This is a genomic window from Chryseobacterium indologenes (genome assembly GCA_016025055.1).
In the GTDB taxonomy this organism is placed as follows: Bacteria; Bacteroidota; Bacteroidia; order Flavobacteriales; family Weeksellaceae; genus Chryseobacterium; species Chryseobacterium indologenes.
On record CP065590.1, the window covers coordinates 115343 to 173013 of the forward strand.

The 57671-nt window shown below is 35.5% G+C and carries 52 protein-coding genes and 3 pseudogenes (1 of these 55 cut by a window edge); 41 read left to right on the top strand and 14 right to left on the bottom strand.

Annotated features, from left to right (window positions below; genetic code table 11):
• Positions 1 to 739 precede the first annotated feature (739 nt).
• Together H3Z85_00475 and H3Z85_00480 are read left to right on the top strand one after the other, a co-directional pair.
• Entirely contained in the window at positions 740 to 1009 is a 270-nt protein-coding gene (locus H3Z85_00475; GenBank protein QPQ52038.1) for a hypothetical protein, read from the top strand.
• Positions 1010 to 1415: 406 nt separating this feature from the next.
• Positions 1416 to 1574, top strand: coding sequence for a hypothetical protein (locus tag H3Z85_00480; protein QPQ52039.1), 159 nt, complete (start codon positions 1416 to 1418; stop codon positions 1572 to 1574).
• A gap of 159 nt (positions 1575 to 1733) precedes the next feature.
• On the opposite strand, the gene H3Z85_00485 is transcribed toward H3Z85_00480, so the two are convergent.
• The 7 genes from H3Z85_00485 to H3Z85_00515 all read right to left on the bottom strand — a co-directional run bounded on the left by H3Z85_00485 (position 1734) and on the right by H3Z85_00515 (position 11937).
• Positions 1734 to 3236: a redoxin domain-containing protein gene (locus H3Z85_00485; GenBank protein ID QPQ52040.1), complete on the bottom strand. Its 1503-nt coding sequence runs from the start codon at positions 3234 to 3236 to the stop codon at positions 1734 to 1736.
• On the bottom strand, positions 3236 to 3457 hold the full coding sequence (locus tag H3Z85_00490) for a hypothetical protein (protein QPQ52041.1): 222 nt from the start codon (positions 3455 to 3457) through the stop codon (positions 3236 to 3238). The genes H3Z85_00485 and H3Z85_00490 overlap by 1 nt, the downstream gene beginning before the upstream one ends.
• Complete coding sequence (locus tag H3Z85_00495) at positions 3448 to 4617, bottom strand: RagB/SusD family nutrient uptake outer membrane protein (protein QPQ52042.1); 1170 nt, start codon at positions 4615 to 4617, stop codon at positions 3448 to 3450. Before H3Z85_00495 ends, H3Z85_00490 begins: the two co-directional genes overlap by 10 nt.
• An 8-nt stretch (positions 4618 to 4625) precedes the next feature.
• Positions 4626 to 8132: a SusC/RagA family TonB-linked outer membrane protein gene (locus tag H3Z85_00500; GenBank protein QPQ52043.1), complete on the bottom strand. Its 3507-nt coding sequence runs from the start codon at positions 8130 to 8132 to the stop codon at positions 4626 to 4628.
• Between the two features lie 214 nt (positions 8133 to 8346).
• Positions 8347 to 9222, bottom strand: coding sequence for a FecR family protein (locus tag H3Z85_00505; GenBank protein ID QPQ52044.1), 876 nt, complete (start codon positions 9220 to 9222; stop codon positions 8347 to 8349).
• Positions 9223 to 9557: 335 nt separating this feature from the next.
• Positions 9558 to 10142, bottom strand: coding sequence for an RNA polymerase sigma-70 factor (locus tag H3Z85_00510; protein QPQ52045.1), 585 nt, complete (start codon positions 10140 to 10142; stop codon positions 9558 to 9560).
• Positions 10143 to 10248: 106 nt separating this feature from the next.
• Positions 10249 to 11937: a helix-turn-helix domain-containing protein gene (locus H3Z85_00515; GenBank protein QPQ52046.1), complete on the bottom strand. Its 1689-nt coding sequence runs from the start codon at positions 11935 to 11937 to the stop codon at positions 10249 to 10251.
• A 311-nt stretch (positions 11938 to 12248) separates the two neighbouring features.
• On the opposite strand from H3Z85_00515, the gene H3Z85_00520 reads away from it, so the two are divergent.
• From H3Z85_00520 to H3Z85_00545, 6 genes and pseudogenes are all read left to right on the top strand, one after another.
• Positions 12249 to 12506 carry a hypothetical protein gene (locus H3Z85_00520; GenBank protein QPQ52047.1) on the top strand — a complete coding sequence of 86 codons (258 nt, stop codon included), beginning with the start codon at positions 12249 to 12251 and terminating at the stop codon, positions 12504 to 12506.
• Positions 12507 to 12708: 202 nt separating this feature from the next.
• Positions 12709 to 13145, top strand: a pseudogene (locus H3Z85_00525) (DUF1896 family protein).
• A gap of 206 nt (positions 13146 to 13351) precedes the next feature.
• On the top strand, positions 13352 to 15352 hold the full coding sequence (locus H3Z85_00530) for a YWFCY domain-containing protein (protein ID QPQ52048.1): 2001 nt from the start codon (positions 13352 to 13354) through the stop codon (positions 15350 to 15352).
• 131 nt (positions 15353 to 15483) lie between these two features.
• Positions 15484 to 16266, top strand: a complete 783-nt coding sequence (locus tag H3Z85_00535; GenBank protein ID QPQ52049.1) for a hypothetical protein — start codon at positions 15484 to 15486, stop codon at positions 16264 to 16266.
• A 141-nt stretch (positions 16267 to 16407) separates the two neighbouring features.
• Positions 16408 to 18000 carry a tellurium resistance protein TerC gene (locus tag H3Z85_00540; GenBank protein QPQ52050.1) on the top strand — a complete coding sequence of 531 codons (1593 nt, stop codon included), beginning with the start codon at positions 16408 to 16410 and terminating at the stop codon, positions 17998 to 18000.
• A gap of 15 nt (positions 18001 to 18015) precedes the next feature.
• Entirely contained in the window at positions 18016 to 18261 is a 246-nt protein-coding gene (locus H3Z85_00545) for a hypothetical protein (protein ID QPQ52051.1), read from the top strand.
• Between the two features lie 17 nt (positions 18262 to 18278).
• Here the strand turns inward: H3Z85_00545 and H3Z85_00550 are convergent, their stop codons facing one another.
• From H3Z85_00550 to H3Z85_00570, 5 genes and pseudogenes are all read right to left on the bottom strand, one after another.
• Entirely contained in the window at positions 18279 to 20690 is a 2412-nt protein-coding gene (locus H3Z85_00550; protein QPQ52052.1) for a S9 family peptidase, read from the bottom strand.
• A gap of 102 nt (positions 20691 to 20792) precedes the next feature.
• The gene (locus tag H3Z85_00555; GenBank protein ID QPQ53813.1) at positions 20793 to 22163 is read right to left on the bottom strand and encodes a RagB/SusD family nutrient uptake outer membrane protein; all 1371 of its coding nucleotides are present in this window, start codon (positions 22161 to 22163) and stop codon (positions 20793 to 20795) included.
• Between the two features lie 18 nt (positions 22164 to 22181).
• A pseudogene (locus H3Z85_00560) lies at positions 22182 to 25270 on the bottom strand (SusC/RagA family TonB-linked outer membrane protein).
• 159 nt (positions 25271 to 25429) lie between these two features.
• Positions 25430 to 26236, bottom strand: a complete 807-nt coding sequence (locus tag H3Z85_00565) for a FecR family protein (GenBank protein QPQ52053.1) — start codon at positions 26234 to 26236, stop codon at positions 25430 to 25432.
• Positions 26237 to 26323: 87 nt separating this feature from the next.
• Complete coding sequence (locus tag H3Z85_00570; protein QPQ52054.1) at positions 26324 to 26848, bottom strand: sigma-70 family RNA polymerase sigma factor; 525 nt, start codon at positions 26846 to 26848, stop codon at positions 26324 to 26326.
• A 587-nt stretch (positions 26849 to 27435) separates the two neighbouring features.
• On the opposite strand from H3Z85_00570, the gene H3Z85_00575 reads away from it, so the two are divergent.
• The 8 genes from H3Z85_00575 to H3Z85_00610 all read left to right on the top strand — a co-directional run bounded on the left by H3Z85_00575 (position 27436) and on the right by H3Z85_00610 (position 34170).
• The gene (locus tag H3Z85_00575; protein ID QPQ52055.1) at positions 27436 to 28821 is read left to right on the top strand and encodes a hypothetical protein; all 1386 of its coding nucleotides are present in this window, start codon (positions 27436 to 27438) and stop codon (positions 28819 to 28821) included.
• A gap of 167 nt (positions 28822 to 28988) precedes the next feature.
• Positions 28989 to 29939, top strand: coding sequence for a cell well associated RhsD protein (locus H3Z85_00580; GenBank protein QPQ52056.1), 951 nt, complete (start codon positions 28989 to 28991; stop codon positions 29937 to 29939).
• A 23-nt stretch (positions 29940 to 29962) separates the two neighbouring features.
• A complete protein-coding gene (locus tag H3Z85_00585; protein ID QPQ52057.1) occupies positions 29963 to 30319 on the top strand; it encodes a hypothetical protein in 357 nt (118 codons plus the stop codon).
• Positions 30320 to 30329: 10 nt separating this feature from the next.
• Entirely contained in the window at positions 30330 to 31310 is a 981-nt protein-coding gene (locus H3Z85_00590; protein QPQ52058.1) for a hypothetical protein, read from the top strand.
• Between the two features lie 63 nt (positions 31311 to 31373).
• Positions 31374 to 31883 carry a hypothetical protein gene (locus H3Z85_00595; GenBank protein QPQ52059.1) on the top strand — a complete coding sequence of 170 codons (510 nt, stop codon included), beginning with the start codon at positions 31374 to 31376 and terminating at the stop codon, positions 31881 to 31883.
• A 125-nt stretch (positions 31884 to 32008) separates the two neighbouring features.
• Entirely contained in the window at positions 32009 to 32776 is a 768-nt protein-coding gene (locus tag H3Z85_00600) for a DUF2314 domain-containing protein (protein QPQ52060.1), read from the top strand.
• 20 nt (positions 32777 to 32796) lie between these two features.
• Entirely contained in the window at positions 32797 to 33117 is a 321-nt protein-coding gene (locus H3Z85_00605; protein ID QPQ52061.1) for a hypothetical protein, read from the top strand.
• Positions 33118 to 33144: 27 nt separating this feature from the next.
• Positions 33145 to 34170 carry a hypothetical protein gene (locus H3Z85_00610; GenBank protein ID QPQ52062.1) on the top strand — a complete coding sequence of 342 codons (1026 nt, stop codon included), beginning with the start codon at positions 33145 to 33147 and terminating at the stop codon, positions 34168 to 34170.
• A gap of 103 nt (positions 34171 to 34273) precedes the next feature.
• Here H3Z85_00610 and H3Z85_00615 read toward each other — a convergent pair whose 3' ends face one another.
• The gene (locus H3Z85_00615; GenBank protein ID QPQ52063.1) at positions 34274 to 35536 is read right to left on the bottom strand and encodes a relaxase/mobilization nuclease domain-containing protein; all 1263 of its coding nucleotides are present in this window, start codon (positions 35534 to 35536) and stop codon (positions 34274 to 34276) included.
• An 834-nt stretch (positions 35537 to 36370) separates the two neighbouring features.
• On the opposite strand from H3Z85_00615, the gene H3Z85_00620 reads away from it, so the two are divergent.
• The 25 genes and pseudogenes from H3Z85_00620 (at position 36371) to H3Z85_00740 (ending at position 57249) form a co-directional block, all read left to right on the top strand.
• On the top strand, positions 36371 to 36535 hold the full coding sequence (locus tag H3Z85_00620; protein ID QPQ52064.1) for a hypothetical protein: 165 nt from the start codon (positions 36371 to 36373) through the stop codon (positions 36533 to 36535).
• A gap of 183 nt (positions 36536 to 36718) precedes the next feature.
• On the top strand, positions 36719 to 37519 hold the full coding sequence (locus H3Z85_00625) for a ParA family protein (GenBank protein ID QPQ53814.1): 801 nt from the start codon (positions 36719 to 36721) through the stop codon (positions 37517 to 37519).
• Entirely contained in the window at positions 37512 to 37910 is a 399-nt protein-coding gene (locus H3Z85_00630; protein ID QPQ52065.1) for a DUF3408 domain-containing protein, read from the top strand. The genes H3Z85_00625 and H3Z85_00630 overlap by 8 nt, the downstream gene beginning before the upstream one ends.
• A gap of 30 nt (positions 37911 to 37940) precedes the next feature.
• The gene (locus tag H3Z85_00635; protein ID QPQ52066.1) at positions 37941 to 38216 is read left to right on the top strand and encodes a DUF3408 domain-containing protein; all 276 of its coding nucleotides are present in this window, start codon (positions 37941 to 37943) and stop codon (positions 38214 to 38216) included.
• 62 nt (positions 38217 to 38278) lie between these two features.
• Entirely contained in the window at positions 38279 to 38833 is a 555-nt protein-coding gene (locus tag H3Z85_00640; GenBank protein ID QPQ52067.1) for a hypothetical protein, read from the top strand.
• 998 nt (positions 38834 to 39831) lie between these two features.
• Positions 39832 to 40584, top strand: a complete 753-nt coding sequence (locus H3Z85_00645; GenBank protein ID QPQ53815.1) for a hypothetical protein — start codon at positions 39832 to 39834, stop codon at positions 40582 to 40584.
• A 271-nt stretch (positions 40585 to 40855) separates the two neighbouring features.
• Positions 40856 to 41161, top strand: coding sequence for a DUF4134 domain-containing protein (locus tag H3Z85_00650; protein ID QPQ52068.1), 306 nt, complete (start codon positions 40856 to 40858; stop codon positions 41159 to 41161).
• A gap of 30 nt (positions 41162 to 41191) precedes the next feature.
• On the top strand, positions 41192 to 42025 hold the full coding sequence (locus H3Z85_00655) for a DNA adenine methylase (protein ID QPQ52069.1): 834 nt from the start codon (positions 41192 to 41194) through the stop codon (positions 42023 to 42025).
• Between the two features lie 9 nt (positions 42026 to 42034).
• Positions 42035 to 42370, top strand: a complete 336-nt coding sequence (locus H3Z85_00660) for a DUF4133 domain-containing protein (protein QPQ52070.1) — start codon at positions 42035 to 42037, stop codon at positions 42368 to 42370.
• Positions 42370 to 44877 carry a TraG family conjugative transposon ATPase gene (gene traG, locus H3Z85_00665; protein ID QPQ52071.1) on the top strand — a complete coding sequence of 836 codons (2508 nt, stop codon included), beginning with the start codon at positions 42370 to 42372 and terminating at the stop codon, positions 44875 to 44877. Before H3Z85_00660 ends, traG begins: the two co-directional genes overlap by 1 nt.
• A 19-nt stretch (positions 44878 to 44896) precedes the next feature.
• Positions 44897 to 45529: a DUF4141 domain-containing protein gene (locus H3Z85_00670; protein QPQ52072.1), complete on the top strand. Its 633-nt coding sequence runs from the start codon at positions 44897 to 44899 to the stop codon at positions 45527 to 45529.
• 3 nt (positions 45530 to 45532) lie between these two features.
• Entirely contained in the window at positions 45533 to 46516 is a 984-nt protein-coding gene (gene traJ / locus H3Z85_00675) for a conjugative transposon protein TraJ (GenBank protein ID QPQ52073.1), read from the top strand.
• Between the two features lie 21 nt (positions 46517 to 46537).
• Positions 46538 to 47161, top strand: coding sequence for a conjugative transposon protein TraK (gene traK / locus H3Z85_00680; GenBank protein ID QPQ52074.1), 624 nt, complete (start codon positions 46538 to 46540; stop codon positions 47159 to 47161).
• 10 nt (positions 47162 to 47171) lie between these two features.
• Positions 47172 to 47453, top strand: a complete 282-nt coding sequence (locus H3Z85_00685) for a nitrogen regulatory IIA protein (GenBank protein ID QPQ52075.1) — start codon at positions 47172 to 47174, stop codon at positions 47451 to 47453.
• A pseudogene (gene traM, locus H3Z85_00690) lies at positions 47443 to 48770 on the top strand (conjugative transposon protein TraM). Before H3Z85_00685 ends, traM begins: the two are co-directional and overlap by 11 nt.
• Positions 48771 to 48794: 24 nt before the next feature.
• Positions 48795 to 49694, top strand: a complete 900-nt coding sequence (gene traN / locus H3Z85_00695) for a conjugative transposon protein TraN (GenBank protein QPQ52076.1) — start codon at positions 48795 to 48797, stop codon at positions 49692 to 49694.
• Between the two features lie 19 nt (positions 49695 to 49713).
• Positions 49714 to 50274: a conjugal transfer protein TraO gene (locus tag H3Z85_00700; GenBank protein QPQ52077.1), complete on the top strand. Its 561-nt coding sequence runs from the start codon at positions 49714 to 49716 to the stop codon at positions 50272 to 50274.
• A gap of 11 nt (positions 50275 to 50285) precedes the next feature.
• On the top strand, positions 50286 to 50738 hold the full coding sequence (locus H3Z85_00705) for a DUF3872 domain-containing protein (protein ID QPQ52078.1): 453 nt from the start codon (positions 50286 to 50288) through the stop codon (positions 50736 to 50738).
• Positions 50739 to 50805: 67 nt separating this feature from the next.
• On the top strand, positions 50806 to 51327 hold the full coding sequence (locus H3Z85_00710; GenBank protein QPQ52079.1) for a hypothetical protein: 522 nt from the start codon (positions 50806 to 50808) through the stop codon (positions 51325 to 51327).
• Between the two features lie 140 nt (positions 51328 to 51467).
• Positions 51468 to 51743, top strand: coding sequence for a molybdenum ABC transporter permease (locus H3Z85_00715; GenBank protein QPQ53816.1), 276 nt, complete (start codon positions 51468 to 51470; stop codon positions 51741 to 51743).
• 346 nt (positions 51744 to 52089) lie between these two features.
• Positions 52090 to 54132 (top strand): Vgr family protein, encoded by a 2043-nt coding sequence (locus H3Z85_00720; GenBank protein ID QPQ52080.1) that lies wholly within the window; start codon positions 52090 to 52092, stop codon positions 54130 to 54132.
• A gap of 10 nt (positions 54133 to 54142) precedes the next feature.
• Positions 54143 to 54682: a hypothetical protein gene (locus H3Z85_00725; protein ID QPQ52081.1), complete on the top strand. Its 540-nt coding sequence runs from the start codon at positions 54143 to 54145 to the stop codon at positions 54680 to 54682.
• Between the two features lie 11 nt (positions 54683 to 54693).
• On the top strand, positions 54694 to 54972 hold the full coding sequence (locus tag H3Z85_00730) for a hypothetical protein (protein QPQ52082.1): 279 nt from the start codon (positions 54694 to 54696) through the stop codon (positions 54970 to 54972).
• Positions 54965 to 56344, top strand: a complete 1380-nt coding sequence (locus H3Z85_00735; GenBank protein ID QPQ52083.1) for a hypothetical protein — start codon at positions 54965 to 54967, stop codon at positions 56342 to 56344. The genes H3Z85_00730 and H3Z85_00735 overlap by 8 nt, the downstream gene beginning before the upstream one ends.
• A 5-nt stretch (positions 56345 to 56349) precedes the next feature.
• Positions 56350 to 57249, top strand: coding sequence for a hypothetical protein (locus tag H3Z85_00740; GenBank protein QPQ52084.1), 900 nt, complete (start codon positions 56350 to 56352; stop codon positions 57247 to 57249).
• A gap of 7 nt (positions 57250 to 57256) precedes the next feature.
• On the opposite strand, the gene H3Z85_00745 is transcribed toward H3Z85_00740, so the two are convergent.
• Positions 57257 to 57671: the 3' portion of a DNA polymerase III subunit alpha gene (locus H3Z85_00745; GenBank protein QPQ52085.1), read on the bottom strand. Its footprint extends 2525 nt past the window's final position; only the last 415 of its 2940 coding nucleotides appear in the window; its start codon lies off the right edge, out of view — the gene reads right to left on this strand; it ends in the stop codon at positions 57257 to 57259.

Consider the following 57671-nt stretch of genomic DNA (forward strand, 5'->3'; position numbering starts at 1 on the left):
TTTTTGCTTTGAATAAAGGAAAGTTATGGTGTTTTTCTAGAATCGTAACATCATTATGTTGCATCATGTTGTTTTCTCCCTCTACATTTGTTTGAATTATTTCTCACGACAGTTTGAAATTTATATCGAAAAAAAAATGGTAATAGCCTTTAAATTTCAACTGTGAGAAATGAAAAAGCTAAAAAACCATTGTCATGCAAAAAAAGAGAATTTTTACGGAGATAGTAGTTGTATTATTGGTCATTTTGTTCCTCTATACTGGTGTAAGCAAATTTGTTGATTTTAAGGGGTTTACTTATGATTTAAATAATCAGCCCTTTCCGAATAGCTTAACACCATTGTTAAGGTGGTTAATACCAATAACTGAAATTTCAATTGTAATTGCTCTATTATTTGAAAAAGCCAGATTGATAGGTTTATATGCATCATTGTTTTTGATGAGCTTATTTACAATTTATACAGCGCTAGTTCTATTTCATGTTTTTGAGTATGTGCCGTGTTCATGTGGAGGCGTCATAAAAAATCTAACATGGCCACAACATTTAATTTTTAACCTTTTTTTCGTTGTGATCACTTCACTCGCTATTCGAGTAAACAAGAAAAACTTGTCAGATCATTTACTTTATAACCAGTTACAATAATTTAGATCAGTATAAATGAATTAAAATTATTGGGTCCAAAATAAGGGGAAGCTGAAAACCTTCAACTAGAGTAAGCAACAAATCAAAAACTTTTTATTATGAAAAATTTTAAATTATTATTAGGTGCGGCAGTAGTATTTGCCGTTGGAAGCGCTTTTACTGCTAGCAACAAAGCTTATGCAGGAGAATATGTTTTAATCGCTCCTAATACTTATGAGCTTAAAACAAATCGACCTGCCGGAGAATGCCGAGAAATGCCAAGTCAAATTTGTGATTATACCAAAATTAATCCATCTGGCAGTAATACAGATCCAAATAACTTCACCCCTAATACGAGAAATGCCCAATGGGTTGAAGGTGAGGACTAAAGAATATTTAAGGTGCTATCATTAATGGCACCTTAAATTTTGTAGTGAATTTATTAATTTAATCTCTTTCTTTATTAGAGTTCTTAGATTTTGACTCCCATTATAAAGATATTTTAAACTTCTAACAGATTGTAAATTTACGTATTAATCGATTTATTTCACTATAATCTCCATTATATCTTGAAGTGGAAAATTAAAAGTCATACTCCAACTAAAGAGCTATTTTGATATTTTATGATTATGTTAATTACCATCCAGCAAACAAGATAAATTCGTCCAATCATTTACTTTATAACCCGCTAGAATAATTTAGATCAGTATAAGTGAATTAAAATTATTGGGTCCAAAATAAGGGGAAGCTGAAAACCTTCAACCAGAGTAAGCAACAAATCAAAAACTTTTTATTATGAAAAATTTTAAATTATTATTAGGTGCGGCAGTAGTATTTGCCGTTGGAAGCGCATTTACTGCAAGTAATAAAGCTGCTGGAGAATATGTGCTAATTGGTTCTACTTACCAATTAAAATCAAGTAGACCTTCGGGGGGATTGTGTAACTCAGTCTAGTCAAACCTGTGATTACACTAAAATCAATCCGTCCGGTAGTAATACCGATCCTAATAATTTCCAACCTTATCACACAAATGCTAGATGGGTTGAAGAATAGGAATAAGAACAGTTTAAGCCTAAGATGATATCTATTGGTAAAACCTTAGGCTTAAAATTTTAAAGAAGTGAGTTTATTAATTGAATTAAATTCATCCTATTTTTTTCATCATATGGTCTAGGCGGATTTAAACTTGCAATCTTTCCCAACTTATCTATAATTAATACTGTTGGATATCCACGTATATTATAATGACTAATAAGTTTTTCTTCTGAACCATTTCCGTTAGTATATAAGTTTAAACTTCCTCGATGCGAATATTCTAAACTTCGCACAGATTTAATCCACTCATATTTACTCTTGTCGATACTAATATTAATAAATTTTATTTTAGGATTATCTTTATAGATATTATATATTTCAGTCATTTGATCGTTAAGAATACGGCAATTTGTGCAGCCTGTAAAATAAAAATCTATCAACAAAACTTTTCCTAAAAAATCACTTTGTTTTACGACGTTTCCTAGAGTATCCTGCAAAGAAAAATTATATGCTAAGCTTCCTGCCAAAGAACTATCGCGATATTTTGTTAATAAGTCAATACAGTAAGGTGTTTTAACTGAATTTGTAACTTCAATAATAATATCAGAATATTTGTCAGATTGTAATTTTTTAACAAGTAAATATGAGGTTAACAACCTATCCTGAAATAGTCCGCTAAAATCCTTTCTAAGAAATGCAACTGCCTGAGGTGGAGGGAAGTCTTTTTTCCGTAAACCAGTTAATATAAAATCGTAGTAATAGTCGGAATACAGAAGAATATCTCTGTCAAATTTTTGGTCGAATTTTAATAAATTTTCAGAGTAAATCTTCTTTAGTTTATTTATACAAGAATCAGCAAATTCTTTATTTTGAGCATTAGCTTCGGAAGTATAAAAGATATAAGCTTGTTGGTAGTCATTTTTATACTTGAACGTTATATTAGCCTTTAGTAATGAATAAATTGATTTAGATAATTTATCTCGGTATTTTTCCAATGCACCTAAAGCCGTCAACTTAGAATTTTCTAATGAGACAAAAGCATTATCAAACCTTCTTTCATAGCTTGTAATATCAGTTTTTCTTAAAGCAAAGTATTCATAACCATATATTTTCTCTAACTTTCGAACCGAATCTAAAGTTTGAACGGACAATTTTTTTAAATCTTTTTGGATATCAAAAAAGAGTTCATATTTCTCTTTACCCTTTCCGGTAACAGTAATAATGTTCCTTTCAATATTAAAAGTTAAATCATCACCAGGTTCAATTATATAATTATTAAATATTGTCTGCCCATTTTCTACAGATAAATCAGCATACAAAAATGATTCATTGTTCTTAAATTCAATTTTTATTCTTTCTCCAGAATTGGAAGTTAAATTTTTATTATTAACACCTGAATTAGCACCCCATCCGTTATCCCAATAAGCTAATTTGATATTATTTTTTTTAGTTAAGTCATTTATGATAATTCTTAAATATGCCACTTTATTGCCGCCTTTCGAATTTGTTTGAATAGTTCGAGCATTAGCATAATTTACCAAAAGAATGCCTAATATTATAAATTTGACTATCATTTTCATTATCGAATATTTTGAGTTAATGGATGAAAATTGATTTCTACAGGAGGGATTGGGAATACATACCTTGGACTATTGGCTTCTAGAGTGTAGATATTTACGCCTATATTACGTGTTAGTTTTTTTGCAAATTTATCATCCATATTTAAACGGCGTAAATCTTCCCATCTTAAATTGGCAGTAAAGGGTAGTTCTTTTCTGCGCTCATTAATTATTAATAACAAAGCTTCAGTAGGATTTGAAGCTGTTTTATTTGAATATGTACTTCGTCCATTTTCTTTTTCCACCTCTCTTTTAAAAGCTTGTTTAAGTCGTTCATTGCTTCAACAAAATTCCCCGATCTAGCCAATGATTCTGATCTAATCAAAAATATCTCGTTTGTAGCTATTCCACAAAATAGTGCGCCTGCTCCTGTATATCTACCACCGAAGTTAATTGCGCCATTGGTATTTTTTTTGAAAAAAATTGCCTTACGAAGATCTTCATTTTCATATGTATCAAATAAATCTTTCATTACACATAATTCCTGTCTACTGTTAAAAGTATATGAAATAGTTTGTGCATAAAATATAATTTCAGTATTATTACCTCGAACAGTAGGAAATGGAAAATTCACAGTTGTACTTAAGGTATTGAAATCAATAAGTTCTGAATTTTTAGAAAGGACAATATCTGCAAATTCTTTAGCCTTAGTATAATTTTGCATATTAAAATATACTTTTGAAAGCATGCTTTCTGCCGCTAATTTTGTAGGCCGAGTTTTGTAACTGACTTGCAGAGGGAGTAAAGATTCGGCTTCAATAAGATCATTAATAATTCTATCATAAGTTTCTTTTAATGTGGAACGGTTTGGCAAATCATTTACATCGGAATTTAATTTAAGGGGAAGCCCTAGATCTGAATCTGCGGTACTTTCATTGTATTGTTTCGCATATAATTGTGCTAACTGATAATATGCAAAAGCTCTAAAAAATAATGCTGTTCCTTTTACTTCTGGTATTCGAGTATCATTAATATTTTTAATTTTTTCAATGCCATCAAGTACTACATTAGAATATTCGATAACTTGGTAAGGATAAGTCCAGTCTGGAGCAAATAACTCTCCCTCATAAATGTCGCTTGACCACTTATATGCATTTCTTTCTTGTAATGTACCACCAGAGATGGCAGTTTGATCTAAAATATAGGAATTGTCAGCACCAATTAATCCAATTGCAGGGTATTTGGTATTCATCACATCAGTATTATCTAGTAAAGCCTGAAAATCTTCAACGGTAGATGGGATAATATCTGATTTATTTGATTTTTTCTCTAACCATTCATCTTGCTTTTTACAACCAACAAGGATAAATGTACATATTGCATAGATTATAATATTTTTCATAACTGCATTTATTTTAATGTTGTCCTAATACCAAATGATACTGTTGTCGGATTTGGGTAGGAATTATAACCGGAAAGGTTATATTCACTAACATCCGGATCAATTCCTTTCTTATTTGCTCGCCACACTATACCAATATTATTTATATAACTATAAATTTGTAATGAGGAAATTGGAAGATTTCTAAGTAATTCCTTATTAAAATCATAACTAAGGCTAATATCCTGTAATCTTATATGGTCTCCTTTCTCAACAAGAGATTCAGAGCTTTGATAAAAAATATTGCGATTATAGTTGAATTCGTATAAGACTGAGGGAACTGTAGTTCGCGTTTCATCTCCTGGGTTTTGCCATCGGTCTTGAAATTCTTGATTGGCATATCCGCTATTTACAACGTCTGACAGGTTTAATGAGGTTGACCTTCGGCGAAAGTAATATCCAAATTTATATGTAACGTTAGCGGATAAAGAGATTCCTTTAAAAGAGAAAGTGTTACGTAATGCCCCAAAATTTCTTGGTCTTGACGAACCATGATATACAATATCTTCATTATTCGAACTTGTAATTATATTGAGGTAGTCTTTACTTATAACACCATTTAAATATCCCTGAGGATCTCCATTTGTTGGATCAAGTCCCGCTGTTTTAAAACTATATACTCCGAAAAGACTATTTCCTTCCTTGATATATAAACCATATCTTCCAGGACCATCAATATTAAGCCCTGAACTTGTTAGATATTGCGAAGTATATTTTGTGTCATAAGATATTACTTTATCTTTATTATAACTTAATAGTATAGTCGTATTCCATTTAAAATTACCATTAAGATTTACTGAGTTTAAATTAATATCAAAACCTTTTGTCTTAACAGTTGCGGCATTTCCTTTGTAAGAAGAAAACCCGGTTGAATGTGCTAACAAAGCATCCTCGATAAGATCAGTACCCAACTTCTCATAAATTTCAAATGAACCATTCAAGCGATTACCTTTAGATGAAAAATCTAAAGCTAGATTTTTGTTTCTAATTTTCTCCCATCTTAATTCTGCGTTTGGGGCACTCGTGATGTAGGCAATTGGTAGTCCAGTAATTGGGCTGACATCATAGGTTGCCGTCAAATAGGATGAGGCATTATATACATTTCCATTATATCCAAATGATGCCCTTAGTTTTAAATAAGGTATTAACGAAAATTTATAGAACGATTCTTTGCTGATATCATAAGCAACACCAGTTGACCAAAGTGGTGTCATTTTATCATTTGTTTTCACTCCAAAAATGTTTGCACCATCTTTTCTTCCACTCAGTGAAAAAGTATATTTACCTAAATACGTGTAAGCGCCGTTTGCATAATAAGATATATATCTATTTGTATTACCTATAATTTTCCCAAGAGGAGACGGAAGAACCGTTGATCCAAGTGCCGATGGGTTCATTGGATAAGGAATATTATAATTTAAATTAGTCACAGAAGTTCCAAACTCATCATTGTAGCCATACAACGCTTTATCAGTACTCTCACTTACTATTTCTCTTATCTCAGCTCCCGCAATTGCAGATACTAAATGTTTTTGTGAAAATTCTTTATTGAAATTCAACTGTGTTCTGAAGTTATTGGAATACAATTTTCTGTCTGTTAAATAGAGAATTCCTCCTTTTGGAAAGGGGTATGTAAATGAGCCCTCACTAGATCGCTGGCTGTACATATTAACGAAATTTCTCGCTTCATAACTTTCGGGACTTCTGTAACCACGATTATTTCCGAATTCATTTTCATGCTGATATTGAATTTCAGCATTTAAGAAATCAGTGAAATTATACCGGACAATGCCTCTTATAAGGATGTTATCAGTTTTAGTACTGGTATCATAAAGGTCTCTTTCTTGAATGGGTCTATATTTCCAATCTAAAAAGCCTAAACTTTGGCTATTTTCAAGATAACTGTCTCTTTTTCCATATGGTACCGCAAGCGGATTTTTATTATCATCAACAAAACTTATATATGGATACGGAGAAGTGTATTGATATCCAAATTTATTCTCACTCTTTGTATATAATACAGAACCTGTAATTTCCAAATTTTTAATGGGATGATATGTATTTGTTGAATTAATAGTAAACCTATTGTTTCCAGAACCAAACAAGGTATTACGGTTTTTGTCATATCCTATAGAAAGTGAATAAATAGATTTTTCCGAACCTCCTCTAAAACCCAATGAATATTGTTGATTCATACTGGGACGATAAAAATATTCGGATGTTTGGTCGCGAACATCCACATTTCTCAATCTATTTATTTGGTCAGTAATATTCTCATTTGAAGGATCATTTCTTTGTTTCGATAAAAGCTCAACTACTGGTGATATTACAGGATAGTAATTGTTGTCGTTTAAATTGGGATCATAATACCCCTTATTAAAAAGAAACGTTTCGACATCTATAAATTCAGAGGATTTAAGAAAATTTCTTGAATATTTTAAATTTGGCCTTGCCCCTACGGTTAAATTTGAATTAAAATCAATCTTTAAGGGTTGATTAAATTTTCCTTTTTTGGTAGTGATTACAATGACACCATTCCCAGATCTCGAACCCCAGATCGAAGCTGCAGCAGCATCTTTAAGTACTGTGATACTTTCAATATCATTTGGATTTATATTATTAATATCTCCTTCATAGGGAAAATTGTCAAGTACAACCAGAGGATCAGCGCTAACTTTATCATCAATTGTAACTCTTCCTCTTATGCTTATTCCTAATTTTTCATTCGGAGGATTTAACCCTATTGGACCTGAAATTTTATTAAAAATCAATCCACTTGTAACACCGTCCAGTCTGTCTAAAATATTCGTGCTAACACGTCTGTTTAATAATTGGTTATCTATTTGGACAAATGAGCCCGTTGCTCGTTCTTTAGGTATGTTTTGATATCCGGTCGAAACAACATCTACTATTCCAATAATATTATCGTTTTGATGCATAATAATATTACCTGAATTTATTACAGGAACTTCTACTGGTGTATAACCGATAAATGAAACTTGAAGTACCTCGTCCTTTAATGAACCAGGGATCATAACAATTCCATTTGCATCTGTCATAAAGTTTACATTGCTTCCTTTTACTCGAAGAGAAGCTCCGGACAACGGTTCACCCCGTTCATTAGAAACCTTTCCTCTTATGGGAGTCTGATCTTTATCTATTGGGTTTTTAGAACCTGTTTCCTTCCCCCTATCGACAGAAACTATAATTTTTCCTTCAATAGAATAATCGAACGGTTGGTCATTGAAGATTTCATCTAGAACCGCTTTTAGATCTTTTTCCTTTGCAGATATAGTGACAGCCTTAGCAATCTTCATATGCCTGCTATTTATTGAAAAAGAATAGCCCGATTGCTGGTTAATCTGGCGAATAACAGTCCTGAAAGGTGCATCTTTTTGGATCAATGTTATTTTTTGTGCAGTAAGTTTTGTGCAAGCGAGAAAAATAATCAATATAAAAAATATTAGGTTTTTCATGACTTGTCTTTTTCTAATTGTTTTTCATTGGTTTTCCGTTTCCATAGGGGAATAGAAATCGGTTTACCATTGTCGATAATGGTATTATTCATTACATTTGAGTTAGGGTTAGTAATTTGCTTTATTTAACTTTTAAAAACCCGCAGCCGTCCCGACTGGACCTCGGGACGGTATATTCTTACGAACTACGGGCATAAACACATATGAAACGTTCTTATCTGATGATCACCTCCTTTCCGTGAATCTCAGTTTTTACACCGTATGTTTTATCTATTACTTTTAGAACAGTGGAAAGATTTTCATTTTTGTTAATGCTTAAATCTGCACTCTCTGAATTTTTGAAATTTTGGGGAAATTTGAAGTCTACATCATACCAACGTTCAACTTCCTTTGAAAGTTCCACGAGAGAAATATTTCCCGAATTTATCAACCCTTCCTTCCAGCCGATAAAATCAAGAGCATCGACATTTTTAATGGAAAGGCTATAATGATCAATTATAGCCTGTTCATTGGGCTTCAATTTTCTGGTAAATGTAGAGCCATTAGATTTAATTTCTACGCTTCCCTGAACGAGAGTCGTATACTGTTTGTCCTCATAGGCACGAATATTAAAGGTTGTTCCAAGAACTTTAACTTCTTGGAGAGTTGTGTTGACGAGAAATGGATGTTTTGGGTCATGATGAACTTCAAAATAAGCTTCACCATTTAATCGGACTTCTCTATTATTGTTTGAAAATTTTACTGGATATTCTAAAGACGAATTGGAGTTTAGCCAAACTTTAGAACCATCTGCAAGGGTAATTTTATATTGGCCACCTCTCGGGGTTTTCAGTATTGCTGATCCGATGAATTCTGAATCATTTATAGAACTCCCATCACTATAGGTTAGGCCGCTGGGAGTTACCAAAATGCCTTCCGTTTCTTTCAGATTAATAGCTTTACCATTCCCAAAAGTTATAGTAGCTTTATTTGAGCCCGGTAAGATGTCGTTTTCTATGGTTTTAAATGTTGGTTCTTGCGTACCCGACTTATAGTTTAAATACCAAATTGACGTTCCGAAAACGACTATGAATCCAGCAGCAATGCTCATTTTTCGGAACAGCATTAATTTTCTTTTCTTTCTGATTTTTTGTTCAATCAGTTTGAATTGAACATTTGAATCAGTATTATAAAGTTTCTTTATGGAATCAGCGACAAGATTTTCATTTTTTAAATTATTGAAATATATTTTATTCCCTTCATCCTTTAATAACCAAGTTTCTAAAGTTGAATGATCACTAAAAAGTCAAAGGTTCTTCCTGAACGATTTTTTTTAATATATTGCTTATTTCAAAACTGATGTAAACATCTTTCCTTTCCATGATTCCGCGTTTATAATATAGAAACGGGAAATAGTATAGGTTTCTCTAAAGAAAATTGAAAAATTTATAAATAAAATAATAAAAGGGCGATTCCGGCATTTCCAAGCCGTTTTTTTATGATAGAGACGGCTCTGGATTTTTGATTATTGACAGTACTTACGCTTATGCCGAGATCATCTGCGATTTCCTTTGCATTTTTATCTTCATCTAAAAACTGCCTCATTATAATCCTGCACTTTTCAGGAAGTGCATCAATTTCAGCTCCCAATTGGCTAATAAGTTCAGCATCAATAATATTTTGAAGAATACTTTCTTCTGATTCTTCAAAATCCTGAATGTATCTACCAAAGCGATTAGATCTAACTTTTTCTTTAGCAATCTTGTCCAGACACGCATTTTTTGTTACTATGTATAGAAATGCTTTAATATTTTCAAAAGAATTAAAAGTTGATCTCTTTTCATAAAGCTTGACAAAAACATCTTGTACAATTTCCTCAGCTTCAGAATAATTGTATTCAGGTAAAAGCTTAGAAGCAAAATAAACTATTGCTTTGTGAAATGTTTGGAAGATTTGGTGAAAGGCATATTGATCTCCATTCCGCAGTCCCTGCAGTAATATTTCATAGGCCATATTTTCAACATTCTTCATCTTTAGGTGGCTATAATTTATAAAATTAGCTATTATTTCTAAATTTTAAAAATCATAATTTTTATAAAGGACTGAAAGCGTTTTGAAAATATACTTTTAAAAAGCATCATAGGGGAATTTCTACTATTGGATCATCATCGAAATTTAAGTCTTTCCGTCTTTTTTTTATAAAGGTTGTGGCTTTAATACCATTAATTTTTAGAAACTTTTCATTAAAATTCTGACGCGACCCTATACCACATTCCTCGGCTAAAGTTATAATGGTATATGACAGATATTTCCTATCATTATATAGTTTGTTTGTAATATAATTTATTCTTAGGTGAGCCAAGTAATCGGTGAAATTCATTCCCCTAGATTCTCTGATAATACTTGTGAGATATTTGTAATTTGTATCAAACTTTTTTGCAAGGTCTTTAGATGTTAAGCCCTTTTCTATAAAACCATTGTTCTGTTCAAATTTTTTCAGTTTTTTTAATATCTCATTTATTATTTGTTGGGGAATATAAGGGTCAACCGAATTATTTATGGGAGAAGAATCTTCAGGCTTTGGTTCCTCAACTTTATTTAAAATTTTCTGTTCTAGAAGATAATAGGCTTTAAGTAGTTTATCCTTTTGAGATTGATGCCATATTATCATGAACAATATCACGGAAGAGCTCAAAATTATAATTATTAAAGTTGTCCACTTACTTTTGGAAATCTCCTTTTCTAAACTAAGCTTTGTTTCCCGCAATAACGGGGTATCATATTCTTTATGAATTTTAGAAGAAAGATATCTGAAATCCCTATTAAGGACTATATCTGCTTTTAATAATTGCTTTGTATAAAAATATTCTTTATGAAGATCTTTTTTGGTCTTATAGTAATTTATCAAAGATTCGTAGTTATTTCTTACTTCTGGTAAAATGAAGTTATGTCTTTGAAATACGGAATCCACCATCTTAAAATATGTTGCAGCTTGATCTTCTTTTCCAAGGGCAAGATATGATTTACCAATGTAAGAATAACAAACCGTTAACCAAGCAAAATCATTGACAGCTGAAATGGATTTCATGCAGGAATTTAGGGATGAGATTGCCTGTTCATATTTTCTATTCCTGAATTGCTGAATTCCTTTTTCTTTCAAAAAATAACTGTATTCCTGCATATATTCTTTGCTCGTTGATGTCTGCAATAGACCAACAGCAATTAATGAATCCGAACGCTTAAACTGTCCAAGATTTCTATAACATACTGCCATTTGATGGATAGAATTAAAATAACCTCTTAAATTGTTGTAAATGAGGTTTGGATGTTGAGGTTTTTTAGATTCACTTTTAAAAAATTCACTCGTGGTTCTAAACTGTTCCAGGGATTCATTATAATTTCCCATATAACTGTTGACAACACCCATAAGATAGATTAGCCTATTGTTATAAAAATAATCTGTACTATTTTTGGCGTATTGATATGCCTTTATGTATTCATCTAATGCGAGATTATACTTCTTATACTGGAAATAATACACAACTCCCTTTTCCAAATATGCAGCGCTTATTTTTTCATTATTTTTAGTGAGTTTTGAGGCATAAATTGTACTATCCGCAAATTTTAATTTCTGTTCTGGGTGTGATGAGTACAAAATACCATCCAAATACCCCTGAATTAATTGTTCGTAATTCTTTTCTCTTTTCGCTTTGGCTATATACTGCTTTATAAACTGAAGCGCATGTTCATCATTTTCTGAAAGTCCCTCATAATTTTTTCGCAGAAGATAGTATTCACTAAACTCTTCATCATTCTGTCCTTTCAAAGACATCGTGAAAAAAAACGAAAAACATATTATATAAAGTTTAAGGAAGGCTTTCATGGTTAGGTGACTTTCATATAAAATTAAAAAAAATCACCCAAATATGACCTTTTATTGAATAAACATTAAATGGAAGCAATATCTAGGTCAACATCCAGAAACATAAATAATTACGAATGTTATTTTTCTAGAAATACAACATAATTATTTTAGAAGCGCACCATACAAAGGTTTTCAGAGCGAGAAAAGTCCAATAATTTCGAAGTCAGAATTCTATTAAAACCCCGGGGATAAATCTTCTAAATATTATGACTATGAAAAAGATTATCTCAATTATTTCATCAATAATTACAATTTTAGCGGGAATTGTTTTTATGCACTCCTGTAGACAGCAGGACGATGATCAGGCTTTAGAGCAGGACTTTAAGTTTGAAAAATCAATAAGTAAACTATCCAACAGAAATGCGGATAGTCTAAATCAAGTATCGAATTCAGGTGAATTTGATGCGGCAGAAATTGACTATAAAGATCCACCTCCTAAAAATGGTGGACAGTGGAAAATCAAAAACTAATCAAACTGTTTGTATATATGCAGTGCGCAATGCATATATAACGAACAGATCATGAGGTAAGTCAGAGGCATCTTTTCCAATGGTAATAGAAATTAAAAATTGCTTCCTTTGAGACAAATTTATCCTTAAAATACCAATCACTGCCACATTTTGAAGGGTATCATATTACTTCTTTAAGTTTATCCATTAAAAATTATATTATATGGATATTTTACTTAAAAACCTCTCGTATTTTAGATCAAACCTTCAAGAATTACTATACACCAATTATCCTGAAAAGGCTTACGATTCTAAATTTATTTCTCAACGTTCAAATTGGGCTTTTAAAGCTTATGAAGGTGCTATTCAAGGTAAAAATACTGAAGAAGAAGCTGAGAGAATCGCAAATTCTATTCTTTTTGAAGCTCTATATTTTTCCAAGTTCAATACAATTTTTCAAGTTGTCACCTACGAATTCGACACCTTTTTGTTGATGAAGAGATAAGACCATTTTCTCTAAAAATGCTGAATGTCTGCGATGATATATTTAAAAAATATGATCTAACGGATGACTTTGCGTATAGTACTGACTATGATTATCTTTATAACGATATCAAAGCTATTATTAGTGAATGGATTAAAAAGAACTTGAATTTATAATCTCTAATAAAAAGCATCCTACATCACCTTATTGAAAATCCAAAGAATTGCTACAGACCTGTTTGATAGCAGTTTTTTTATTATATGTTTTCGGTCAAAAACATAACTAATAATGCCAAATTAATCCTTAAAATTCCCTGAAAAGCCAATTTAATCAACGGATACAGATTCCCAATAATTTCACTTGCAAATTTAATTTTTCAGATATGCAAGGAGATGATGATTTAAGAGGATTAGCAAAAATTATTGCTTTTATGAGGGCCGTAAGTATCGTTCTGATACTTATGCATTTTTATTGGTTTTGTTATAGTGCATTTGCAGACAAGGGCTGGAACATAGAGGTGGTCAACCGAATTTTAAGCAACTTCCAAAGGACGGCAGGTTTATTTTCACATACTCTTTATACGAAGGCTTTTGCATTCCTGCTTCTTGCATTAAGCTGCTTGGGAACGAAAGGAGTGAAAAATGAAAAAATTACCTGGACAAAAATTAATACCATTTTATTAGTAGGATTTGTATTTTATTTTCTAAACACATCATTACTATTACTTTCTCCCGACATAGGCTTCTTTTTATACATTCTTACGACAAGTATTGGATATATTTCATTGATGGTAGGTGGTATTTGGCTAAGCCGGCTTTTAAAGAACAATCTGATGGATGATGTCTTTAATAGCGAAAATGAAAGCTTCATGCAGGAAACCAAATTGATGGAGAACGAATATTCGGTAAACTTACCAACTAAATTCTATTATAAAGGAAAATGGAATGATGGATGGATCAACATTGTTAACCCTTTTCGTGCGACAATCGTACTGGGAACCCCCGGATCGGGAAAATCATATGCCGTCGTCAATAATTTTATCAAACAGCATATTGAGAAGGGTTTTGCGATGTATATCTATGACTTTAAATTCCCAGATCTCTCAACTATAGCATATAATCACCTGTTAAGGAATACTCACTGCTACAAGGTAAAACCAAAGTTCTATGTAATCAATTTTGATAATCCCCGCGAAAGTCACAGAAGTAACCCAATCAATCCCAAATTTATGACGGACATCTCTGATGCATATGAGTCTGCGTACACAATTATGCTGAACCTCAATAGGTCCTGGATAACTAAGCAGGGCGAATTTTTTGTCGATTCACCAATAATATTATTAGCTGCAATTATTTGGTATCTGAAAATTTATGATAATGGCAGATATTGTACTTTCCCACATGCTATAGAGCTTTTAAACAAAAAGTATGAGGATATATTTACCATATTGACTTCATATCCAGAACTGGAAAACTATATCTCTCCCTTTATGGATGCTTGGGAGGGCGGCGCCCAGGACCAATTGCAGGGACAAATTGCTTCCGCAAAAATTCCTTTATCAAGAATGATCAGCCCGCAATTATACTGGGTTATGTCAGGCGACGACTTCACTCTAGATCTCAATAATCCAAAGGAACCAAAAATACTATGTGTTGGCAACAACCCGGATCGTCAAAATATTTATTCGGCTGCTTTAGGATTGTATAATTCTCGTATTATTAAACTAATTTCTAAAAAGGATCAACTTAAATGTTCCATTATCATTGATGAGTTACCTACAATATATATACGTGGACTGGATTACATTTCCTACGCCAGATCCCTAAAAATTTCGTCTCTCTTTGGTATTCAGGACTTCTCGCAGCTAACCAGAGATTATGGTGATAAAGAAAGTAAAGTGATACAAAACTTGGTAGGTAATATAGTAAGTGGTCTGGTTGTTGGAGAGACTGCAAAGACTCTTTCTGATCGTTTTGGAAAGGTCTTGCAGAAAAGGCAAAGCATGACAATAAACCGTAATGACAAATCGACATCCATTTCCACACAACTTGACAGTTTAATTCCTGCGTCGAAGATCAGCACCTTAACCCAAGGAATGTTCGTGGGATCAGTTGCAGACAACTTCGATGAACGCATTGATCAGAAAATATTTCATGCCCAGATTGTCGTGGACAATAAAAAGGTTGCAGCAGAGACAAAATCATATCAAAAAATACCCGAAATCACCAAGTTTATTGATGAAAATGGTAATGACAATATGCAAGAAGTAATTGATGGGAATTACAAACAGATCAAAGCCGACATTAACGGAATTATTGAACGGGAATTAGATCGTATAAGTAATGATCCATCTTTATCTCATTTGATAAAAAAGGAATCTTAGGATATTGAAGGGTTAATATAACAAAGATTAATTTTATTTTTTTCTTAGAAAATCAAAATTATTTCATTACTTAGTAAAATATTGGATTTTCTTTTCTATAAGAAATTTGTTATACTAACTGGCCAATAATTATGAACACTTATTTATTAGCATTGGTAGAAAGTACGTTAAAGGACGCGATTGAAGAGTTTTCAAAACTTCATTGGGTCTCTCCTGCATTTCACGCTAACAAAATTGATGTGATTCAACTGCAGTTGAATAAACTCATGGATTACTACATTGAATTTTTTCAAAAAACCGGATTTCTGCCCAAAGATTTGGATTTAGTAAAAAAATCTTGCCTTATTGAACGAAGAATAAAGGATTTCGATAAAGCACAAGAAGATGAAATTTTATCTGGTTTATCCTTTGTTATTGAAGAAATCGAAGATGATGTCAAAAACCGCATTATTCCCATTCACACCCAATATCCTAAAACCCATAATTTAGCCCTATTGACAGGAATTGCAGCGACTGACTCCTATGGAAAAACGATTAGATTTCTGCTTCATGAATTTGAAATACCGAGAATTTTAATTGATATAATTGCGCAGGATCTTGATTATATTGGAAGGCTTCTTGATCTGTATGATGCAAAGGTAAGAAGTTCGTTAAAAGACTTTGTAACATCATTTAATCGTAATTATAAGAAGTTCCAGAAAGACTGTAAGATTTATCTAGAGGATACTTTTTATCAATTTTATATCAAACTAAAGATGATCGGGGCAAACCGTGATATTCTTTTTTCGGATATGAACAAAAAGGAAATTGCTTATAATAATCAATTTGGAGATTATTTAAACCTCTACAGAATATATAATCAACATTATAAAATCGTGCTGGATGACTTACCCAGATTCAAACAAATATTATAGTATCGATAATTAAATTCCTATTAGTAGGAATTTTTTATAATAAAAAAGCATTTATTTGAAATACATTAGCTCATTCAAGATATTTTTTTTTCAAGAAAGGTTTTTGAAATTTGGTTATAGATAATCATTAAACCGATTGTGATGAAAAAATATTTTGCAAAAGACTATGCAAGTATTGTAGCTTATTTCATAGCGCTGCTTTTTGTATATGCAGCTATGAGTAAACTTTTGGATTTTGAAAATTTCCAGGTTCAACTCGCGCAATCCCCACTGTTGAGTGCCTATGCCGGATTTATTTCCTATGCCGTAATTATAGTTGAATTTGCGTTGGCAGTTTATGTCTGTGTTCCAGATTATCAATTATTTGCGTTATATGGCTCTTTGGGTTTAATGACAGCTTTTACTATCTATATTTATCTGATAATAAATTATAGTGATTTTGTTCCGTGTTCATGCGGCGGAATATTAGAAAAATTAGGGTGGACTGAACACCTGATTTTTAATATCGTGGTCGTGATACTAATTTTTACAGCAATTCTTTACAGGGAAAGAAAACAGAATCCACAAAATCGACTGATCTTACCCATATCCAAATCTATTGCCATAAGTATTGTCAGTTGTGGAATTGTTGTATGCTTATTTTTAAGTTCCGAACACATTATTAAGCAGGAGAATAATTTTACAAGGCGATTTGTACCGCATCCACTTGTTAAAGAACAGATTTATGACCTGGGAGTAAATTCTTACTACTTTGCTGGGTTGGAGGATGGAAATATCTATTTGGGAAATACAACTGCACCGCTTTTCATAACAAAAATTGACACCGCACTAAGAGGGATGTCAGATATAAAGGTAAAATTGGACAATAAAAATCATGTATTCCGAAACTTAAAGTTAACAATCCGTAAACCATATTATTATATGTACGATGGTTCTGTACCAGTAATTTATCAAGGGAAGTTGGAGGACTCATTAGCAAAAACAATAAGCTTTGGTGATGCATATTTTAATCAGCTTGCCATACTTGATTCAATGCGATTTGCCATTAGAACTCAGCGGAGGTCTGATAAACGGTATATTCTAGCCTCACTGGATTTAGATAAAAATAAAAAACTGGAATTGCAACCGGATATTTTAGAAAAACAGATTGACGGAATTTTTGATGTGGATGGAATTTTGAGTTCTGATAGTCAGAGCGGAAAACTGGTCTACACCTATGTCTATCGCAACCAGTACATTGTGATGGATAACAATTTCAAGATATTGAATCGTCTAAATACCATTGATACAACAAGCCGTGCAAAAATTTCTGTAGTACGTTTATCCAATGGCAATAATAAAATGAGTGCTCCGCCTTTTAGCGTAAATAAAGGTTCACTGGTTTCGGGTAATTTATTATTTAATCAATCCAACCTGAAAGGCAAACATGAGCCCTCAAAATCCTGGAAAACATCTTCCATAATTGATGTATACAGCACTGATCAACAGCAATATATTGGTAGTTTTTACATTCGACATAAAAATAATATACCAATGTCTGCAATGATCGTTCAGGACAACAACCTTTTCGTCCTTATTGGAAATGAACTTGTTCGTTATAAAATCCGGGATGGTGCTTTTGACGTGAATTCAAAACGAAACAGGCCGCTCAGGGAGCAGCCTGTTGATAAGGAACCCAAAAAAGGGATTGCCGAAAACCTTGAAAAGATTAGGCATAAACCAATAAACACTTAATATGAAAAAATATTATTGCCAGCACTTATTGTAGCAATGGGTGCAGGCGCAGCTTTCGCTACCAATTTGGCAAGTAAAGCCTCTAAAGTAATTCCGACTTATCGTATTGATGAGAATAACAAATGTGTTCAGGTACAACAAGATTGTAATGCCACAAGCGGATTTGTTTGTACTTGGGATGGAGACGGTACTTCGCGTTTACATGAGTTTATGGATAGTGAAACACAATGTTCACAAGAACTATTCAGAACTACTCCATAAGTTCGAAGAGAAGGCGCTTAAAAAGGCGCCTTCTTTTTTATTTGCTTATTGATCCATGGAACATCTTTTATATCTTTCAGAAAATAATCGAACCATTCTAAGATCTTTTCGTCCCTGTCTTTCTCCTCGAGAGGATGATGGAGAAAATCGTGATTACCATTTTTATATAAAAGGGCTATCACCTGTTTTTGATAACGTCTAAGACCAATATAAAATTCCATAACCTGGTCCAATGGCACGTTTTCATCCTTCTTTCCTCCCCATAATAAAATTGGTGATTTGACATTTTCAACATTTAAAATAGGACTATTCAGTAAATATTTTTCTTTATCTTCAGCCACTGAGTCTCCCATCTTGAACTGCCCAGTTTCATAAAAGAAATAAAACGGTTTAACATACTGATAACTATAAGAATGGTAACTGCTGATCAGATCACTGAAACCTGCTCCTGATACATATGTCTTAAAGCGCTGCGATTGTGTGGCGATGAAATTGGTTTCATAACCACCATACGAATGTCCTAAAAGCGCGATTCTATCCTGATCAATTAGAGGGTTTTTCAATAAAGCATCCAGCGCGCTATTTACGCATTCTAAAGCTGACATGCCGGGGCCATCCTTGCCTTGTTCTATATCGGGGAGATATACAAAATACCCTCGTTCCAATAAAGTCCTGATCTGGAATCCTACAGGTGATACATTATTTGGAGAAAGATAATCATTGCTTAAAGTCCGTTGTACCTGATAGATATGGACTACCATTGGATATTTTCCCTTTGGATCATAGTCTATTGGATAGTATAAAATACCCCTTAGATTTTTTCCAACAGCTTTGAAATTATAAATTTTCTGTTTGATCTTTTGTGCTTCAACATCCTTAATTCCGGCATTGAACAATTTATTTTTATGTCCATTGACATAGGAATACAATGTAGGAGGCTGGTTGAAATTTCTTTCCAACGTATAAAAGGATGTCATATTTCTGTTGAAAAGTAGATGATCAGAGTCAAACCTGTTTTCTGTTTCCGGTACAACCTCTTTCCATTTTCCCTTGCGGTACATATTGTAAAAAGTTTTATTTGAATAATTATCATATACTTCCAGCAATATGGAATCTTCCGGTAAAAATGAATTTAATGTACTTTCACCAAATTCGTTAGTTTGATTTTTAATTTCAACTTTTTTTCCTTTTGCAATGCCCAAAGCGGTCAACTTCTTTCTATTGATGTCATATTTCCAGAGGTCGTCACTGCTTTCAAAATAAATTTGATTGCTGTTTGCCGTAAAAACAGGTTTTTCAAGACCAAATTTTTCTATTAAGGCTTCTCTCTTGCCCGAAGTACTGAACAAGGACCAATTTTTACCATCATTGCTCGCTAGGAACAACCTGCCATTCTTGGAACAAAAAAACCTATTTCCCACAAAGTCGGGTCTCCAACCTTTTGTTAAAGTAGGTATTTGTTTTAAGCTGCCGATTGCTGTTAAACTTTCTGTTGATATATCAAATATATAGGCATCATTGATATCTGGCGTAAACGTATTAAAATTGTAATCTTTTCTAGGTAGATAGGTCAGAAAATATCGAGCATTATTTAAAGATTCAAGTACATGGTTCTCCTGAATTTTTAATGACTGCAGTTTATTCGCTATCGTATCCCATAACCAGTATTCGTTATTTACGTACATTCTTTTATGTAGGTTGACAAATGGATCATTGCCATACCATATGTCAACCAAGGAAGACTGCTCTTCGGAGAATCTTACCCTTGAATTGATGAGAAAGTACTTTCCATTTTGAATTTCCGTCAAACTTAATTCTGATTTGCTTGGAACGTTTAATTGAATTACCTTTTTATAGTCATGTTCTGAATCGAGTATAGTCAATTGATTATGTCCTTTCTGAATCTGAACTTCTGTAATGAGTAGCTGTTTGCCTGATGGCGTAAGTTCGATCTTTGATATTCGATTTTCTGTTGAATATACAATTTCTTGTCTTTTACCCGTTGTTTCAAGGATCTTGGCTTTTCCTTCACTCTGCCTTACAACATATAGCTTACTTTTTGAGTCTGTTGCCATAAGACCATCAATGTCTGCCATTTCCTGTAGCTGATTGCCCGTCAGATCATAAAAAATAAGGTGCTTATCTCTGGAGTAAATGGCATATCTATTTAAATTATCCAGCCGATAATAATTGCTGGCATTATTATATTGGTATATTTTACCAGTCTTAAGGTTCAGAAACTGTAATTGATCGGCTTTTCTCCCAAAAACCCCTTCTTCATTAAGAAAGTCCAAAACTCCCGTCGATACAATTTTATGTATTGTCTTGTCCTTTGTGCTAACAACATAAGCCGAATCACCACCAAGTTTATACTGCTTATTGATTCCTATCCATGTTCCTTCAGATGAAATCTTGGGAACCCCGCCCAATGTTGCAAATTTTGCCTTCCATTGGGTTAAGGTATCCCCTGCTGTTGAGCAGGTATAAATATGAAGCCGTTAAGAATTATGGAAACCAGTAAATATTTGATCTTAATAGCCATTATTCTGAGGTTTGAGATTTAGATTGAGGAGAATTTCATTTTGGGGGATCGGCCAAAGTTTATGAAAATCCTTCCAGTTAGGCTTTGCAGTTGACAATAAATTGAGTTTATCCATTCTCTTCAGATCAAGAAACCTATGTCCTGTTTCAGTAAAGAATTCACGTCTATCTTCCAAAAGGATTTCATTAAGGAGATCAGCTTGGCTTAAGTTGGTTAATGCCGCTAAACCTGCCCTTTGTCTTATCGAATTTAAATAAATAAGCCCTTCGGTGAGTTTACTCTGCTGAGCCAAAGATTCTGACAATAAAAGATAAGCTTCTTCCACCCTGAATATGATAGAATACTCATTAGCATTTGTATTATCGCGATTTTTGTATTTTTCAGCTCTATACCATATTGATCCATTATAGGATACTGACGCCATCCAGTGCTGTTTTCTTAGGTCATTAGAGTTGAAGGAGTTTACGAGATTCATATTCAACGCATAAGAACTAGGCTTTGCATTTGAGAAATAGTATAAGGTAGCCTGTTTCAGAGAAGCATTATTAATAGGTTTTAATTGCCAAAGAATGTGTTTACCTGACTTTTGAAATACTTTTGTTATATCGGTTTCTATTTGATAAAGCGAAGATTGGGTAATTTCTTTTAACAATTGTTCTGCCTGATTCCAATTTTTCTGTGCCATATAGATCTTTGCCAGTAGAAGCCTTGCTGTCATTTTATTGGCATATATCCGTTCAGCATTTCGATAGTCATCCTGCAATAGTGTCAGGACCTGTTGAAGATCTTCTACCATTTTTTTCAATGCATCATTTGAAGGTGTTTTATTTAAAATCTGATTTATTGTGTAATCCGTTGTTTCAGGATATGGAATATCCCCCCAAAGTTGGTTCAAATAAAAAAACATTAACGTTCTAATAAATAAAGCTTCTCCCTTCAAATACTTTTTGTCGGACATTGAAATCCCGTTAGATTTATCAACACCTTCAATAATAGCATTAGCTGTATAAATATGTTTAAAAGATGAAACCCAGATATTGTATACGGTTTGATTCGTGTCAGTTTGTTGGTTTAGATAAAGTTCCCTAGTTGGAGTAATCGTTGTACTGAATTCATCCAGTTCATCCGTATAAACGCCTAGGGCGGCATCAAGATTCACTCCTGAAATCGGGGAATTTGACATTACATCGGCATATAAAGCCGATAATGCAGCGTTAGCTGTTTGAAGATCCTGAAATACTTCGTTGCTGGCAATCTGATTATTCGGTAGATCAACGTCAATCAATTTTTCGCACGAAATCGAAAAATACAATGAGAAAGATGCGAGAATGCATGTGTATAAATATTTAAAATTTTTCATGAGATTAGAAATTAAAAAATTTAACTGTAGTCCGAAAGAGTATGTTCTTAAGGGAGGAAGAAAACCTGAGATTATTGCCTCTGGATCAACACCAAAGAATTTAGTCCATGTTATTAAATTCTGGCCCTGAAAGTAAATTTTAGCACTTTTAAAAGGACTTGACGACATCGGTATATTATAACCAAATTCTAGGTTTTTTAATCTTACAAAGGATGCATCTGAAACAGCAGCAGTACTTCCTTTAAATAAATTATGATTGAGCAAATTTTTTGATGCACTATAAGGCATATATGTTCCGTTAGGATTTTCGGCAGACCAAACATCCAGTACTTCCACAGGTTGGTTAACCATTGTACCCGGAAGAGGCATAATTGAATTTTGGTTATAGTTTTTCTTTTTGACGAATTGAAATAAAAAATATAAATCCCAATTTTTATATCGAATACTGTTATTTATGCCACCAAAAATTTAATTTGAAGATCTTCAATAACCTGACGGTCATCTGGAGAAGATATTTTGCCGTCTCCATTAAAATCAGTGAACTGATAAAGTCCTGTCTGCGGATTAATACCTTCCAATTGATATAGCTTAACAATCTGCGTTGAAGAGCCAATGGAATATTGACTTGCATAAGGTGAACCGGCTAGACCTGGAAATGATAACAGTTTATTTTTAGGGAATGTTATATTAAGATTAGTTTCCCAATTAAAGTTCTTAGTTGAAACTGGTCTTGCATTTATTTCAAATTCCAGTCCGGTATTCTGCACTGTAGCGTCCAGATTTGCTGTCACACTTGGAAATCCAGTTACGGCAGATAGTTGGTAGCCAACCAATTGATTTGAAGATCTATTACGATAATATGCTAAATTAGTAGTAATACGGTTGTCCAAAAAACCTAGTTCAATTGCAGTTTCAAACTTTCTTGTTTTTTCCCAACTGTAATTGGGATTAAATAGTCTGGCAGGTAACAGTCCGGTAATTCCATTGTATATTAATGTTGAGGAAACATTATAATTATCCAAAAATTGAAAATCCCCGATATTATCACTTCCTGTCGAACCATAGCTACCGCGAATCTTACCAAAAGATAACCATTTAGAATCCTTTAGAAAATTTTCCTTTGTAAAGATCCATGCGGCTCCCAACGCTCCAAAATTTGCAAATCTGTTATTAGGTCCAAAACGACTGCTCCCATCACGTCTACCAGTAACATTCAGGATATAACGATTTTTATACTGATAATTTAACCTACCAAATAATGCGGCATATCTATATTCAATAGATGATTGGTCGCCCATTCTTATCGTTTTTGCAGCGGAAACATTTGTAATAAACTGATTGCTTTCAAATCCTATTCCTGTAATTTCATCAGTATTCCTAACATTTCTCTGAAAACTTCCCCCTATCAAAAAATCAATTTTATGGTTTCCCCAATTTTTTGACCAGTTTAATTGAGGTTCAATAATGAAAGAAAATATATCCTGATCTTTTTTTCTTGATTGTGAAGTTGCACTGGAAGCACCGCTTGCAAGGGATGGATTATTGACTGTATTGGGAAGTAGAGATAATTCATTTATTGCCGTGTAATTTAATCCTGCATTAATCTTAAATTTCATATCCGAGTAAAGCTTGTAATCAGCGTTTATATTAGTTTGAAAGAGCTTGGTATCGTTACTATAAGTGGCATTAAAGGCCGCTAAAGGATTGTTAAAAGTATTTCCGGCCCAATTTAAACTTCCATCTTCATTATAGAGCAGAGGTGATACAGGTGGTAGCGTATAACTACTGCCAGTAATATCAGTTCTAACAACATTGTTTTTCTGATTGGTAAACATATTAGATAAACTGAGCTGAAAGCGGTTATCCTTTGAACGATGTGACAGATTAGAATTAAAAGTATTGCTGAGATATTTATAACCTTGTCCAAAAGGAGTTGTCTGCTCATTGTGTCCGAGGCTGACTAAAAAACTGGTTGTTTCACTACCACCGCTCAATGAAAGTTGGGTGTTACTATAGGTTGCTTTGTTTCCGATCAATGTTTTTTCCCAATCTATTTCATTGTTTCCCCAAGCGCCATTAAGATCATAGGCTGTTGCCGGATAGTTTACAACTCCGTCATTCAGGTAAGCTGTACGGCGCATGTTAAGGTATTGGTCCTTGTTTAATAATTTGAGGTTGGAAATAGCCTCACTTATACCGTAATTGGTTGTAAGTCGTACACTCAGTCTACCTGATTTACCTTTTTTAGTGGTTATTAATATAACTCCGTTTGCTCCTCTGGAACCATAGATAGCAGTCGCATCAGCATCTTTTAGTACCTCAATGCTCTCGATATCACCCGGATTTATGCTATTTAATGGATTAATCTTACCAGAAGGCATCACTGTAGCGCCGATTTGCGTGTTTTCAGCTGTTATTTCACTTAAAGGTACACCATCAACCACATAGAGTGGAAGATTACCGTCAATCGAGGAATTCATACTTGTTCTTAAACTATTCTGTCCCCTGATCTGTATTGTAAACCCTCCACCGGGAATACCGGAATTTTGCGTGATATTAACTCCTGACATTCGGCCCTGCAAAGAGGATAATACATTCGTTACAGGCTGGTTTTCGATATCTTTTGCCTTAACCTTTGAAATACTTCCAGTGCTGTTCCTTTCGGTGACTTTATAGTATCCGGCATTTAAAGTGATTTCTTCAATTTTTGTTTCTTTACCCGCAAAAGACTCGGATTTTAATGTGTCAACAGGTAAACTTTGATCTTGTGGAGTTATTTGGCTAATTGCTTTAATTTTCTTTTCGCGAATGACAACCGTATTATTAAAAATGGTTGTTTCAAAGGGTAATTCCTTGAATAACTTCGCAAGGCAATCCATTAATAATTCGTTATTGCATTTTGTGCTTGGCACTTTGTAGTTTATAAATGACTTCTTTTTATAAGAAAAACGACGTATTTTATTTTCCTTCAAAAAGAGTTCAATTGCATCAACTGCGGGTAATGCTTCCGAATCATAATTTACTCTCATGGTAGAGAGATTCTCTTGGGCATTAAGACCCTGCCATCCGATCAAAAAGAACACGGCGGCTTTGTACAAAATTTTCATATTTTTGTAACGTATTTATAATTAATAATTCATCGAACAGTTATTGGTTGAATACATTGGCCGACGGTCGCACCCGTCGGTCATTTTCTTATTCAACATTTAAATTTTCGGCTTCACGTGTCGTCACTGAGCGAGGGCATAATTAAAGCCCATAGTTTTTCACTCCAATTGAAATGTTTTATCATTGATTTGTTTTATTTTGAAATCCAGCTGGAAAGCAATGATTTCAATAAGGGATTTAGCGGTAGAATTAGTAGATGAAATCGTAATCTTAACCACCTTATCTTTATCAGGGATTATCATTTTTACGTTATAGGTTTCTTCTATGATTTGGGCTACTTTACTTAGTGAGCAATCGTTGAAGGATAAACTTGATTTAAGTTGAGATTCTGTTGACCGTGATGTGGCAGATATTCTTGCAACTTGTACAGTTCCCAAATTTGAAAACGTTTCTTTTGGTTTTAGTTCAAATGATTCGTTAGGTTTTTCAGATCTATAGACCAACACCTTACCTTCATACAGGTCAACACTGAAAGATTTTTCATTTTGATAAATCTTAAAAACGGTTCCCAATACTTTAGTCTCATAATTTCTACCATGAACAATAAATGGATGTTCTTTTGATTTAGAAATTTTAAAGATTGCGTCTCCATCAAGTGTAACTTCACGTGTATCTGAAGGAAATGACTTTTCAACAGTCAGCTTCGCTCCTTTTTGTAAAATTACTTCTGATTTGTCAGGCAGTAAGACCTTACGAGGATCAGAAACGGCCATATAGACATCTGGCTTAATCAAAAAATTATAGCCTAAAACGCTACCACTTAAAATCACGACTGCAGCAATGCCGCCGTACATTATATTTTTACGATTTCTTTTTTGCTTTTCTTTACGACGAATAGCGATTAAAGCATTTGTCCATACTTTATTCTCTTCTTCCTCTGTGAGATAGGGAAAATTGTCTTTCATAAAAGAGCCTTTATTATGTATAGGAGAACGGAGGAAAAAACCACACGGTTTTTATGAAAAATTAACTTATTTTATGATACTTTAACATCATTTAGTAATTTTCACTTTGTCTCTCAGGTAGATCATAGATTGATGTATATGCTTTTCAACCGTTCTTTTGGAGATATTGAAATTAGCGGCAATTTTCTCTTGCGTGACACCCTCTATTTTATTCATTTTGAAAATTTTTCTACGAAGCGGAGGAAATAACTCTTCAATTGCTGTTTCTATTTCTGAGAGATTTCGCTCCTTATTTTCTGCAATGATTAAATCTTCATGCGAAGTATCGGAAAAATGTAAGGGTAGATCGCTAGTTTTATCGATTTTTGCGTTCCTATAAAAATGTGCTATTTCCTGTTGGCAGGTTTTTACAACTATGCTTTCAATATTGCCAGCATCCAGTTTAGACCGATATTCCCATATATGAATAATGACATTCTGAAAGACATCCAAAACATCGTCCCTATTATTGATCTTTTTATAAATGAGAGAAAATATTAGTGGATTAAATTTATGAAGAAGCTTATGATATTGTTGTTCTTCAATTCTGATATGTCGGTTAAGAGACCACATTGTGTTAATAGCAAAATTAGTAATTTTTTAATATATAATTAAATTTATCGAAATAATTTTTAATTATACTGGAAAAATATACCACAACATCAGCATTTTTCATAATTACATTCTCAACAATAAAACACTATTATCATTTGGAATATTTATTTCTAAAAAATTAATATATTAGCAGTCGGAATATTTAATAGAATATTAAGATATAAACGAGCGTAAGCTATCGAAAATTTAATCTAAAGAAAACCGCTAATTTTCAAAAACAGATGCAATTCGATAGACTTACGCCTGTGCCTACTATTGGCATGGGCTAAGTCTTTTCGGCATCTGGGTTCTTAGCGGTACCTCTTTAGACGATTGGCTTCAGTACCATGCCTTTCTTTGTTTATCCCCAATAAATAGGTAAGAAAGATAATTAAACTTCCCAAAGTTTAAAATGCGACAGGTTCTGACGTTTTCCAGTTATAATTTCGCTCCATATATTTTTTGAATGAGAATTTAAAAGTAAAAATTCCGTGAAAATACCTAGAGCCGAAAAACATAAATAGAATTAAATTGCAAATCCCTCCGAAAAAAGCACAGTTATACCGATGAGATATATTATTATACTATTTTTTAATGTCAGTTCTATTTGTCTCGGACAAATACCCAAGTTTCCTGAAATGCCCCAAAAGAATAATCTATTTAGGGTACAGGAAACACAGACGATCACTCCTGGTCGTTATAATCATTCTCGCATTAATTCCCATGCCGATCAACGTATAAATCAACAAGCAGATCAAGAACATATTAATAAGGAGGTTGAACGTCAGATTGCAGAGATAAGGGCCGAATCCTTCGCTAAGAACTTTAGGCTTGCTTCATTAGCAGATCAAAAAGGTACCTCTTCATATTATGCGGCTTATGAAAATCTGTCACAACTTGATCCCGAAAGCTATTCCATAGCAGATGCTGTTTTTATAGTTGAAAATGCTTATTACGATAACAATAAAAACTTCCATGAATCTTACCAAAATCAAATCCAAAAAGCAACTAATATTATAAGAAATGATTTAAAGAAAAACGGAGTGGAAGATTCTGACAACGTTTCCAAGAATCTATCAATTTTTAGGTATTTCGCGGAGGACAGTAAACAGAATGGGAAAGTAGTTCATAAGGCTATGAAATACGATTTTGACGATTATATGGGCGCCAAAGATTATTCAAAAATGTTTGTGTCTAAACTGATGAAAACCAATTCTGGTCAGTGTCATTCAATGCCATTACTATATCTAATATTAGCAGAACAAATTGGAGCGGATGCATATTTGGTAATGTCTCCGAATCACTCCTATATCAGATTTAAAAATGATGATGGAGAAATACTAAGTATTGAATTGACCAATGGAATGTTTTCTGCCAATTCCTTTGTACTCAATTCAGGATATATTAAAGCAGAGGCATTAAAGAATAAGCTATACATGCAAAACTTAAATAAACGGGAAGTTTTATCGCAGACATATGTGGATTTAGCAAGTGGTTATATACATAAATTTGGTTATGATGAATTCGTTTCTAAGGTTCTTGATAAGGCTTTGCTTTTAAATCCACAGAATATCAATGCGACTTTATGGAAAAGCAATACGGATCAAGTTCGTTTTATGCAGTCTTGCGCGAGATTTGGAATTGACCCTCAGATTAAGGAGCAGCTGCAAAATATCCGTAATTACCCACCATTGGAAGACCAATTTCGTCAAATAAATTTGAGCTTTGACTATATTGATCAATCGGGGTTTTCCCAGATGCCACTGGATCAATATGAAAAATGGCTCAGCTCATTAAGAAGTACTGAGAACAAACAAAAAAGTGATGAAATTGCGGAAAGGATCAAAATTTTAAACGCGCAAAAGCAGAGAGAAGCTCAAAATAAACCAAAACCTATCTTACCTAAAAAAGAATCCCCAAAGATTTACAAAATTCCAAAGGAATTTTTATAACTGATAATCAAGAAACAAATAAATTATGAGAAAGATTTTATTTTGTGTTTTCCTGTTTCTTATGTGCTTTTCGCAAGCGCAGGAAAAACAAAAGAAAAAACACACACAAAAGAAAAGAATGGGTAAACCCCGTTAAATTGACAAAAGAAGAGCGATCCCGCCCCTATATGTCGGAAGTGCTTAAGACAAGAGATAGCTTAAGTCCTGCCGAAGCCGAAAGAAGAAGAAAAAATATAGAAGCAGGAAACCCATTTAAAAAATATGGTTACTACCCCAAGGTAGCTACATTAAGTAAGGGAAAATACCTTGAATTTCATGATCAGGACAGTATTGTTACGATAGGATCAGTAAAATTCAACGTCAAAAAAGGTGAGGTTGTTGATTTCATTGAAGTAGATCTTGAAGATCCGGACGCACAACCGATCGGTGATACACATGGACGCTGGATGAGTCCTGACCCCCTGAGTGAAGAGTTCCCAAGTTGGAGCCCTTACAGTATGTCCTTCAATAACCCTGTAAGATTTAAAGATCCCACAGGTTTAGCGCCGGAAGATGCTACTGAGTGTTGTTGGTGGCTACGTTTAATGCCGTTATTTGAAGAATCGTCAATTAAACCGAACATAATTGAAACAGTTACCAAGACTGGTGAAGTAGGAACAAAGCAAAGTGAAGCCGTAACAAAAGCTCAGCAGGAACATTTCAATTTTGGTAGATATGTTGAAGAAAAACAGCTTGCGGAAATGGGAAAGGAGAAAAATACCAAAACCTATGAATACACCGATCCTAAGACTGGAAAGACCGGAAAAACTATACCCGACGCAATGACAGATGAAGGGGGAACTGTGGAAATAAAGCATGTTGCCAAACAATCGTTTACAAAACAGCTTAGGGGCCAGCAGGAAATTTCAAAAGCAAGTGGACAGGAAGCTATTTTGAAAATTAATGAATCTGCAAAACTAAGCGAACCGCTTAAAAATTCCGGTATTAATATTCAACGCTATACGCCTCCTGCAAAACCCAAAATTGATAATCTTAGAGTTACACCTGCTCCTGCTCCTAAGCTTATTCCTGTACCAAAACCTAAAGATCCCTGTGGTGGTGTTCCTGGGTGCACATAGTTTAAAAAGTATTATATTTATTTATGAATAATATTGAGAAATTGCTCAATGCCATAAAAGAGCAAGCAACAAAGTATTTAATTGAAAGTGGTGAATTCGCACCCTATGCTACCTATGTAAGAGCAAATGGTAACCTTACTAATATCTCTGCTTATTCAGAATCAACAAATTCAAAAGAAATGTATGATATTTTGCTGGCTGGCGCATATGATGATTTAAAAGATGAGGATATTCGGGTTTATGCTATTGCTCAGGACGGAAGATATCAGGGTAAGGATGTATTGGTTGTGGATTTAATTCTTTCACCTGAAAGCAGATTTCAGCAAATCTATCCCTATACTAAAGATGGTGAAAATGTAAAATTTGGGGAAATGATCTAAATTCAGATTTATGACGGATAATCCATATTTAAAATTTAAAGATGATGACCTAAAGGAATCTAAAGTTTTAGCCGAAGCATTAAATATTTCTGAAAGTGATTTTTTAAAAATTCAGGATTGGTTTGACCAGTTACTTCTATATCATCAAGAATTAACAAGTGATAAGGAAGAACAATTCAATGCGGAAAAGAACTTGGAGAATAGTTTCCATGAACTGATCTCATCAGAAATTGAAAAGAACAGCTATAAGTACATCCTGCCAAAATTGTTGCATTATAACAATGAATTTAATGGCGCATTTTTAAGGTCGTTATACGTCGCCAGATTGGGAGCTTTGCTCGGAAATAATCTTATCCCAAATTTTGTGAATGACAAGATGATTACGTATTCACCGGAAGATTATTTTCATATTACGGTTTATCTTAAGCATAACTATTTTGTTTCGCCGAACAGCAACTTTTTGGAAGGTATTATAAAAATTGAACAGTCCAGAAGTATTTTCAAAAAAGCTACTGTGGAAGTTAAACTATCAACTTTGAAAAATATACTGGAAATTATAAATCAGATCAGCTTCCACCATGACGTAATCTGTTTTAAAAAGATTTTAAAATTAGTGTCTCCCAAAGACATTTTATTGATTGATTATCTGAAAAAATTTAAAGTTGCCAATAATCAGTGCTGCTACAGAATTATTAACCGAATTATGAATTTGGAAATAGTTGAAAACAGTTGGGATGACTTTGAGATTAAAGTTCAGCTGATTCATTTCTTTGACACAGCGAGAGGCGCAAATCCCAGTTCGAGTTGGTTAAAAAAGTTAGATGAACTGACCGTAAGAGTAGGCAGTTCTAAACTTTTACAAACAGCAAATACAGTTTTGGATAATAATAATTGTACGGATCATAAAATAGATTATGGGGTCCAATGGAGCGATGATACGGCAAAACGATTTTTGAAATCGGCGCAATGGATTAAGGACATTTGTCGGTAAAAAAAATTAAAATTCGCTATTTGCCTAAATTGAGAAAAATTATAAAATTCCTCGTCAAATAAAATGGGTAAAAGAGTAAAAACAGAAATCGGGGACATATTCTCGGTGGAATTAGAAAATGGGAATAAAAAATATTTCCAATACATCGCTAATGACCGAACCCAATTGAACAGCGATGTTATTAGATCATTTAAAAGAGAATATCCAGCCCGTGTAATTCCTGATTATTCGGAACTGTTGAAGGGCGATATTGAATTTCATGCACATACCGTGATCAATATTGGAGTAAAACAGGGCTTATATATGCAGGAAGGTAAAAGTATTGTTTATCCAACTTTAGAGGAAGTCTTATTTCGGGATACAAATGATTATGGTAATAAAGTTGGGGATGAACCGATAAAAGTTTCTGAAAGGTGGTTTGTATGGAAAATTAATGATGAAGGTTTCAGAAAAGTTGGTAAACTGGAAGGAGAAAACCGAATCGCGGAAATTGGAATTGTAATACCGCCTTTTGCAATAGCGGAACGAATTAGGACAGGAAAATACAATTTCGTCTATCCAGATTTTGACTAAATAGATGGCAATATGAATAGCCTTACAATTAAGTTTTTTGGATGCTAATTTTAACCATAATAAAATACCCAATATTACCTATTTAAAAAGAAGCCACCAATTTCCCCCAAAGTATTAAGAGAATAATGGACAATCATATAACAATTGAGGTCGATGATAAATTTATATATAATTTATATAAGGCCAGCAGCACGCTATGGTACTTCGATCAGTTGATCGCAGGTGGATTTACAGGATATAATTCTATAAAGTTCAAAGACAAAAATGATGTTTTCGTTTGGTTGGAAAATATTGAAATTGAAGGAAAATATTACAAAGGAGTTCTCGCTGAAACAGGTCAGCCGGAAATCGTTCTCCGAAAAGAATCTGTTGACTGGCTGTTAATAGATAACCAACGACTGATAGGTGGCTACACCATACGTCATTATTACAATATGCTATCAGAGGATGAAAGAGTAAATTTTGAAATATATTGTGGATATCGTATTGATCATGGGAATGATTTTTTCAGACCAGACCGTTCAACTCCTGAAGGTGCAATAATCACTTTGGAAAATTTTTACAATGAAAATAATATGGAAGGTATTTTATCCTGTAAAGATTTTTATCTGGAAGCGGAAAATGTGATGCAAGAACACAATATGGATTGGGATTCAGAAATCCATTCTAAAGTAGTAAGCGTGCTGAGGGTTTCTCTATTAGAGGATTTAGAGAATAAAGGTTTTCCAAATTTTGAGACCATTGAGCGCGTGTTCAACCTTATAGAGAGAAGAAAAGATCAGGAGCTAATTGAAGAAACGCTTTACTATCCGGACGGATTTATAACGGTCAATAAATTTTGGGTTGGTCTAACAAAGGATAACGGTTGGAAAGTGTTGAATCTTGTTGAATAAAAAAATTAATGCAGGTAGCCATGAAATTAGATGAAATTATAAAAGCAATCAGAAGAAATACGATTAATGATTTCCTCACCGAAGAAGTGAGTGATATGGACTATGAGAAAATCATTCTGTATGGAGAGTACTCTATAGGAACTGATACAAATTATAGATTCTTTAAATTAAAAAGGGCAATGAAGGAATTACTCAATGATAATGGGATTACATATGAACGGCTTTGTTCACTAAAAGAACTTGGTTTATTAATAGATTATTATCTTTCTAAGTATGATCGAAAGACAGATGACGTACTTGCAATTGACATTATAGACCATATTCAAAATCCAGATTTTTAAATATATCCCATGTTGGGAACCAAAATTATGAAATACTTCTATCTCTCTTTATTTATCTTTTTTGCAGGGGTAATCAAAGCCCAGGTGAACCAGTTTTATACCGATGCCTACCAGACTATTGATAATATGCTGGACGATAAGCAGAAATACAGTTTTAAAACTGCTGTTCTGAGTGTGGAAAATGCATATTATCAGGGCAAACTAGACACAGTTGAGCTTGACAGGAAAATCCGATTTATGGCCAACTTTTGCAAAACAATTATTAAGAACCGGGATCTTACTTACAATGAAAAAGATAAGGAGACGGTTAGCAAATATGCTGCAATTTTCTCGGTGATCTGTGAGGAAACGCCAATTTTAATAAACCAGGATACGATTCGCTACAAACCATTTTCTTATGATTTTGAGGACGTGTTTGGACACAGAGAGCTGGCGAATCTGTTTGTTTCCAAACTGATAAATACACAGAAAGGCAACTGTAACTCGTTGCCCTACCTATATAAGATCCTCGCCGAGGAAATTGGTGTAAATGCTAATTTGGCCCTTGCTCCCAATCATATTTATATAAAGCATAACATTAAGTCAATAGGTTGGTATAATACCGAACTTACCAGTGGTATATTCCCACAGGATTCCTGGCTAATGGCATCGGGGTTTATCCATTTGGATGCGATTGAAAATGGTGTATATATGAAAGCGCTTGATGATAAAGAAAGCTTAGCGTTGTGCTTGGTAGATCTGGCAAATGCATTTAATAGGTCTTTTCCGGATAATGATGGCAGCTTCGCTTTAAAATGTGCTGATCGTGCGATACAAATATTTCCGAATCTGATAACGGCCTTAATTCTAAAAACGGAAACGCATAAAAACCAATATTTAAAACTTGAAAAAAATTCTTCAAGTGCTGTCAGGCTGCTTTCAAAAATCAATGCTGAATATAGTTACATACATAAGATCGGATACAGAAATATGCCGGAAGGAATGTATTTAGAGTGGTTAACATCATTAAAAATCGAAAGAAAAAAATATAGTGATCAAAGAGTAGTACTTTGAATAAATCAATAACTGTTAGTTCTTGAAATTAAAAGTTCGACTTCTAATTGTAATTTGTTTACTGCCACTTTTTCAAATATTGCCTAAAAAAAAGATAAATAGATCACAGTTTTCTACGTTTACGTTTACTCTTTCTTTTCATCCGGTTTTCAAAATCAATTTCCTCAAAATCTTCTCCCTGTGATCCTGGTATCATTGAGCCCGTTCCCTCAATAAAATTATCGGTCAGATTGGTTAAAATTCCTTCATCTATGAAATCAAATAATTTATGGATCGGCAGGTCATTTTTTTGACCAGTACCATAATCATCGCTGAGTGGCCTTGCCCCTATCGACCAATACTCGTTAAAGAAATTTGCAGAAAGGTTCTTCCCTAACTGTGAGCCGTTCCAGACAGAATGACTTTCATGGTCGATAAAAGTTACACCATAAATTCTACCTTCATCATTTCTGCGTACTACAATATTGATTCCCTGTTTTGCCAACTGTTTTTTAAATTCTATCTCACTATTGGTAATTGCTAGAACAGATTCACAGGTATTCTTTAAAATTGATTTTGCTGGGCTGGATTTCATAGCGATTTTGCTTTCTTCAAAATGACTGAGTAGAAATTCCATTCCAGCCTTTTTTCCGAATAATGAAGCTTTAAAAGGATTGCTCGCTTTATTACCTTTTTCATCCAACGCAAAATAAACAAGACCACTTTTAGGCTGTCCCTGAATTTCTCCTTTAACCTCTTCGGCGGTGATATTAAATAATGATAAAAGCGCGTTATACCCCCCAAGAGTCTGAAATTGGTAGTGTTGGGGTATATATCGGACCACCGCTGAAATCTGGCTCTTGATATTTCCTTTTTTATGGTTAACAGGTCTAAAATTAAGCTCATCTTTAGTTAATTTTTCCGTTGCGGGCAATAACCCATATTCCTTTTCAATATTCCTGCAGATAGTCATCGATTTGCCGTGATCATTATAATCGGGAATTTTCTTTCCGTCAGATTTTACACATGTGGTAACTATGTGCATATGGGTTCTTTCAATATCTGTATGTTTAAATATAATGTAAGGCTGATTTCCAAATCCCATTTTTTTCATATATTCATTGGCAATATTAATAAGATCATCGTCCACTACTTTATCATTCGGATCAGGATTTAAAGAAATATGACGGATTGGTTTCTCTGTTTTATTGTTAGCTGTAAGATATGGATCAAAACATTTCATTAGATAACTGACCGAATAAGTTCCATCGAAACTTTCCGGCATATTATTAAGACCAAGAATCTCCCCATTTTCACTTGCTACTTTTTGAAAATTGTAGGTAATTACTCCGTAAAGGTTTGCTCCTTTCCCAATTTTAGCGATCATTTTTCAAGGTGTTTTTTTTCAAATTCGCGTGTTAAGTCAATGATTTTCCGACAAAGTTCTGCAAGTTCAGCAGTCTGATTTTCTAATTTGAAAAGATATGCCGCGGCCTTTTTCTCTGAAAAATTTCGGTATAAAATCTTTACTATCTGGTTATAATTTACGCCTATTGATCGGAATTGGCTATATAAATTGGTTAACCTGGTATGATAATCCACTGCATTCATATCAATTTTTACTGTCTTTATGGTTCTATCAAACATGCAAGCTGTGATAAAATGGGCCATTACTTTCATACCTGACTTCTCAAATAGCGATAAGAAACGATCATTCTCCTTATCGTTCAAACTTATGGAATACCGGTGTCTTGCCGGATCAACCTTGGGCTTGCGCCCAGACTTTTGATTTGCTCTTTTTTTGATTGTCCATTGTCAAAAATTAATGTTTTAATGAAAACCTCGACTTCGGAGAGTGTTTTTAAAGCCCCGCTAGGGCAAGTTGTTTTGAGCGGCGGAATTTATTTCGAGCTGCTCAAAAGATAACTTGCTCCTTTCCGATGAAAGGATTCCGCCAGCGATGGCGGATTGAGTAACAACGATTAAAGGATTTTATTTTTTAAATCCATCAACAGTATATGAGCTTCTTTTATGTCTTCCACGAATCCTATACAAAGTAAAGGCTAGTTTTTCAAAGGCTCACCATATCAACAAGAGCCAAAAACCGCCGCTTCTGGTCAATCAATTCCAGGTAATTATAGTGCATTAAAAAATACTTCTTCTTTGTGCTATCAAGCAAGATAAGCTGATAGTTTTCCGGATATCAGGCAGGCAAAAAGTCATGGGGGCAAATCATCAGGCCAGTTATACAGCGAACTTGTTTTCAAGCCTGCCAGAAAACATGATTTCAGGACGACAGTCGAGTTATGATCCTGTCCCGCCTGAAAAATATCCGGGATTCAGGGATGAAGGAAGAATTGATGGACAGATTGCTTTCCGGAAATAAATAAGATCGGCAGGATGGATAGAAAGTCTGAAGGATAGGATGAAAATCGGCAAGAATGCAGGCTTGACGGATTCCTTTTGGAAAATCAGTCAGTCATTCTATCTGGAAAGAGAACAATAAATATGGCAAGCCATCACGCAGGAGATCCGGTTTGCAGGATAGACCAAATACTATTTTATAATAATTTTTAAAAATCTAGAAAAATGGAAAAAAAGAAAAAAAACATTATTTGTGGCATTCTCCAGCCAAAAGGGAGGTGTCGGTAAAAGTACTTTCACCGCGATTTTAGCGAGTACATTACATTATAGTCGAGGACTTAATGTAGCTGTTTTTGACTGCGACTATCCCCAACACAGTCTTGCCCAGATGAGACAGAGAGACCAATCCGCAATTATGAAAAATGAGACCTTTAAAAAATTGGCTTTCCAACAATTTAAGACAATAAATAAGAAAGCTTATCCCATATTTCAATGTAAGCCTGAACTTGCCTTAAAAGAAGCAGAGCAATTTTTAAAATTGTCGCCCATTCCTGTTGACATCATATTTTTTGATCTACCTGGAACAGTTAACACTCCCGGCCTTCTAAGCACTCTTGCGGGAATGAACCACATTTTTTCTCCGATAACTGCGGATCGCGTTGTGCTTGAAAGTACACTTTCTTTTACCGATGTCATGACCAACGTTTTGATCAAAAATGGAGAGACCTCGATTGAAACAATTAGACTCTTCTGGAATCAGGTAGACGGCAGGGAAAGGTCTGTTCTATATAACCATTATGATAAAATAATTCATGAACTGGGATTGACATTGATGGAAACTAGAGTTACTGACAGCAAACGATTCAGAAAAGAAAGTGAATCAGAAGCGAAAACGGTTTTTAGGTCAACTCTGCTCCCACCGGATAGAAGACTTGTAAGGTCCTGTAAAATGGATATGTTCATTGAGGAATTTCTGAAAACAATAAAACTGAAGGATAATGGATAAAAATGAGAAAAAAGCGAACCTCCCAAAAGTTGATGAAGAATATCTTATGCAAGTTATGGCTGAGGGTACACGGGATCCAAATCTGCCAGTTCAGCAAGAACCTTCTGCTGAAAATAAGCCTGTGGTGAAAGATAAACCGAAAGGAAAAAGACAGCCAGAAGGAAGCTACGGGGAACTTTTTCTTAAAAATCATTCCATGAACCGAAGAGGTGAAAAGAGTATCTATATCAGGCCGGAATATCATGAACGTTTATCAAGAATAGTACAGGTTATTGGCGAAGATAAAATCCCGTTGTATGCCTATCTAGACAATATTCTGAATCACCACTTTGAACTTTTTGAAAAGGCAATTACAGATGACTTCAATGATAAGTTTAAACCAATCTTCTAATTATTTCAATTTATAACAATGAATATCAAAATGAAAAAACAACAGAATAGCCAATTGAAAAAAACACTTCATATAGATGAGTATGAATGTGCTTTTTTAAAGCCGACAAGTACTGTAGCCAGATGTGGAAAATCGGTTTACATATGTTCGGATTTTCACAAGAAACTTACCCGGATCGTATGTATCCTTGGGGACGGTGAAATTACCCTCACTGACTATATCCATAATGTCCTGAAGCAGCATTTTGAAAATTTCGCTGACGAGATAAACACAATCCATGCCCTGAACCAAAAACCAATATTATAACGATGGAAGTATTGATTTTAATCTTTCTTTTAACAATAATCATTCTTTTGTTGAAAGATAAATTGGTTATAAACAAAATTACAAGAACTCAGATCGTCGCTCCTAAGAAAGATCAGAAGGATATCATGGGCAAATCCAACTATGATGGAAGACTTACCGCGCCAAGTGTATCCACTGAAAGCCAAATAAATGAGCGAAAGGATAAAGAGAATAATTTTGAAATGAAAACCGAGGGAAAGGGTTTAGAACATCCTGTTCCAGATGGAAATTCTGATGAAAATTCCGAAGAGCAAATTGACTACGAGGAAGAAGAGGAAGAATTTAAAAACATGGGACTTCCAAATGATGTCAGAGGGTATGCCAAAGGGGTTTCCTTTCAGGAACTCAATGATGCCGGGCAGGTATTAAGGAACAATGATCCGGAACCTGTTTCAGTTAAAAAGGCCGTTGCTGTAGTTCGTAAAATAGAAGGTACCGACCTGTTCTATCTTTTGGAAAATGCTATGGAAGGTTCATCCCGTAAGATCGCAGATCTTTTGAATAAGAATTTGCCAAACGAAGAAGAACCTAAAACTTCTGAAAACAGTGATGATTTTAACATTGGGGATTTTATTTAAGATCCCCTTTGTTTTTTTACCGGCTTTCAAGTCATTAGTTCTTTAAAAAATCCTTCTCATTATTTGCCGTTGAAGTACAAAACCTGTTATATGATTTATTTTTAGGGCGACAGCGCAATTGAAAGACAAAAGATGCCCTAAAATTCCTTTTAAACAATGCTATTGCTTTTCCAAACATTTTTGCTCCATAACAATAACAAATATTCATTATTATGGAACAGACCAAAAGACAACTCCCGGAAATTGAAATAAGTGGAACTGTTTTTCAATTTGACATTGATAGGCTTGCTCTTATAGAAAAAGACAATCCAGCCAATTCGATCAGCTTTGCCTACATGGAAGATCATGGGACACACTATTCCTTTAATTACAGCCCAATCTCTAAAAATCACGATTTTATCGTTATCGATCCCGAATTTGACGACACTGGAAAAATTATCCTTGATCCTTATTTTGAGACCAGCCAGAATGTTAAAATTCCAAGGATTACAGAGATTGATCCATTAGGGTTTAGCCAGAAGTACAATTGCACCAGCAAAGATATGGTTGAGAAGACTGACTTTGAATTGATGGTTAACCAGGATGTTTACAATAAGATAATTGACGGTCATCCCGTCAAAGTAAACATTTGCGGCAATCAATATGTTGTTGATCCGGACAATGATATCTTATGGTCGATTCAGGGAAAACCGGACATTGACCTTGACCTGGTTAGAGATTATTATAGTGACAAAAACAGAGCATATAATATATTGTATGAACCTGCAACCGGACGGGTTATTGATCTCAAAAAGGAAAGTGTTATGGATACTGAGTCTGTTAGGCTTGTGGAGATTCCAGACATAAGAACCATAGATCCTATAGGTAAAAACCATGCGGCAAAATTACCGCTAAAATTTGGCCTTTTATACCATGATCTAAAGCTTGAATACGACCTTGCCTACAGTCTGAACGAAATTAGCCAGGTTATACCAGCAAATAGGAATGATCAGGGCCAACTGGAATTACTGATCGAGGGGACTACATTTATTGTCGATATCAATAGATTTGAGTTCCGTGACAAGTCCGATCCAAATAATGTAATTCCGTTAAAAGAAATGCAGGACAGTGGTGATGGATATCTGATCGAATATAATGACAAGGATATTCACTTACCTGAATTTGTTGTACTTGATCCTTCAGGCATGGCAAAAAAATACAACGTCTCCATCATGGAAGTGGAATCGCATGATGACTTTCATTTTATGGTTGATCAACAGGCTTTTCACAGCCGGATGCAGGGCAAACTTCCAACTATCGATATTGAAGGCCATACCTTTACTGTTGACATCAGGATGAATATGCTCCGTTCGGCAACTGATTTCGCATCTAAAGGGATAAATTTTGATGATATTGACCACTATTATTCGGAAGAGAAAGATGCTTATCTCATTCCGTACGATCCCATAAAACATGAATTTCGCGAATTGGACTACGCAAATATTTCCAGCATTCCAAAAGATCTGATCGCCATTGAATTTCCATTTCAAACAAAACTTGATCCGATTGGATGGAACCGTGAAGGTGGGTGGGATCTGAAAAGTGATTTAAAATGGCTTGGCGTACAGAGCCATTTTGAAGCCAAGAAAATTCTCTGGGAAAAAACTTTTATTGTTGATGTCATCAAAGAAAATAAGGAAAAACAACAAAAAAGTCAGGACAATCAAAAGGCCAATAATCAGTCAAAGAAAAGTAAAGGGCGGAAATTCTAACCATTTCAAACTATAAGATTAAAAGTGCTAGTTCTTAGAATCTAGCACTTTTTTTTGTTCCCCAGAAAGATAAAATCGTCCCATCCGCTGACCTGTATTCTAGGGTTATAAATACTCATTATTTAGGTCGCAAAAGTACCCCCTGACAACCTTAGAAAGCCAAATAATTCCACGGATTTCCAATTTAAAAGAGTGCTTTCAATTCTATCTCACATTTGCCATGTAAGCCTGCAGGGTGCAGGAAAAGAATAACAAAAAATTCGATTAAAACATGGAAAAACAAAGAAAAAGAATTTTGATGACAGCATTGTTAATGATGTCAACTTTTGGCGCATTTGCCCAGGGAAACGGTCAGGGCGGTATTCAGGAAGCAACTCAAATGGTTACTTCTTATTTTGATCCTGCAACAAAATTGGTTTATGCTATCGGCGCAGTAGTCGGGCTGATTGGAGGTGTCAAGGTTTACAACAAATTTAGCTCTGGTGACCCCGATACCAGTAAGACTGCTGCCAGTTGGTTTGGAGCATGTATTTTTTTAATTGTCGCGGCTACGATCTTACGATCATTCTTCCTGTAGCCTTCAATTCAAACCTTCAAATCAACAGCTATGACGACAGCAAAAAAAATAGTTACTCCATTAACATATTATGGGGGTAAACAAAAACTCGCAAAGGTTATAATTCCTCTTATCCCGCCACATAAAACATACGTTGAGCCTTTTGTCGGTGGCGGGGCTATATTTTGGTCAAAACCTATTACCGAGGTTGAAGTTATCAACGACTACAATAGGGAATTGATCAATTTCTACGAAATGGTCCAAAACCAGTTCGTAGAATTGGAAAAGCTGATCAGAATAAGTCTCCACAGTAGATCCTTACACAACGACGCCCTAGTGATTTACAACAACCCTCACTTATTTGACAGGTTAAAGCGTGCCTGGGCAGTATGGGTTCTCTGTAACCAATCCTTTAGTTCAATTATCGGGGACACCTGGGGCTACGACAAAACCAGTTCTACGAGCGCCAGAAAGATCAGCAATAAGCGCAACTCATTTTCAGAGGAATATGCGATCAGGTTACAGAATGTTCAGATCGAGAATACCGATGCTCTCCGCATCATTAATTCACGCGATCACATTTCTGCATTTCATTACTGTGATCCACCATATTACAATTCTGACTGTGGCCATTATGACGGCTATACGAGAGAAGATTATTCCTCACTCCTACGGTGCCTGTCCCAGATCAGTGGGAAATTTCTGCTGAGCAGTTATCCGAGCCCTGAGTTAAAGCAATACATAAAAAACGAGGGCTGGTACACTTTACAGATGCAGTCCAGTGTAATGGTGGATAATGCACATGGAAAACCGCATAAAAAGAAGATTGAGGTCTTGACGGCGAATTACGACCTGAACGCAATTCAGGGAACTATAAACTTTTAGACCATACCGATGAAAACATTTAATATCAATAAAGGTGTGGGCCGTTCGGTTGAATTTAAAGGGCTTAAGGCCCAGTACCTTTTCATTTTTGCGGCAGGTCTTCTGGGTGTATTGATCCTGGTCATGATCATGTACATGATTGGTCTAAACTCCTATGTATGCCTTGTACTGGGAACTACGGGATCATCGGTTCTCATCTGGCAGACTTTCTCACTTAATGGGAAGTATGGTGAACATGGACTTATGAAAATAGCTTCAAAAAAGCGACATCCTAGGTTCATTATCAGCCAAAAGCGGATTTATCGCTTACTAAAATCCAAGTTGAATTTCAAATCAATCAAATAATGAGAAATATGGCAAAGACAAGGACACTTGAATCAAGGTTTCCGCTACTTGCAGTTGAAGAGAACTGTATTATATCGAAAGAAGCGGACATCACTGTATGTTTCAAAGTTATCCTTCCGGAAGTATTTACGGTATCATCTGCTGAGTATGATGCAATGCACTCTGCCTGGCATAAAGCGATAAAAACCTTGCCCGATCATTCAATCGTGCTAAAACAGGATTGGTTCATTAAAGAGAGTTATGAACCGGATCTTTCCAAAGAAGATATAAGCTTTTTAGGGAAATCCTATCAACAGCATTTCAATGAGCGACCATTCTTAAACCATTACTGTTATCTATTTCTGACCAAGACCAGTAAGGAAAGAATGCGGATGCAATCTAATTTCTCCTCGCTTTGCAAAGGTGTCTTGATACCCAAAGAAATACGTGACAAAGAAAACATCCATAGGTTCATGGAGGCCGTGGCACAGTTTGAACGGATTTTAAATGACAGTGGATTTATATCTCTTGAAAGGCTTACGAGTGAGGAAATTACCGGAACTGACAATATTCCTGGCCTCCTTGACCAATACTTAACCCTTTCAAGAGCCAAAGATGAACCTTTACAGGACATATCTCTTGGAAACGAAGAAGTGCGCGTTGGTAATAAAAGGCTCTGTGTACATACCTTATCGGACACCGATGATCTTCCTGGTACTGTTTCAATAGATAGCAGGTACGAGAAACTATCAACGGACCGTAGTGACTGTTTACTGTCATTTGCTTCACCTGTTGGTTTGTTGCTTAACTGTAATCATATCTACAACCAATACATCTTTTTGGATAATTCTGACGATAACCTCAGAAAATTTGAGAAATCCGCACGGAACATGCATTCGTTGGCAAAGTATAGCCGAAGCAATCAGATAAATCGGGAATGGATCGAAAAATATCTCAATGAAGCGCATTCTTTTGGTCTTTCTTCGATAAGGGCACATTTCAATGTGATAGCCTGGTCAGATGATCCTGCAGAGTTGAAACGTATAAAAAATGATACCGGCAGTGCACTGGCCCTAATGGAATGCAAGCCAAGACATAACACTGTTGATGTCGCTACGCTGTTTTGGGCAGCAATGCCCGGCAATGCAGGCGACTTTCCAAGTGAGGAAAGCTTCTATACGTTTATTGAACCAGCGCTCTGTTTTTTTACCGAGGAAACAAATTACCATGATTCCCCCTCTCATTTCGGGATAAAAATGGCAGATCGGCTCACGGGAAAACCAGTTCATCTGGATATATCTGATTTCCCGATGAAAAAAGGTATCATCACAAACAGAAATAAATTCATTCTTGGTCCTTCCGGTTCGGGCAAGTCTTTTTTCACTAACCACATGGTTCGCCAATACTGGGAACAGGGATCGCATGTTTTATTGATCGATACCGGGAATTCATATCAGGGGTTATGTGAAATGATAAAGGGTAAGACCAAAGGGCAAGACGGGGTATATTTCACTTACACCGAAGATAATCCAATATCCTTTAACCCATTCTATACAGACGACAACGTTTTTGATATTGAAAAAAGGGAAAGTATTAAGACGCTTATCCTAACACTATGGAAGCGAGATGATGAACCACCAAAACGTTCAGAAGAAGTTGCTTTATCGAATGCGGTAAGCGGGTACATCGAACATATTAAAAACAGCGATGTTAAACCGTCCTTCAATGGATTTTACGAATATGTCAAGAACGAATACAAGCAAGTTCTCCAAGCCAAGGAAGTCCGGGAAAAAGACTTTGACCTTGCCAATTTTCTAAATGTGCTAGAGCCTTACTATAAAGGTGGAGAATATGACTATTTACTAAATTCCGAAAAGGAGCTGGATCTACTGAATAAACGGTTTATTGTTTTCGAAATCGACGCTATCAAGGATCATAAAATTCTTTTCCCCATTGTGACCATTATTATAATGGAAACTTTTATCAATAAGATGAGGCGGTTAAAGGGTATCCGGAAGCTAATTCTGATTGAAGAGGCTTGGAAAGCGATAGCAAAAGAAGGTTTCGCGGAATACATAAAATACCTCTTTAAAACGGTCAGAAAATTCTTCGGAGAAGCAATCGTCGTGACCCAAGAGGTAGATGACATCATTCATTCACCCGTGGTCAAAGAGACTATCATCAACAACTCTGATTGCAAAATTCTCCTTGATCAGCGTAAATATATGAATAAGTTCGATGACATCCAAGCGATGCTAGGTCTTACCGAAAAAGAGAAATCCCAGATACTTTCGATCAATATGAACAATGATCCTTCCAGAAAATATAAGGAAGTATGGATCGGGCTTGGGGGCACTCACTCTGCAGTCTACGCAACGGAGGTTTCAATGGCCGAATATTATGCCTATACCACGGAAGAAACCGAAAAACTGGAGGTCATGCAACTGGCTGAGGAACTCGGCGGGAATGTTGAGCATGCCATAAAACGCATTGTTCTCAAAAATACCGCAAATCAAAATAATAATTAATCTCTAAAATTTTAAAACAATGAAAAAGATCATTTTCATGGTGATGATGGCATTTACATTCGCCTTCACACCATTAGCAAAGGCGCAGTGGGTAGTAACCGATCCGACAAATCTTGCATCGGGTATTGTCAACAGTGCAAACGAGATTGTCCAGACATCCTCGACAGTTTCAAATGTAATCAAGAATTTCAACGAAGTCAAGCGAGTCTATGAGCAAGGAAAAGAATACTACGATAAGCTCAAGGCTGTAAATAATCTAGTAAAAGACGCGCGCAAAGTTCAGCAAACAGTTTTACTCGTTGGCGATGTATCTGAAATGTACGTTACCAATTTTGGTAAAATGATGAATGACCCCAATTTCAAACCGAATGAACTGGCAGCCATTGCAAACGGCTATTCTGCCTTGCTTAATGAGAGTACTGAGCTTTTAAAAGAATTAAAGCAGATTATCACTGCCAACGGCCTATCTCTTAATGACAAGGAAAGAATGGAAGTTATTGATAAAGTATACAAGGAAGTAAGGGAATACCATGCCCTTGTAAAATACTTTACCAACAAAAATATTTCCGTGAGTATCATTCGTGCCAAGAAGAAAAACAATACCCAACGAGTTCTTGAACTCTATGGAAATCCTGATCAAAAATATTGGTAAATCATGGAATACGAGAACTTACATGAAATCTTAAGGTCGTTATACGACGAGATGATCCCACTTTCAGCTGATATGGCGGGAGTGGCTAAAGGTGTAGCCGGTTTAGGAGCGCTTTTCTATGTGGCTATAAAGGTATGGCAAGCATTAAGCCGTGCTGAACCTATCGACGTTTTTCCTTTACTCAGACCCTTCGCTTTGGGCATTTGTATCATGTTCTTTCCAACAATTGTGCTGGGATCTATCAATGCTGTTTTAAGCCCGGTTGTAAAAGGCACCCATGCCATGCTCGAAAATCAGGTTCTTGACCTAAATGCTTTACAGGAAAAGAAAGACAAACTGGAATATGAGGCAATGATCCGAAATCCTGAAAAAGCATATTTGGTTTCTGACGAAGCATTTGACAAAAAACTGGAAGAACTTGGCTGGTCGCCTGGGGACCTTGCTACCATGAGCGCTATGTATTTTGAGCGGGGAATGTTCCAATTTGGACAGAGTATTAAAGATTCTTTTAGGGAGTTTCTGGAAATATTATTCAATGCAGCGGCTTTGGTGATCGATACCATAAGAACATTTTTTCTGATAGTCCTTTCAATTCTAGGACCAATCGCATTTGCCATAAGTGTCTGGGATGGATTTCAGGCCACATTAAATCAGTGGTTTACGAGATATGTCAGCGTGTATTTATGGCTACCTGTTGCTGACCTGTTCAGCTCCATCCTTGCCAGAATACAGTCTCTGATTTTGGAGCGCGATATCGAGAATTTATCCGATCCTTCCTTTATTCCAGATACAACCAACACCGTATACATCATTTTTATGATCATCGGGATAGTAGGATATTTTACGGTTCCTACGGTAACAGGCTGGATCATTCAAGCTTCTGGTGCTACAAATTTCACCCGAAATATTCAGCAGGCTGCAAGTGTTGCTAGTGGTGGTGCGGGGGCTGTTGCCGGAAATATTGGTGGGAGATTACTTAAAAAATAACATACCTAAAAAATTAAAAACATGGAATTTAAAACCCTCCGGAATATAGAAAATAGCTTCCGCCAGATCAGGCTTTATGCGATAATTTTTGCCTTGTTATGCACTGGTATCGTTGGATACGCAATCTGGAAGTCATACAGTTTCGCGGAAAAGCAACGGGAAAAAATCTATGTCTTGGATCAGGGCAAATCATTGATGCTGGCGCTTGCACAGGATGCCAGCATCAACCGCCCTGTTGAGGCAAGAGAGCATGTAAGACGTTTTCACGAACTGTTTTTTACCCTGGCCCCGGACAAAAATGCTATTGAGAGCAACATGAAGCGTGCTTTTAATCTTGCCGACAAGAGCGTATTTGACTATTACAATGACCTTGCGGAAAAGGGATATTATAATCGTATCATCAGTGGAAATGTACAGCAAAGGGTCGAAGTTGACAGTGTAATCTGCAACTTCGATTCTTACCCCTATTCAGTAAAAACTTATTCCACTCAATTTATCATCCGTTCAAGCAACGTGACCAAGCGTAATCTGGTCACTTCCTGTAATCTGCTAAACTCCGTTCGGTCAGATAATAACCCACAGGGCTTCAACATCGAGAAATTCGCCGTGTTGGAGAACAGGGATCTGGAAGTTGTAGAACGTTAAATCTATCATTATGAATCTAAGAACAAAAATCGAAAATCGTATCAATGATCTTGATGACTGTTGGCGCGAATTGCCCATAAAAAAGCAGCGAAAATATACTATTTATTTTTTCCTGTTGTACACCATTTTAACGCTTATTGTTGTGGTAAACGTATGTGTCGAAACGGGAGAAGCAGATCAGGAAGTTGCCATCCGGCATATTGAGAATCCTGTCGAAAAAACAGAAAAGTCCGGTCTTATAGCCAAGGACAGTGTATCAATTAACTTAAAAAATGAGAATAATGGAAAATAACGAGAATAAAAGAATCAGTATTCTAGTCGAAGAATCTGACCAGAAATCTGAAGATTTAATCAGTGGGAATGACAAATCCAAGCTGGAAAAATTAAAAAAGCCATTGATCTATCTTCTAATGGGAATTGTTTTCCTTGTCTGTCTATATCTGATTTTCAAACCATCGTCCGATAAGGATGAGAACAAAGATTCGGGCCTCAATGGTGCTGTTCCACAGGCAACAGAAATAGGTATGCAGTCCGATAAACAAAAAGCCTATGAGCAGGCAATGATGGACGAGAAAAACCAGCAAAAAAGAATATGCTCACATCACTTTCCGATTATTGGAATAGTGACAGTACGATGCAGGCCGCCGATCCGAATTCAGGATTAAATGAGAATCCAACAAATAATCCATCAGGAAAGAGCTATCAGGCCGAAAGTCCGGCATTAAACTCCTATCGCAACGCACAGGCGACTTTAGGGTCATTTTATAACAGTAATGAAAATTATGAATCAAATGAACTTCGCAAAGAGATTGCAGGATTAAAAAGGCAACTTGATGAAAGGGATGCGAATCCTGCTCCCTTGACAGTTAATGACCAATTGCAGCTCATGGAAAAATCTTACCAGATGGCGTCCAAGTATCTTCCAAATAATGGTGGTGAGCAAAAAAAGTCAGACAGTACAGCCATTAGAAATACCGGAGGTCAGAAAACATCCTTTGTTGCTTTTTCGCCTATGCGTGCAAATGTGGTTTCTGCACTTTATCGTGAACCTTCAGATCGGGAGTTTTTGGAAAATATTAACGGAGAAAGAAACCGTGGATTCTACACTGTGGGTGTAACCCAACAGGCTACCAAAGTTAAGAATAGTATTCGGGCATGCATTCATGAAAACACAACCATTGTTGGTGAAGGAACCGTGAAATTGCGGCTTCTTGAAGATTCAAAGACTCCTGATTTCACTATTCCCTCCGGTTCTATTGTTACTGCCGGAGCAAAATTCAACAATGGACGTTTAAGCCTAAAGGTTTCTTCAATAGAATCCAGCGGCAATATTTTCCCGGTAGAAATCAATATTTATGATCTGGACGGTCAATTGGGGCTGAACGTGCCATATTCCGCTGAAATGAGTGCCGTCAATGAAATTGCTGCTAACATGAGCCAGTCTTCCGGTACTTCTATCATGATGAGCAGATCCGCAGGCCAGCAAATAGCGGGCGACCTCTCCCGTGGCCTGGTTCAAGGAGTTGCGGGCTATTTTTCAAAGAAAGTAAGAACACCCAAAGTAATGTTAAAGGCAGGTCATCAGGTCTTTTTAGTTTCAAAAAAATAATACTAATTCTTAAATCAAATAGAAATGAAATCGATCATTAAAAAAATATTAATAACGATTTGTGCAATGCTTGGTTTTGTTTATTCGCATGCACAAACAATTACAGACTCATTAAATCATCAGTTAGATTCAGAACACGTTGAGCCTTATCACATCACTGTAACGTATAATAAAACAACGCACCTTATCTTTCCATCTGCGATCCGTTATGTTGATCTGGGAAGTGAATTTCTCACTGCGGGAAAAGCTGATGATGCGGACAATGTATTACGGATCAAAGCAGCAGTGAAAGATTTTGAAGATGAATCCAATTTCTCAGTGATTACGGATGACGGAAAATTTTATAGCTTCAGTGTTTTTTACAGTTCTTATCCCGAGATCCTAACCTATAACCTTGATCCAATGGATAAATCCGTATCAAACTCCAGAGCCAATATACATCTGGAAGACCTGGGTTTTTCTCCTTATGTTCCCGATCAGCTCATGGAAGCTATCTATAAAAAAAACCGGAACAATATCAGGCACATTGCTTCCAGAAGTTTTGGAATTCTCTTTAGTCTGAAAGGGATTTACATATACCAGGGGAAATATTACTTTAATACGCAGATTCAGAATAAAACCAATGTTTCCTATCAGATAGACTTTATAAATTTTAAAATAGTCGATAAAAAAGTAGCAAAACGTACTGTATTTCAAGAGAAACCACTAAATATCGTACGGACTTACAGCGATATTGCCGAAGTTCCGGACAACAAAACGAGCCGTGAAGTTTATCTGCTGGATCAGTTCACACTTGATCATGATAAAATACTTGTAATTGAGCTTTTTGAAAAGAATGGTGGAAGGCATCAACGACTTGAAGTTGAAAATGAGGATCTACTCCGTGCAGTACTATTAAAGGATCTACCACTAAAAATTAAATAACAATCTTATTTAAAACGATATGAAAAAGATATTAAGCATATTCTTAATGGTTCTATTGCCATTTACGTCAATTTTGGCGCAACGATTACTACCTTATCAAAAAGGTTTACAGGTCACTGCTGGCATGTTTTCCAATGATCAGCCAAAGGACAATTATTTTGTGAATCTGGAGCTGACACAAAATCACAAAAAAGGAAACTATCATTTCTTTTCAGCAGAATATCAGCGTAGGACAACATTCTATACTGAAAACCCCATTCCGATTGAAACTTATTTATTATCGGGGGGATATAGTTTCCATGTTATAGGCTTACCAAATAAAATTGTGAATTTAAATTCAGCAGTTGAAGCCAGTGGTGGTTATCAGTTGGTCAATCACAACAAACTATTGCTAGCGGATGGTTCACAAATCAACAATGAAAGCAGTTTTGTGTACGGTGCCGGAGGCAGGCTGACCCTAGAGACATATCTGACCAATTTTATTATCCTATCCTTACAGGCCAGAGCGAAATACGTTTGGGGAACAAATTTTAATCAGTTCCGTCCTTCCGCGGGTATTGGCCTTCGTTTTAACCTTTAAATTTTATCTATATGAAAACATTCTTAGATACAAAATTCCAGTATAGCTGGTTCATTTTATTAATGAGTATTGGCTTATTATTTTCCTGTAAAAATGATGATCTTGATATTCAGCAGAACTTCCCATTTGAGGTTGTTGTCCTTCCTGTTAACAAAGCAATTGCAGTCGGCCAGACGGAGGCAATTTCCATGAAAATCAAAAATACAGGAAGTTTTTCTGGTGTTCAATATTTCTTCCGGTATTTTCAGTATGACGGAAATGGAAATCTGATCTATGAGATTGGGAAGACAGGGAAAAAAGCCTTTCTACCCAATAAAGTATACTTTCTTTCCGATGCCAAGAGTTCGGAGATCACCTTCTATTACACATCGCAATCCAATGTCCAGCAATCATTTGACATTTGGATACTCGATAATTTTGGCAATGAAAGACAATTGAGCTTTCAATTTAACAGTATTGATTAATTAATGTAATGGGACAGCTTAATGATCAAAGCTGTCTCATTTATTTTTCTCTCATTAAAACTTAACGATGACGATTTCAGAAAACGATTATTTGCTGACAATGGACTATCTAAAGAGAACACTTGATAAAGGTGACAAGTATTTAGCCTACGGTGATTGGATAACATTATGCACCCTTGAAGACCTGAAATCACTTCCCACTTTCCGAACTAATTATGATGCGACAGAATATTGTTTTGAAAACACCACGGATCGTGATTTTGTGGTTCAGTTATCGGTAGAATGGCTTTATAAAGCGATGCTGGAAGGCATAAAAGATCCTACCATACTTGTAAGAAAGGGAAACTTAATCGATGTGGAAATGACAGCTTTTTATTATGCTGACAAAGTGGAGAACGAACTAACAAAAATTGAAAAAAAGGAGATCAGTAATGAAAAAAATAACCCAAAAGAAAAAACTGTGGAGCATGTCGGACATTTTGAAAAAGAAAACCCAGTCACTCAGCAAAAAGATAAACAAGACAAAAGTCTTTCAGATCAGAAAAAGAACCGGAAACCGGAACGGAAAAGAGGAAGATTCAGATTATAGATTAAATCAGGATTGCAGGATTATCCGGTTGAGGAAATGAAAATTGGGTTGTTTCACACTGAAACAACCCAATTTTTTCTTAGTAATATCTTATGAAGAAAAAATTTTTTCGTATTTTTATGGAAACCGAAACACTGAATATGATACCGTTATTAGTTATGGGCATTGGCTTTTTAATTCTCGGACTGGCTTTACGTTATTGGATCAACAGGCGTAAATTCTACCGTCGTGGTCCCGCAGGCGCAGAAGGCTTTTCCAGTTATGAGCGATCCGTCATTGTAACCTTAGCAGAAAGATTTGGCAAATGGATAGCGTATGCACTGATCATTTTAGGTATTGGTTTTTTATGGACTGCAAGAACTTTCAAAAAAGATCAGGAAAGACGCCAAAAGAGTATTGAAGCCTATCAGAAATAAGCTATTTAAAAGCTAAAATTCCATATAATCCTATCCTTATATCTCCGGTCGTAGAAATACGACAATTTCTCAAAAATGTGGTATAAAATTTTGTCAGAAATTTTTATAGTTATATATTGGCTTACCAAGTCATTAATTATTAACCTATTAAAAACCGCTAATGAGTCATTTATTTAATCTTCAAATCACCTCTTGTTGAGGTATTCCCGCTAGTTTTCGCTACAATTACAAGCAAGTGAAATTAATGTAAATGGAACAGGGCCTACCTTTTTGTTTGCAGTTGTCCTCAAAGAATCCTACCCAAAGGATTATATTTTAATTAAACACAACCGAAAAAATTATTATCATGTTTCAAGAAGAAAAGGATCTTTCCCAAACCGGAAAGTATTCGGATAAGATGAATTATGAAAACGAATTCAAAAAAAATGTAAATATTGAAAACCTGAAAAGCGATGCTTTAAAAGCCCAAGATGCTATAAGTTCAGGAAACCAGATGTTTAATAAGCCGATAACTCCTAATGAGGCGGAAATTTCCAATAAAAAGATCTGGAGCAATCAACCGACTTCAAAAATTTTCAATGCCCATGCAATCCCGGAAAACGCAATTGCAGGTATTAATCGGGTTATAAATCTTGACATTCATGTTGAAGGTAAGCAAATCAGACATTTTAAACATTTTAGATTAAAACAGAAGGCATCTAACCATCATAAGTTTGAAATGGTTCTTGCCCACGATGCACTGGGAGATCCTGAAAACCATAATCTTGAAAACGCACAGGCTTTTCTAGGGAAAAGAATCACCGTTGTTTTTAAATATAAAGATGTGGATCAAAGCCCTGAGAGAAATTTTGTAGGTGTTATTACAGAGATTGGATTTAGTCAGGAAAAAGGCAGTTTAGGAGACATCGTTTTTAAGGGCTATAGTCCAACGATCCTATTAGATGCAGCTCCACATATACAAAGTTTTGGAGGTTCGCAACCGATAAGTTTGAACAGCGTTGCAAATGAAGTGATTAAAGAAGCCCTGGATCAAGGAAAATTTGATTTTCGTGTTGATTCTCAGCATGGTAATATTTCTTACAGTTGTCAATATGAGGAAACACATTTTAATTATCTGTCAAGAATCGCCGAGGCTTATGGTGAGCAGTTTTTTTATGATGGAGAGATTCTTCATTTTGGCAAATTGCCACCACAGGAGAAACCGATAAAATTGGTTTATGGAAGTAATTTAAGTGATGTAAAGATCAAAATGAAGGCACAGCATGTTAAACCAACTTTTTATGGTTACAATAGTAGTAAAGATGAAAAGTTTATCGGAAGCAGTTCAAAAATTACACATACTTCAGACATTGCAAAACGTGCTTATGAGATTTCAGAACGCACTTTTCAAACACCTTCTTTACGTGTTGCCCCTATCAAAGCGATATCTTTTATGGATATTGATGCTTCCCAAAGAGGTACGGCAGGGAGCAAAGCCGCTGAGGTACTCGTTACCTCTGGGAAAACAAGTTTGCCATTTCTTTATCCAGGATGCATAACGGATATAGAAATGCGAAAACCGGACTCCAATGAGACTACTTTTTTTACGAAATTAATGGTTATTGAAGCTCTTCATCAGGTAGATGCCAGAGGCTATTATGAAGGATCATTTAAAGCAATTGCCTCCGATACGGGCTTTCTTCCAAGACCGGAATATATCAATCCATTAGCGGAGCCCCAGTTTGCAAAAGTAATATCCAATACCGATCCACAAAATCAAGGAAGAGTACAGGTACAGCTTGACTGGCAAAAGGGCCAGGATACCACGGAGTTTATCCGCGTTATGTCACCAGATGCTGGAAGCAGCGATAAAGTTGGAAAAAACCGGGGATTTATGTCAATTCCGGAAGTTGGTGACCAGGTAATTGTCAATTATGTCCATCTGCATCCTGATCGGCCTTTTGTTATGGGAGGAATGTATCACGGTGGGATTGGCGCCGGAGGAGGAGAAGGAAATAATATCAAAAGTCTTAGTAGTAAAAGTGGAAATAAGCTAGAATTGAATGACGGTGAAGGATCTGTTTTCCTTACAGATCAAGGTGGTGCGAACATGAAATTTGATGGTGCCGGGAATGCGAACACCAATGCTACCAAGAATAAATCTGTTTCAGTTGGTGAAAAAAATACGGTAACTGTTGGAGATATCCACAAAACAGATGTTGGAAACGGTCAAAGTGTTCTTACCATGGGAAAAGATGGTGTTATTGATTTAAGTTCGCTGGAAAAGCTAACCTTAAAAGTTGGTGACAACAGTCTTGAAATTTCAACGGCAGGAATTAAGGTCAACGGAGCAAAAATAGAAATTACTGGTGAAGGTTCCTGGAGTGGTGGAAACGTATTTATTAATTAAGGTTATCTGAATGGAATATATAAATTTTAAGACCTTAAGTACTAAGAAATACCTTGTCAACATTACTAGCAATATGCTTTTAAATGGCATGATGAGTGAAACAGAAGTGGAATTAAGATGGATGCTTACACTTAAAGAAATAGGCTCCCACGATTATACATTTGAACTTATTACGCTTGATCACCGTATGGTCAAAGCGGATAATATGGGATACATAGAAATTCATAAAGTTGTCAGCCAATTACAAAAGGCTCTCAATGAAATCACTTTTACCGTAGATAAGCAAGGTACTCTTCTGCGGGTTAAAAATTTGGAACAGATAAAGGAACGATGGGAAGATGTTAAGGCTGAGACAATTGAATACAATAAGGCCAATACCTCATTGGTTGAGTTGTTTAAAATCCAAGATGAAGCTTTTGAAAAGGTTGGCGGTGTGGATGCAATGGTAAAGGCTATGGAATTTTTTGACATATATTTAAATAATATTTATGGCAGGGATTTTTTTGGAAGGATAAAAAAAATATTCCTAATTTATTTAGGTCAGGTTTAATTCCTTTTGCCTTGGGATATGATGGGAACAAAAGTCCGGATGCGGAAAATATCTATACTATCAAGGTTGATGGATATCCGAATATAGTGGCAGAGAATCATCTGAAAGATTTATATGGTGGGTTCCCGATTTCAGATTTTGACGCTTTAAAACCGGTATATCTGTATAACGCACAATATAATATAGACCTATTGAGTGGCTTTATTATTGACGGGGAAGTGAATTTTTCTGAAGCTATCAATGATAAATTTGGAGGCGAAGTTCATTATAAAATTAGACTGTATGAGTGAATCAGGACAAACCGGCTATGTGGCATTGACCAGTGATATGTATTTTACATGTTCATCAGGTCTTGCTCCGGCAAAGATGTACCCGACGCAAACAAACCACGGGACAAAAGATAAATTCTATTATTTAGTTAAAGATGATACTGCAACACAACAGCTGGGCGATTTCTGTTGCCGCTGGACAGTGGTTATCGCTGCCGCGATAGCTGCAGCTGGCATTGTTACCGGAGGTGCGGCATTGGTTTTATTAGCGGCAGTCGCAGTGGCTGCAAGTGCTGCACTCTGTGGAGGTCTGGCAGCTCCTTTCAGAAAGTGGGTGGGTTACTCCACGTTAAATGCCTATGGACGTAAAGATGCGTATTCTTTAACTTCAAAATGCCAAATGACTTGCATTATAGGTGGCACGGTTACTTATGCAGAAGGAATTACGAGTACCTGGCAGGCTATGATCTACACTGCAAGAAACACTGGCTGGGCAGTTTTAGAAGGTGCTATGCTGGGTAAACTTGGATCAGCGGGCTTTGGTGCTTTCGCAGGAACCGCAACCCCCACAATGTCTACAGCATTGCTCAATTTTGCTTTTCTGAACGTTTCCGCAAGGGGAATTGCTGTTGTAGATCAGGTAGGCTTCGAGGGGATATTAAGAAATGGTAAAAGTCTAAGTGAAACAGGCGATGAAGTAATTTCAGGTTTAACGATGTTTGAGCAACCCTTTATTCAGATATACCAAAAAGCTACTGGCTCAAATCCACAACCGTTGAATTGGCAGGATTTCTATTATGCTGGATTATCACTGGTTGGGCAAAGAGCGATGGCTGAAAGTGCGAGGACAAACCCGAATATGGCGGTTGGAATTTACAAACAGGGAGCGCAGACAGTTAATGCATTGAAAAATGGTAAGCTTTTTGAGCGTGTCACTTTAGAGGGGAGATTTGGATTGCAATCACTTTTTGATAATCCGGTCTGGCGTGCCTTGTGGGAACAAGCCAAAGAAAACAAAAGAAACACGGGACAAGAAAATGCTTTTACTCGATACGAAGCAAATATGCGTAATAATAGACAGATGACAAATACAGAATTGAGGAATGCATTTTCAACGATTGAGCGAGAATTTAAAAAACTGGCTTCTGAACAGGGTGTAGACTTACCGGAAGGCCCAATACATCATACCAATTGGCCATTACAGCGTTATCCAGAGCATGCTACTGATCCTAAAAATTTATATCCAACCCAGAGTACTGACCAGCATTTGAACCAAATACATCCAGCAACTACTCAGGGTCCGCATCCAACCAGAGATCCGGTTAGTCCACAGCATGAAAAACCATTATATGAATATCCTCCTAGACCAATTGACGATAACGACTTAGATTAAGAAGAATGGAAGAATTATTAAATGAATTAAATTTAGGAAAGGAACTTAAATCATTGTATAAAGGTGAAATTCCGATTATTGATGAATATAGCATGTTTAGGTTTTATATTGAAGAAACAAATACAGGCTCATTTGCTCATCCACCGTTTCTCATACCTTTTATGTATAGTTATGACGCAGACCATTATCATGTGGGAATGGTTAAACACTGGTTTTCAGATAGAAAAATTAGTTTTGGTGATATGACAGATGGAGCTGGGTTTCAAACAAGTGAAATTGCTAGAAACGAGAAACAACTGTTTTCGCGATTGTTGTTTAACGAATTCGTAAACAGCGAGGATTGCATAGTTACCGAAAGACTAGAAAAATGTGCGGCACTCATGGGGTTAAGGAATCAGGATTTTTTAGAATTTCAACAAGCAAATCAGAACCACCAAGAAAATCCAGAATGTAATATATCGGTAATCAATACAAATAGACCACTTTCATGTGTAAACGAAAATGAAATTTATGATGGTCAATTTCCCTCTAACGATAAACTGATAATTTTGAGCAATGTTCCAAAGTCTTGTTACTTTGAAATCTTTCACAAAGAATGGATCGGGTATAATAAAGATAAGTCAAGTTTTTCCTTTTTTAAAAAAGATCCAAAATACAAACCAATCGAGGATATTCCCGAATGGCTTTTAGCAAATACAAATAAAAAAGAGCTATTTGAAAAGTATATTGTAAGTGGGGAGTATGACAAAGCCTGGTTCACAATTAATGGTATTGGCTTTACCCCTAAAGAAGTCGGAGAAAGATTACAGCGACTAAAACAAGTCTCTACTGAGAAAGCATTTCATTTATGGGCTGACTTCTGGTGTAGTAAATATGGTCACATGGATAGTTTCATATTCATATAAACAAATACTATATACTTCTTGGATCAGGTCTTATGGGCATTTTTGCACATCTTTGAACGTCTATTGATGGGCATCCATATTCAATGGTAACTCTACCTTCTATCAGGTATAATCCTTTTCCACGAAGGGGGAATTTGAGCAGGCTCTGTGTGAAATGCACGGTGTCTATAAAGTCACCGTTGTTATCCAGGAAGGTTCCAAATTTCATGGGTTTACCGGTTTTCGTCTTTACCCATTTTTCAGCTACCATATAGGCGACGATCCTTACCGTCTGACCTGCGAATAAGGACATATTATCGGCGCATGCATTACCTCGATAATTTGATTTTGCCAGATCAAAAATACTGCCCGAAACAGGAAAACCCATCAGTTCAATCTCATCATAAATATCTTCCAGCGGATCGGTAATGAGGACTGGAAGT

What these genes read in the sequence shown, in the direction of transcription:
- H3Z85_00710 (QPQ52079.1), top strand. Translation starts at nt 50,806, where the DNA reads ATGACGATTTCAGAAAACGATTATTTGCTGACAATGGACTATCTAAAG.
- H3Z85_00480 (QPQ52039.1), top strand. Translation starts at nt 1,416, where the DNA reads ATGAAAAATTTTAAATTATTATTAGGTGCGGCAGTAGTATTTGCCGTT.
- H3Z85_00670 (QPQ52072.1), top strand. Translation starts at nt 44,897, where the DNA reads ATGAAAAAGATCATTTTCATGGTGATGATGGCATTTACATTCGCCTTC.
- H3Z85_00610 (QPQ52062.1), top strand. Translation starts at nt 33,145, where the DNA reads ATGAAATACTTCTATCTCTCTTTATTTATCTTTTTTGCAGGGGTAATC.
- H3Z85_00530 (QPQ52048.1), top strand. Translation starts at nt 13,352, where the DNA reads ATGCAAGGAGATGATGATTTAAGAGGATTAGCAAAAATTATTGCTTTT.
- H3Z85_00715 (QPQ53816.1), top strand. Translation starts at nt 51,468, where the DNA reads ATGATACCGTTATTAGTTATGGGCATTGGCTTTTTAATTCTCGGACTG.
- H3Z85_00705 (QPQ52078.1), top strand. Translation starts at nt 50,286, where the DNA reads ATGAAAACATTCTTAGATACAAAATTCCAGTATAGCTGGTTCATTTTA.
- H3Z85_00650 (QPQ52068.1), top strand. Translation starts at nt 40,856, where the DNA reads ATGGAAAAACAAAGAAAAAGAATTTTGATGACAGCATTGTTAATGATG.
- H3Z85_00485 (QPQ52040.1), bottom strand. Translation starts at nt 3,236, where the DNA reads ATGAAAATGATAGTCAAATTTATAATATTAGGCATTCTTTTGGTAAAT.
- H3Z85_00605 (QPQ52061.1), top strand. Translation starts at nt 32,797, where the DNA reads ATGAAATTAGATGAAATTATAAAAGCAATCAGAAGAAATACGATTAAT.
- H3Z85_00590 (QPQ52058.1), top strand. Translation starts at nt 30,330, where the DNA reads ATGACGGATAATCCATATTTAAAATTTAAAGATGATGACCTAAAGGAA.
- H3Z85_00725 (QPQ52081.1), top strand. Translation starts at nt 54,143, where the DNA reads ATGGAATATATAAATTTTAAGACCTTAAGTACTAAGAAATACCTTGTC.
- H3Z85_00540 (QPQ52050.1), top strand. Translation starts at nt 16,408, where the DNA reads ATGAAAAAATATTTTGCAAAAGACTATGCAAGTATTGTAGCTTATTTC.
- H3Z85_00630 (QPQ52065.1), top strand. Translation starts at nt 37,512, where the DNA reads ATGGATAAAAATGAGAAAAAAGCGAACCTCCCAAAAGTTGATGAAGAA.
- H3Z85_00735 (QPQ52083.1), top strand. Translation starts at nt 54,965, where the DNA reads ATGAGTGAATCAGGACAAACCGGCTATGTGGCATTGACCAGTGATATG.
- H3Z85_00570 (QPQ52054.1), bottom strand. Translation starts at nt 26,848, where the DNA reads ATGTGGTCTCTTAACCGACATATCAGAATTGAAGAACAACAATATCAT.
- H3Z85_00620 (QPQ52064.1), top strand. Translation starts at nt 36,371, where the DNA reads ATGGGGGCAAATCATCAGGCCAGTTATACAGCGAACTTGTTTTCAAGC.
- H3Z85_00510 (QPQ52045.1), bottom strand. Translation starts at nt 10,142, where the DNA reads ATGAAGAATGTTGAAAATATGGCCTATGAAATATTACTGCAGGGACTG.
- H3Z85_00635 (QPQ52066.1), top strand. Translation starts at nt 37,941, where the DNA reads ATGAAAAAACAACAGAATAGCCAATTGAAAAAAACACTTCATATAGAT.
- H3Z85_00565 (QPQ52053.1), bottom strand. Translation starts at nt 26,236, where the DNA reads ATGAAAGACAATTTTCCCTATCTCACAGAGGAAGAAGAGAATAAAGTA.
- H3Z85_00580 (QPQ52056.1), top strand. Translation starts at nt 28,989, where the DNA reads ATGTCGGAAGTGCTTAAGACAAGAGATAGCTTAAGTCCTGCCGAAGCC.
- H3Z85_00660 (QPQ52070.1), top strand. Translation starts at nt 42,035, where the DNA reads ATGAAAACATTTAATATCAATAAAGGTGTGGGCCGTTCGGTTGAATTT.
- H3Z85_00700 (QPQ52077.1), top strand. Translation starts at nt 49,714, where the DNA reads ATGAAAAAGATATTAAGCATATTCTTAATGGTTCTATTGCCATTTACG.
- traG (QPQ52071.1), top strand. Translation starts at nt 42,370, where the DNA reads ATGAGAAATATGGCAAAGACAAGGACACTTGAATCAAGGTTTCCGCTA.
- H3Z85_00615 (QPQ52063.1), bottom strand. Translation starts at nt 35,536, where the DNA reads ATGATCGCTAAAATTGGGAAAGGAGCAAACCTTTACGGAGTAATTACC.
- H3Z85_00520 (QPQ52047.1), top strand. Translation starts at nt 12,249, where the DNA reads ATGAAAAAGATTATCTCAATTATTTCATCAATAATTACAATTTTAGCG.
- H3Z85_00600 (QPQ52060.1), top strand. Translation starts at nt 32,009, where the DNA reads ATGGACAATCATATAACAATTGAGGTCGATGATAAATTTATATATAAT.
- H3Z85_00595 (QPQ52059.1), top strand. Translation starts at nt 31,374, where the DNA reads ATGGGTAAAAGAGTAAAAACAGAAATCGGGGACATATTCTCGGTGGAA.
- H3Z85_00720 (QPQ52080.1), top strand. Translation starts at nt 52,090, where the DNA reads ATGTTTCAAGAAGAAAAGGATCTTTCCCAAACCGGAAAGTATTCGGAT.
- H3Z85_00475 (QPQ52038.1), top strand. Translation starts at nt 740, where the DNA reads ATGAAAAATTTTAAATTATTATTAGGTGCGGCAGTAGTATTTGCCGTT.
- H3Z85_00555 (QPQ53813.1), bottom strand. Translation starts at nt 22,163, where the DNA reads ATGAAAAATTTTAAATATTTATACACATGCATTCTCGCATCTTTCTCA.
- H3Z85_00500 (QPQ52043.1), bottom strand. Translation starts at nt 8,132, where the DNA reads ATGAAAAACCTAATATTTTTTATATTGATTATTTTTCTCGCTTGCACA.
- H3Z85_00505 (QPQ52044.1), bottom strand. Translation starts at nt 9,222, where the DNA reads ATGAGCATTGCTGCTGGATTCATAGTCGTTTTCGGAACGTCAATTTGG.
- H3Z85_00740 (QPQ52084.1), top strand. Translation starts at nt 56,350, where the DNA reads ATGGAAGAATTATTAAATGAATTAAATTTAGGAAAGGAACTTAAATCA.
- traJ (QPQ52073.1), top strand. Translation starts at nt 45,533, where the DNA reads ATGGAATACGAGAACTTACATGAAATCTTAAGGTCGTTATACGACGAG.
- H3Z85_00575 (QPQ52055.1), top strand. Translation starts at nt 27,436, where the DNA reads ATGAGATATATTATTATACTATTTTTTAATGTCAGTTCTATTTGTCTC.
- H3Z85_00585 (QPQ52057.1), top strand. Translation starts at nt 29,963, where the DNA reads ATGAATAATATTGAGAAATTGCTCAATGCCATAAAAGAGCAAGCAACA.
- H3Z85_00495 (QPQ52042.1), bottom strand. Translation starts at nt 4,617, where the DNA reads ATGAAAAATATTATAATCTATGCAATATGTACATTTATCCTTGTTGGT.
- traK (QPQ52074.1), top strand. Translation starts at nt 46,538, where the DNA reads ATGGAATTTAAAACCCTCCGGAATATAGAAAATAGCTTCCGCCAGATC.
- H3Z85_00685 (QPQ52075.1), top strand. Translation starts at nt 47,172, where the DNA reads ATGAATCTAAGAACAAAAATCGAAAATCGTATCAATGATCTTGATGAC.
- H3Z85_00655 (QPQ52069.1), top strand. Translation starts at nt 41,192, where the DNA reads ATGACGACAGCAAAAAAAATAGTTACTCCATTAACATATTATGGGGGT.
- traN (QPQ52076.1), top strand. Translation starts at nt 48,795, where the DNA reads ATGAAATCGATCATTAAAAAAATATTAATAACGATTTGTGCAATGCTT.
- H3Z85_00535 (QPQ52049.1), top strand. Translation starts at nt 15,484, where the DNA reads ATGAACACTTATTTATTAGCATTGGTAGAAAGTACGTTAAAGGACGCG.